Origin of the sequence: Streptomyces sp. NPDC004111 (assembly GCF_042874215.1) — a bacterium.
Taxonomy (GTDB): domain Bacteria; phylum Actinomycetota; class Actinomycetes; order Streptomycetales; family Streptomycetaceae; genus Streptomyces.
This window is the reverse complement of record NZ_JBIAMU010000004.1, coordinates 430,561-486,891: the sequence shown is the minus strand read 5'-3', so window position 1 is coordinate 486,891 and position 56,331 is coordinate 430,561. Positions and strand designations below refer to the sequence as shown.

At 71.9% G+C, this 56,331-nt stretch carries 49 protein-coding genes, 1 tRNA gene and 1 riboswitch; of the genes, 18 read left to right on the top strand and 32 right to left on the bottom strand.

Features of this window, described 5'->3' with window-relative positions; all coding sequences use genetic code 11:
• Window positions 1-33 precede the first annotated feature (33 nt).
• Window positions 34-1,272 (top strand): dipeptidase, encoded by a 1,239-nt coding sequence (locus tag ACFYVL_RS11845; RefSeq protein WP_389243339.1) that lies wholly within the window; start codon window positions 34-36, stop codon window positions 1,270-1,272.
• Window positions 1,273-1,288: 16 nt separating this feature from the next.
• Here ACFYVL_RS11845 and ACFYVL_RS11840 read toward each other — a convergent pair whose 3' ends face one another.
• Window positions 1,289-2,626, bottom strand: a complete 1,338-nt coding sequence (locus tag ACFYVL_RS11840; RefSeq protein WP_389243337.1) for a UDP-glucose dehydrogenase family protein — start codon at window positions 2,624-2,626, stop codon at window positions 1,289-1,291.
• 208 nt (window positions 2,627-2,834) lie between these two features.
• Between ACFYVL_RS11840 and ACFYVL_RS11835 the strand changes: the two genes are divergently transcribed.
• A complete protein-coding gene (locus ACFYVL_RS11835; protein WP_389243335.1) occupies window positions 2,835-3,995 on the top strand; it encodes an acyl-CoA dehydrogenase family protein in 1,161 nt (386 codons plus the stop codon).
• A 67-nt stretch (window positions 3,996-4,062) separates the two neighbouring features.
• Here ACFYVL_RS11835 and ACFYVL_RS11830 read toward each other — a convergent pair whose 3' ends face one another.
• The 4 genes from ACFYVL_RS11830 to ACFYVL_RS11815 form a co-directional block, all read right to left on the bottom strand.
• Window positions 4,063-4,434 carry a hypothetical protein gene (locus ACFYVL_RS11830; RefSeq protein WP_389243333.1) on the bottom strand — a complete coding sequence of 124 codons (372 nt, stop codon included), beginning with the start codon at window positions 4,432-4,434 and terminating at the stop codon, window positions 4,063-4,065.
• Window positions 4,435-4,644: 210 nt separating this feature from the next.
• Entirely contained in the window at window positions 4,645-5,832 is a 1,188-nt protein-coding gene (locus tag ACFYVL_RS11825; RefSeq protein ID WP_389243332.1) for a dipeptidase, read from the bottom strand.
• 2 nt (window positions 5,833-5,834) lie between these two features.
• Complete coding sequence (purE, locus tag ACFYVL_RS11820; protein WP_389243459.1) at window positions 5,835-6,335, bottom strand: 5-(carboxyamino)imidazole ribonucleotide mutase; 501 nt, start codon at window positions 6,333-6,335, stop codon at window positions 5,835-5,837.
• A 22-nt stretch (window positions 6,336-6,357) separates the two neighbouring features.
• Window positions 6,358-7,509, bottom strand: coding sequence for a 5-(carboxyamino)imidazole ribonucleotide synthase (locus tag ACFYVL_RS11815; protein WP_389243330.1), 1,152 nt, complete (start codon window positions 7,507-7,509; stop codon window positions 6,358-6,360).
• A 207-nt stretch (window positions 7,510-7,716) separates the two neighbouring features.
• Here ACFYVL_RS11815 and ACFYVL_RS11810 point away from each other — a divergent pair, with 207 nt between their 5' ends.
• Window positions 7,717-8,265: a GtrA family protein gene (locus ACFYVL_RS11810; protein WP_389243328.1), complete on the top strand. Its 549-nt coding sequence runs from the start codon at window positions 7,717-7,719 to the stop codon at window positions 8,263-8,265.
• Window positions 8,266-8,270: 5 nt separating this feature from the next.
• Here the strand turns inward: ACFYVL_RS11810 and ACFYVL_RS11805 are convergent, their stop codons facing one another.
• Complete coding sequence (locus tag ACFYVL_RS11805) at window positions 8,271-9,548, bottom strand: ATP-binding protein (protein WP_389243326.1); 1,278 nt, start codon at window positions 9,546-9,548, stop codon at window positions 8,271-8,273.
• A 158-nt stretch (window positions 9,549-9,706) separates the two neighbouring features.
• Window positions 9,707-10,384, bottom strand: coding sequence for a response regulator transcription factor (locus ACFYVL_RS11800; RefSeq protein WP_389243324.1), 678 nt, complete (start codon window positions 10,382-10,384; stop codon window positions 9,707-9,709).
• 447 nt (window positions 10,385-10,831) lie between these two features.
• Here ACFYVL_RS11800 and ACFYVL_RS11795 point away from each other — a divergent pair, with 447 nt between their 5' ends.
• Window positions 10,832-12,358: a peptide MFS transporter gene (locus ACFYVL_RS11795; protein ID WP_389243322.1), complete on the top strand. Its 1,527-nt coding sequence runs from the start codon at window positions 10,832-10,834 to the stop codon at window positions 12,356-12,358.
• Window positions 12,359-12,478: 120 nt separating this feature from the next.
• On the opposite strand, the gene ACFYVL_RS11790 is transcribed toward ACFYVL_RS11795, so the two are convergent.
• The 6 genes from ACFYVL_RS11790 to ACFYVL_RS11765 form a co-directional block, all read right to left on the bottom strand.
• A complete protein-coding gene (locus tag ACFYVL_RS11790) occupies window positions 12,479-13,906 on the bottom strand; it encodes a hypothetical protein (RefSeq protein ID WP_389243320.1) in 1,428 nt (475 codons plus the stop codon).
• Window positions 13,907-13,920: 14 nt separating this feature from the next.
• Entirely contained in the window at window positions 13,921-15,141 is a 1,221-nt protein-coding gene (locus ACFYVL_RS11785) for a hypothetical protein (RefSeq protein ID WP_389243457.1), read from the bottom strand.
• A 349-nt stretch (window positions 15,142-15,490) separates the two neighbouring features.
• Window positions 15,491-16,453 (bottom strand): hypothetical protein, encoded by a 963-nt coding sequence (locus ACFYVL_RS11780; protein WP_389243319.1) that lies wholly within the window; start codon window positions 16,451-16,453, stop codon window positions 15,491-15,493.
• Between the two features lie 21 nt (window positions 16,454-16,474).
• On the bottom strand, window positions 16,475-17,200 hold the full coding sequence (locus ACFYVL_RS11775) for an LPXTG cell wall anchor domain-containing protein (RefSeq protein ID WP_389243317.1): 726 nt from the start codon (window positions 17,198-17,200) through the stop codon (window positions 16,475-16,477).
• Between the two features lie 361 nt (window positions 17,201-17,561).
• Window positions 17,562-18,296 (bottom strand): ATP-binding protein, encoded by a 735-nt coding sequence (locus ACFYVL_RS11770; RefSeq protein WP_389243315.1) that lies wholly within the window; start codon window positions 18,294-18,296, stop codon window positions 17,562-17,564.
• A gap of 144 nt (window positions 18,297-18,440) precedes the next feature.
• Complete coding sequence (locus tag ACFYVL_RS11765; RefSeq protein WP_389243314.1) at window positions 18,441-18,809, bottom strand: STAS domain-containing protein; 369 nt, start codon at window positions 18,807-18,809, stop codon at window positions 18,441-18,443.
• 340 nt (window positions 18,810-19,149) lie between these two features.
• Here ACFYVL_RS11765 and ACFYVL_RS11760 point away from each other — a divergent pair, with 340 nt between their 5' ends.
• Entirely contained in the window at window positions 19,150-20,112 is a 963-nt protein-coding gene (locus tag ACFYVL_RS11760; RefSeq protein WP_389243312.1) for an RNA polymerase sigma factor SigF, read from the top strand.
• A 102-nt stretch (window positions 20,113-20,214) separates the two neighbouring features.
• Here ACFYVL_RS11760 and hutI read toward each other — a convergent pair whose 3' ends face one another.
• Genes hutI through hutU form a run of 4 tightly spaced genes read right to left on the bottom strand, consistent with a single transcriptional unit; the run spans window position 20,215 to window position 25,710 of the window.
• Window positions 20,215-21,384 (bottom strand): imidazolonepropionase, encoded by a 1,170-nt coding sequence (gene hutI, locus ACFYVL_RS11755; RefSeq protein WP_389243310.1) that lies wholly within the window; start codon window positions 21,382-21,384, stop codon window positions 20,215-20,217.
• A 56-nt stretch (window positions 21,385-21,440) separates the two neighbouring features.
• Entirely contained in the window at window positions 21,441-22,784 is a 1,344-nt protein-coding gene (locus tag ACFYVL_RS11750; protein ID WP_389243308.1) for a formimidoylglutamate deiminase, read from the bottom strand.
• Window positions 22,781-23,971, bottom strand: coding sequence for an allantoate amidohydrolase (locus ACFYVL_RS11745; protein ID WP_389243455.1), 1,191 nt, complete (start codon window positions 23,969-23,971; stop codon window positions 22,781-22,783). The genes ACFYVL_RS11750 and ACFYVL_RS11745 overlap by 4 nt, the downstream gene beginning before the upstream one ends.
• Window positions 23,972-24,030: 59 nt before the next feature.
• Window positions 24,031-25,710: a urocanate hydratase gene (gene hutU, locus ACFYVL_RS11740; RefSeq protein WP_389243306.1), complete on the bottom strand. Its 1,680-nt coding sequence runs from the start codon at window positions 25,708-25,710 to the stop codon at window positions 24,031-24,033.
• A 197-nt stretch (window positions 25,711-25,907) separates the two neighbouring features.
• On the opposite strand from hutU, the gene ACFYVL_RS11735 reads away from it, so the two are divergent.
• The 5 genes from ACFYVL_RS11735 (at window position 25,908) to ACFYVL_RS11715 (ending at window position 28,698) form a co-directional block, all read left to right on the top strand.
• Window positions 25,908-26,495 carry a pyridoxamine 5'-phosphate oxidase family protein gene (locus ACFYVL_RS11735; RefSeq protein WP_389243305.1) on the top strand — a complete coding sequence of 196 codons (588 nt, stop codon included), beginning with the start codon at window positions 25,908-25,910 and terminating at the stop codon, window positions 26,493-26,495.
• A 116-nt stretch (window positions 26,496-26,611) separates the two neighbouring features.
• Complete coding sequence (locus tag ACFYVL_RS11730; RefSeq protein ID WP_389243303.1) at window positions 26,612-27,010, top strand: hypothetical protein; 399 nt, start codon at window positions 26,612-26,614, stop codon at window positions 27,008-27,010.
• Window positions 27,007-27,774, top strand: a complete 768-nt coding sequence (locus tag ACFYVL_RS11725; RefSeq protein WP_389243301.1) for a transcriptional regulator — start codon at window positions 27,007-27,009, stop codon at window positions 27,772-27,774. The genes ACFYVL_RS11730 and ACFYVL_RS11725 overlap by 4 nt, the downstream gene beginning before the upstream one ends.
• Window positions 27,775-27,842: 68 nt before the next feature.
• The gene (locus tag ACFYVL_RS11720) at window positions 27,843-28,268 is read left to right on the top strand and encodes a roadblock/LC7 domain-containing protein (protein WP_389243453.1); all 426 of its coding nucleotides are present in this window, start codon (window positions 27,843-27,845) and stop codon (window positions 28,266-28,268) included.
• 58 nt (window positions 28,269-28,326) lie between these two features.
• Window positions 28,327-28,698: a hypothetical protein gene (locus ACFYVL_RS11715; protein WP_389243299.1), complete on the top strand. Its 372-nt coding sequence runs from the start codon at window positions 28,327-28,329 to the stop codon at window positions 28,696-28,698.
• Between the two features lie 69 nt (window positions 28,699-28,767).
• Here the strand turns inward: ACFYVL_RS11715 and ACFYVL_RS11710 are convergent, their stop codons facing one another.
• Entirely contained in the window at window positions 28,768-29,637 is an 870-nt protein-coding gene (locus ACFYVL_RS11710) for a MurR/RpiR family transcriptional regulator (RefSeq protein WP_389243297.1), read from the bottom strand.
• 102 nt (window positions 29,638-29,739) lie between these two features.
• Between ACFYVL_RS11710 and ACFYVL_RS11705 the strand changes: the two genes are divergently transcribed.
• Together ACFYVL_RS11705 and ACFYVL_RS11700 are read left to right on the top strand one after the other, a co-directional pair.
• A complete protein-coding gene (locus ACFYVL_RS11705; RefSeq protein WP_389243295.1) occupies window positions 29,740-31,203 on the top strand; it encodes a purine-cytosine permease family protein in 1,464 nt (487 codons plus the stop codon).
• Between the two features lie 10 nt (window positions 31,204-31,213).
• Window positions 31,214-31,660, top strand: coding sequence for a hypothetical protein (locus ACFYVL_RS11700; protein ID WP_389243293.1), 447 nt, complete (start codon window positions 31,214-31,216; stop codon window positions 31,658-31,660).
• A 320-nt stretch (window positions 31,661-31,980) separates the two neighbouring features.
• Here the strand turns inward: ACFYVL_RS11700 and ACFYVL_RS11695 are convergent, their stop codons facing one another.
• Both ACFYVL_RS11695 and ACFYVL_RS11690 read right to left on the bottom strand, forming a co-directional pair.
• Complete coding sequence (locus ACFYVL_RS11695; protein ID WP_389243291.1) at window positions 31,981-34,194, bottom strand: serine/threonine-protein kinase; 2,214 nt, start codon at window positions 34,192-34,194, stop codon at window positions 31,981-31,983.
• A gap of 193 nt (window positions 34,195-34,387) precedes the next feature.
• Window positions 34,388-35,779 (bottom strand): cystathionine beta-synthase, encoded by a 1,392-nt coding sequence (locus tag ACFYVL_RS11690; protein ID WP_389243289.1) that lies wholly within the window; start codon window positions 35,777-35,779, stop codon window positions 34,388-34,390.
• A 188-nt stretch (window positions 35,780-35,967) separates the two neighbouring features.
• Here ACFYVL_RS11690 and ACFYVL_RS11685 point away from each other — a divergent pair, with 188 nt between their 5' ends.
• The 3 genes from ACFYVL_RS11685 to ACFYVL_RS11675 all read left to right on the top strand — a co-directional run bounded on the left by ACFYVL_RS11685 (window position 35,968) and on the right by ACFYVL_RS11675 (window position 39,655).
• The gene (locus ACFYVL_RS11685) at window positions 35,968-36,960 is read left to right on the top strand and encodes an SGNH/GDSL hydrolase family protein (protein WP_389243288.1); all 993 of its coding nucleotides are present in this window, start codon (window positions 35,968-35,970) and stop codon (window positions 36,958-36,960) included.
• 161 nt (window positions 36,961-37,121) lie between these two features.
• Complete coding sequence (locus tag ACFYVL_RS11680; RefSeq protein ID WP_389243286.1) at window positions 37,122-38,342, top strand: acetyl-CoA C-acetyltransferase; 1,221 nt, start codon at window positions 37,122-37,124, stop codon at window positions 38,340-38,342.
• A 419-nt stretch (window positions 38,343-38,761) separates the two neighbouring features.
• Window positions 38,762-39,655: a hypothetical protein gene (locus ACFYVL_RS11675; protein ID WP_389243451.1), complete on the top strand. Its 894-nt coding sequence runs from the start codon at window positions 38,762-38,764 to the stop codon at window positions 39,653-39,655.
• Between the two features lie 27 nt (window positions 39,656-39,682).
• On the opposite strand, the gene ACFYVL_RS11670 is transcribed toward ACFYVL_RS11675, so the two are convergent.
• On the bottom strand, window positions 39,683-39,994 hold the full coding sequence (locus ACFYVL_RS11670) for a hypothetical protein (protein WP_389243284.1): 312 nt from the start codon (window positions 39,992-39,994) through the stop codon (window positions 39,683-39,685).
• Between the two features lie 100 nt (window positions 39,995-40,094).
• Between ACFYVL_RS11670 and ACFYVL_RS11665 the strand changes: the two genes are divergently transcribed.
• Window positions 40,095-40,325, top strand: coding sequence for a DUF4287 domain-containing protein (locus ACFYVL_RS11665; RefSeq protein WP_389243282.1), 231 nt, complete (start codon window positions 40,095-40,097; stop codon window positions 40,323-40,325).
• Window positions 40,326-40,455: 130 nt separating this feature from the next.
• Here the strand turns inward: ACFYVL_RS11665 and ACFYVL_RS11660 are convergent, their stop codons facing one another.
• Window positions 40,456-41,340: a Bax inhibitor-1/YccA family protein gene (locus ACFYVL_RS11660; protein ID WP_389243280.1), complete on the bottom strand. Its 885-nt coding sequence runs from the start codon at window positions 41,338-41,340 to the stop codon at window positions 40,456-40,458.
• Between the two features lie 143 nt (window positions 41,341-41,483).
• Window positions 41,484-41,566: transfer RNA gene (locus ACFYVL_RS11655), tRNA-Leu, on the bottom strand.
• Window positions 41,567-41,996: 430 nt separating this feature from the next.
• Between ACFYVL_RS11655 and ACFYVL_RS11650 the strand changes: the two genes are divergently transcribed.
• On the top strand, window positions 41,997-42,773 hold the full coding sequence (locus tag ACFYVL_RS11650) for an ABC transporter ATP-binding protein (RefSeq protein WP_389243278.1): 777 nt from the start codon (window positions 41,997-41,999) through the stop codon (window positions 42,771-42,773).
• Window positions 42,774-42,866: 93 nt separating this feature from the next.
• Window positions 42,867-45,404, top strand: a complete 2,538-nt coding sequence (locus tag ACFYVL_RS11645) for an ABC transporter permease (protein ID WP_389243277.1) — start codon at window positions 42,867-42,869, stop codon at window positions 45,402-45,404.
• An 85-nt stretch (window positions 45,405-45,489) separates the two neighbouring features.
• Here ACFYVL_RS11645 and ACFYVL_RS11640 read toward each other — a convergent pair whose 3' ends face one another.
• The 9 genes from ACFYVL_RS11640 to ACFYVL_RS11600 all read right to left on the bottom strand — a co-directional run bounded on the left by ACFYVL_RS11640 (window position 45,490) and on the right by ACFYVL_RS11600 (window position 56,312).
• Window positions 45,490-46,707, bottom strand: a complete 1,218-nt coding sequence (locus ACFYVL_RS11640) for a phospholipase D-like domain-containing protein (RefSeq protein ID WP_389243275.1) — start codon at window positions 46,705-46,707, stop codon at window positions 45,490-45,492.
• 160 nt (window positions 46,708-46,867) lie between these two features.
• A complete protein-coding gene (locus tag ACFYVL_RS11635) occupies window positions 46,868-48,163 on the bottom strand; it encodes a class I SAM-dependent methyltransferase (protein WP_389243274.1) in 1,296 nt (431 codons plus the stop codon).
• A gap of 234 nt (window positions 48,164-48,397) precedes the next feature.
• Window positions 48,398-49,804, bottom strand: coding sequence for an NAD(P)/FAD-dependent oxidoreductase (locus ACFYVL_RS11630; RefSeq protein WP_389243272.1), 1,407 nt, complete (start codon window positions 49,802-49,804; stop codon window positions 48,398-48,400).
• A gap of 349 nt (window positions 49,805-50,153) precedes the next feature.
• A complete protein-coding gene (locus ACFYVL_RS11625) occupies window positions 50,154-51,074 on the bottom strand; it encodes an exopolyphosphatase (RefSeq protein WP_389243450.1) in 921 nt (306 codons plus the stop codon).
• Window positions 51,071-51,607 carry a DUF501 domain-containing protein gene (locus tag ACFYVL_RS11620; protein ID WP_389243269.1) on the bottom strand — a complete coding sequence of 179 codons (537 nt, stop codon included), beginning with the start codon at window positions 51,605-51,607 and terminating at the stop codon, window positions 51,071-51,073. Before ACFYVL_RS11620 ends, ACFYVL_RS11625 begins: the two co-directional genes overlap by 4 nt.
• Before the next feature lie 85 nt (window positions 51,608-51,692).
• The gene (locus ACFYVL_RS11615) at window positions 51,693-52,169 is read right to left on the bottom strand and encodes a septum formation initiator family protein (protein WP_389243448.1); all 477 of its coding nucleotides are present in this window, start codon (window positions 52,167-52,169) and stop codon (window positions 51,693-51,695) included.
• A 240-nt stretch (window positions 52,170-52,409) separates the two neighbouring features.
• The gene (gene eno, locus ACFYVL_RS11610; RefSeq protein WP_389243266.1) at window positions 52,410-53,705 is read right to left on the bottom strand and encodes a phosphopyruvate hydratase; all 1,296 of its coding nucleotides are present in this window, start codon (window positions 53,703-53,705) and stop codon (window positions 52,410-52,412) included.
• Window positions 53,706-53,995: 290 nt separating this feature from the next.
• Window positions 53,996-54,706, bottom strand: coding sequence for a transglycosylase family protein (locus tag ACFYVL_RS11605; RefSeq protein WP_389243264.1), 711 nt, complete (start codon window positions 54,704-54,706; stop codon window positions 53,996-53,998).
• A gap of 2 nt (window positions 54,707-54,708) precedes the next feature.
• A riboswitch (cyclic di-AMP (ydaO/yuaA leader) is annotated at window positions 54,709-54,905 on the bottom strand.
• Window positions 54,906-55,193: 288 nt separating this feature from the next.
• Complete coding sequence (locus tag ACFYVL_RS11600; protein ID WP_389243261.1) at window positions 55,194-56,312, bottom strand: transglycosylase family protein; 1,119 nt, start codon at window positions 56,310-56,312, stop codon at window positions 55,194-55,196.
• Window positions 56,313-56,331 lie beyond the last annotated feature (19 nt).

Below are 56,331 nucleotides of genomic sequence, written 5' to 3'. Positions count from 1 at the left end.
CCGTACTGCCGTCGCGGAACCGGAGCACCTTTCATGGCATTGCTGCAGGACGACCCGCAAGCCTCCCCCGTCGCGGGCCAGCCGGCCCGCGAGACACCCGGCACGCCACGGGCGGAGCAGCAGGTCACCGACCCTGCCACCGCCCCGGCCGGCACCGAACCCCTGTCCGCCGCCGAGCCCGCGCCCGCCGCCGAGCCGCTGCTGGAACAGGCCCGCGCCCTGCTCGCCGTCCACCCCGTCGCCGACGGGCACAACGGGCTCGCCTGGGCGCTGCGCAGCGTCCCCTGGTCCGACATAGAACTGGGCGAGAGCAGCCTCGACACCGACATCCCCCGGCTGCGGGCGGGCGGCGTCGGTGCCCAGTTCTGGTCGCTGCACACCACGGCGGCCCGGCACACCCCCGCGAAGGACACCGCAGCCGGAACCGGCCCCGCCGAGGGGACGGCAGCGGCGGCGGAAGCGGGCAGCGGTCCCTGCCCGGTCGCCCTCACCCTGGAGCAGATCGACCGCGTCCTCGCCATGGTCCGCAGCCACCCCGAGGGCCTGCGCCTCGCGCTGAACGCGGGCGAGGTCGGTGACGCCCGGTCCTGCCGCCGGATCGCCTCCCTGCTCGGCCCGGCCCAGGCCGCCGCGCTGGGCGACTCGCTCGGCACCCTGCGCTCCCTGCACACCCTGGGCGTGCGCTGCGTCACCCTGAGCGGCACGGCCTGGGCCCGGCCCACCGGGCTCACCCGGTTCGGCCAGGAGGTCGTACGGGAGATGAACCGGATCGGCATGCTCGCCGACCTCAGCGGCGCCGGTGCCGAAACGGCCCGTGACGCCCTTGGTGTCACCAAGGCCCCGGTGATCTTCACCCGGTCCGGGGCAAGCGCCCTGACCGACCACCCGGCGAACGTGCCCGACGACATTCTGTCCGCGCTGCGCGACAACGGCGGCCTGTGCATGGTGCCCCTCGCCGCCGACCGCACCGGCCCCTCGGTCGCCGCCGTCGCCGACCACCTCGACCACGTGCGCGCCCTGGCGGGAGCGGACTGTGTCGGTCTCTCCGGTACGTACGACACGGGCGCCGGCCATCCCGCCGGGCTGGCGGACACCGCCTGCTACCCGCTCCTGATCGCCGAACTCCTCGGCCGGGGCTGGCCGGAGGCCGACCTGGCCCGGCTCACCTGGGGCAACTTCCAGCGGGTGCTGCGGGACGCGGAGTTCACCGCCCGCGCGGCCCAGCAGCGCCGGGGCCCCTCCACCGCCCGCATCGAGGAGATGGACGGCTGAGCGGCGGGCTTCGCCCTCAGGCCCTGGGGCGGCCCATCGCGCGGAACGTCCAGCCCGCCTCGCGCCACTTCGCGGCGTCGAGGGCGTTGCGGCCGTCCAGGATCAGCCGCCGCGCGACCGCCGTGCCCAGCTCCGCCGGGTCCAGCTCGCGGAACTCGCCCCACTCGGTGAGGTGCAGCACGATGTCCGCGCCGCGCACCGCGTCCAGGGCACTCTCCGCGTACCCGAGGGTCGGGAAGACGCGCCGGGCGTTGGCCATGCCCTTGGGGTCGTAGACGGTCACCTGACCGCCCTGGAGGTGGATCTGACCGGCCACGTTCAGTGCGGGCGAGTCCCGCACGTCGTCCGAGTCGGGCTTGAAGGTGGCGCCGAGCACCGCGACCCGCCTGCCCAGGAAGCCGCCCTCCCCCAGCGCCTCGCGCGCCAGCTCGACCATGTGGCCGCGGCGGCGCATGTTGATCGAGTCGACCTCGCGGAGGAAGGTGAGCGCCTGGTCGGCGCCCAGCTCACCGGCGCGGGCCATGAACGCCCGGATGTCCTTGGGCAGGCAGCCGCCGCCGAAGCCGATGCCGGCCCGCAGGAACTTCTTCCCGATCCGCTCGTCGTGCCCGATCGCCTCGGCCAGCTTCGCGACGTCGCCGTCGGCGGCCTCGCACACCTCGGCCATCGCGTTGATGAAGGAGATCTTGGTCGCGAGGAAGGAGTTGGCGGCCGTCTTCACCAGCTCCGCCGTCGGGAAGTCCGTCACCACGAAGGGCGAGCCCTCGCCCAGCGGCCCCGCGTACACCTCGCGCAGGATCTTCTCGGCGCGCTCGCTCTCCACCCCGGCGACGATGCGGTCCGGGTGCAGGGTGTCCTCGACGGCGAAGCCCTCGCGCAGGAACTCCGGGTTCCAGGCCAGCTCGACGCCCTCGGGCGCCAGCTCGGCCAGCAGCTCCTTCAGGCGCGCGGCGGAGCCCACCGGCACGGTGGACTTGCCGACGACCAGAGCGTCGCTCCTCAGGTGCGGGGCGAGGGAGGTGAAGGCGCTGTTCACGTAGCTCATGTCGCAGGCGTACTCGCCGTGCTTCTGCGGGGTGTTGGTGCACACGAAGTGCACGTCGCCGAACTCCCCCGCCTCCTTGAAGTCCATGGTGAAGCGCAGCCGGCCGGTGGCTCCCGGCAGCCCCTCCACGTGCTTGTGCAGCAGTTCCTCCAGGCCCGGCTCGTAGATCGGCACCCGGCCCGCCGACAGCATCTCGATCTTCTCGGGCACGACGTCGAGCCCGAGCACCTCGAACCCCAGCTCCGCCATGGCCGCTGCGTGGGTGGCGCCGAGGTAGCCGGTGCCGATCACGGTGATCCTGAGGGCCATGTGGTGCTCCTAGAGAAACGGGCGGGACAGCGCCGTACTTGCGCGCGGCACAACGCGCCCGAGCATATCCGGGTGCCTGTAGGGGCACATTCAGCGCGAGCCGACGCTGTCGGCAAACTCACGTATCCCTGATCGCCCGCAACCCCTAAAATCAGGGTTATCGATCAGGTTACTTAACGGTAGTTAGCACCTTTGGGAGTGAGAGACCTTGGCAGGTTCGCCCGATTTCGACCTGTACCGCACGTCCGAGGAGCACGACATGCTCCGGGAGACCGTGCGCGCGCTCGCCGAGGCGAAGATCGCCCCGCACGCGGCCGAGGTCGACGAGAACGCCCGCTTCCCGAAGGAGGCCCTGGACGCGCTGATCGCCGCCGACCTCCAGGCGGTGCACGTCCCCGAGGCGTACGGCGGCGCGGGCGCGGACGCCCTCGCCACGGTCATCGTGATCGAGGAGGTGGCCCGCGTCTGCGCCTCCTCCTCCCTGATCCCCGCCGTCAACAAGCTCGGCTCGCTCCCGGTGATCCTCTCCGGCTCCGAGGAGCTGAAGAAGAAGTACCTGGCCCCGCTCGCCAAGGGCGAGGCGATGTTCTCGTACTGCCTCTCCGAGCCGGACGCGGGCTCGGACGCGGCCGGCATGAAGACCCGCGCGGTGCGCGACGGCGACTTCTGGGTCCTCAACGGCGTGAAGCGCTGGATCACCAACGCGGGCGAGTCCGAGTACTACACGGTCATGGCCGTCACCGACCCGGAGAAGCGCTCGAAGGGCATCTCGGCCTTCGTCGTCGAGAAGTCCGACGAGGGCGTCTCCTTCGGCGCCCCGGAGAAGAAGCTCGGCATCAAGGGCTCGCCGACCCGCGAGGTCTACCTCGACAACGTCCGCATCCCCGCCGACCGCATGATCGGCGCCGAGGGCACCGGCTTCGCCACCGCGATGAAGACCCTGGACCACACCCGCATCACCATCGCGGCCCAGGCGCTCGGCATCGCCCAGGGCGCCCTGGACTACGCGAAGGGCTACGTCCAGGAGCGCAAGCAGTTCGGCAAGCCGATCGGCGACTTCCAGGGCGTGCAGTTCATGCTGGCCGACATGGCCATGAAGCTGGAGGCGGCCCGCCAGCTGACCTACGCGGCAGCCGCCAAGTCGGAGCGGGTCGACGCCGACCTGACCTTCTTCGGCGCCGCCGCCAAGTGCTACGCCTCGGACGCGGCCATGGAGATCACCCTGGACGCCATCCAGCTCCTCGGCGGCTACGGCTACACGCGGGACTACCCGGTGGAGCGGATGATGCGCGACGCGAAGATCTGCCAGATCTACGAGGGCACGAACCAGGTTCAGCGCATCGTGATGGCGCGCAACCTGCCCAAGTAACGGACGCGAAAAAAGGGGTGCCCGCCGGGGCACCCCTTTTTTCTTACCGGAATCCTTTCCCGGAGACCTAGGCGACCCCGCCGCCCTTGGTGCGGCAGTAGGAGTCCTTTCCGTCCCGCCGCAGACAGATGGTGAGCGTCAGCTTCTCACCCTCGGGAATGTTGATGGATTCCGACTTGCACGTGCCGTAGCCCCCGGCGACGACCGTCTTCCAGAGCGGACCGGTGGAACGCCGCAGATAGGCCACTGCCGCGAAGCCGTCCTCCTGCGCGTCGCAGACCTGCGTCAGGTCACCGTTGGCGACGAAGGAACCCGCGCCGCCCGAGCGGTAGTCGGTGGTGTAAACGTTGACGATATTCGTGCCGGCCCACGCGCTGCCGCTCGTCAGCATGATGAGTCCGGCCGTGACGGCACCGGTGAAAGCCAATTTACGCTTCATGAATGAGTGATCCCCCAGAACTCACAGGACGCGGGCTCCCCGCGCCGCGCCTGAGAGTAGGCGAACCGCTTCATTCCTGGCAAGGAATTTTATCCTCCGCCCCATTTCCGGAATGCCCGTAATTCTGGCGGAATTCGTCTGACGGAATTCACTGCCGGGCGGGGACCACGGGGCGAGGGGAGGGCGGCCGGAGCCGCCCTCCCTCTGCGGTCAGCCGTCGAGCTGTTCCAGGGTGGCGTTGGACGGGGCCCGGCGGGGCTGGAGGTCGCGGGCGACGGATTCGGCGTCGCGCAGGACCCGTACCGCGTTCTGCCAGGTCAGCTTGGCGAGGTCCGGGGTGGACCAGCCGCGCGAGATCAGCTCGGCGATCAGGTTGGGGTAGCCCGCGACGTCCTCCAGGCCCGCCGGGGTGAAGGCGGTGCCGTCGTAGTCGCCGCCGATGCCGATGTGGTCGATGCCGGCGACCTCGCGCATGTGGTCGAGGTGGTCGGCGACCGTGGCGGCGGTGGCGGTCGGGCGGGGGTTGTCCGCCTCGAAGGCGCGCTGCACCTTCATGCCCCCGGCGGTGGTGTCGAGGTGGTGCAGGCCGTGGGCGCGCATGTTCTCGTCCGCGCGCAGCGTCCAGGAGACCGCCTCGGGGAGGATGAACTTGGGGACGAAGGTGGCCATCGCCACGCCGCCGTTGGCGGGCAGCCGGGAGAGGATCTCGTCCGGGATGTTGCGGGGGTGGTCGCAGACCGCGCGGGCCGAGGAGTGCGAGAAGACGACCGGCGCCTCGGAGGTGTCCAGGGCGTCGCTCATGGTGGTGGCGGCGACGTGCGAGAGGTCGACCAGCATGCCGACGCGGTTCATCTCGCGGACGACCTCGCGGCCGAAGGCGCTGAGGCCGCCGACGCCGGGCTCGTCGGTGGCCGAGTCCGCCCACGGGGTGTTGTCGTTGTGGGTGAGCGTCATGTAGCGGACGCCCAGGGTGTGCAGGGCGCGCAGGGTCGCGAGGGAGTTGTTGATCGAGTGGCCGCCCTCGGCGCCCATCAGGGAGGCGATCCGGCCGCCGTCCCTGCGGGCCGCCTCCATGTCGTCGGCGCTCAGCGCGCGGACGAGGTGGTCGGGGTAGCGGGCCAGCAGCTGGGCGACGACGTCGATCTGTTCGAGGGTGGCGCTGACCGCCGAGTCCCCGGTCAGGTCGGTGCGTACGTACACCGACCAGAACTGCGCGCCGACGCAGCCGGACTTCATCCGGGCCAGGTCCGTGTGCAGGTGGGCGGACTGGTCGGCGCCGATGTCCAGCCGGTCGAGGTCGTAGCGGACCTGCTCGCGCAGGGCCCAGGGGAGGTCGTTGTGGCCGTCGACGACGGGGAAGTCGGCGAGCAGTGCGCGGGCCGCAGCCAGGTGGTCCATGTCTACTTCCCGAAGCCGAAGGAGTCCGCGGTGCCCATGGCCTTGGTGCGCAGGCGCTTGCCCTTCTCGGTGGCCTGCGCGTTCAGCTCCTGCTGGAACTCCCGCATGCGGGCGAGCAGGGCCGGGTCGTGGGCGGCCAGGACGCGGGCCGCGAGGAGGCCCGCGTTGCGGGCGCCGCCGACCGAGACGGTGGCGACCGGGACGCCGGCCGGCATCTGGACGATGGACAGGAGGGAGTCCATGCCGTCCAGGTACTTCAGCGGGACGGGGACGCCGATGACCGGGAGGGGGGTCACCGAGGCGAGCATGCCGGGGAGGTGGGCGGCGCCGCCCGCTCCCGCGACGATCGCCTTGAGGCCGCGGTCCGCGGCCTGCTCGCCGTACGCGATCATCTCGTGCGGCATCCGGTGGGCCGAGACGACGTCGACCTCGTAGGGGATCTCGAACTCGGCCAGCGCGGTGGCGGCGGCCTCCATGACGGGCCAGTCCGAGTCCGAGCCCATCACGATGCCGACCAGCGGTGCGTTACTCAACGATCGTTCCTCGCAGGTAGCCGGCGGCGTGACGGGCGCGGTCCAGCACCTCGTCGAGGTCGTCGCCGTAGGTGTTGACGTGGCCGACCTTGCGGCCGGGCTTCACGTCCTTTCCGTACATGTGGATCTTCGCCTGCGGGTCGCGGGCCATCACGTGCAGGTACGGCTTGTACATGTCGGGGTAGTCGCCGCCGAGGACGTTGCACATGACGGTCCAGGCCGCCCGGGGGCGCGGGTCGCCCAGCGGGAGGTCGAGGACGGCGCGGACGTGGTTGGCGAACTGCGAGGTGATCGCGCCGTCCTGGGTCCAGTGGCCGGAGTTGTGCGGGCGCATCGCGAGTTCGTTGACCAGGATGGCGGGGTTGCCGTCCGCGTCGCGTACCTCGAAGAGCTCGACCGCGAGGTGGCCGACGACGTCGAGTTCGGCGGCGATGCGGATGGCGAGCTGCTGGGCCTCGCCGGAAAGCGCCTCGGCGAGGTCGGGGGCCGGGGCGATGACCGTGTCGCAGACGCCGTCGACCTGCTGCGACTCGACGACGGGGTAGGCGACGGCCTGCCCGTGCGGGGAGCGGACGATGTTGGCGGCCAGTTCGCGGACGAAGTCGACCTTCTCCTCGGCGAGGACCGGGACCCCGGCGCGGAAGGGCTCCTGCGCGTCCTCCTCGGAGCGGACGAACCACACGCCCTTGCCGTCGTACCCGCCGCGCACGGTCTTGAGGATGACCGGGTAGCCCTCCCCCTCGTGGGCGAAGGCGGTCACGTCCGCCGGGTCGCTCACGATGCGGTGGCGGGGGCACGGTGCGCCGATCGCGGTGAGCTTCTCGCGCATCACCCCCTTGTCCTGGGCGTGCACCAGCGCGTCGGGCCCGGGACGGACGGGGATGCCGTCCGCCTCCAGCGCCCGCAGGTGTTCGGTGGGGACGTGCTCGTGATCGAAGGTGATCACGTCGCAGCCGCGCGCGAAGGCGCGCAGCGTCTCCAGGTCGCGGTAGTCGCCGACGACGACGTCGCCGACCACCTGGGCCGCCGAATCCTGGGGGGTGTCACTGAGGAGCTTGAACCTGATACCGAGGGGGATGCCCGCCTCGTGGGTCATCCGGGCGAGCTGTCCGCCACCGACCATGCCTACTACGGGGAACGTCACCCGGACAGGGTATCCGTAGGCATCCACCACCCGGCACGAGCGGTCCTTCGTACGAACCCACAAGGGCCGGGGGGCGTGCGCAGCGGGCCCGCGACCCGGGCGAGACCCGTTCCACAACCGGACGCCGCACGTCATCCCGCCCGACGAGGGGGTGACGGTTAGCATGGCCGGGTTGACGACATCAACCGAACGGGGTCGACGGACATCATGAGCGAACCTGGCGGAACGGCGCTGCGGACCCGCTTGGAGCAGCTCGCGCGCGAGGTCGCCAAGTTCGGAGCGGTGGGCGGTCTCGGCCTGCTGGTCAACATGGCCGCGTTCAACGTGCTGCGGCACACCACCGACCTCCAGGTGGTCCGGGCCAGCGTGCTGGCCACCCTGATCGCGGTCCTCTTCAACTACCTCGGCTTCAGGTACTTCACCTACCGCGACCGCGACAAGAGCGGCCGGGCCAGGGAGCTGACGCTCTTCCTGCTGTTCAGCGGAATCGGGGCGGTCATCGAGAACGGGCTGCTGTACGCGGCGACGTACGGCTTCGGCTGGAACACCCCGCTGCAGAGCAACTTCTTCAAGGTCTTCGGGATCGGGGTGGCGACCCTGTTCCGCTTCTGGTCCTACCGGACGTGGGTCTTCCGGGCGCAGCCGGCGAAGGAGGCCGTGGAGCAGGCCCGCCCGGTGGCTCCGGAGGCGTCCGCGCAGCCGTCCGGCGCGGCGGCGCGCCCCTCGACCTCTCCGGTGCCGAGCCGCCTCACCTGATCGTCTTACCTGATCGTCTTGCCGTTCGCGTCCGGGTCCCGCCTGCTGTCGGGCACGACGGTGGAGAGGAAGAGGGCGAAGACGGCGGGCTTCTGCTGGAGCAGTTCCAGGCGTCCGCCGTCCGCCTCCGCGAGGTCGCGGGCGACGGCGAGGCCGATGCCGGTGGAGTTGCGGCCGCTGATGGTCCGCTCGAAGATCCGTGCCCCGAGGTCGACGGGGACGCCGGGGCCCTCGTCGGTGACCTCGATGACGGCCTGGTTGCCGGTGACCCGGGAGCGCAGGGCGACGGTGCCGCCGCCGTGCATCAGGGAGTTCTCGATGAGCGCGGCGAGCACCTGGGCGACGGCTCCGGGGGTGCCGACGGCCCGCAGGTTCTTCTTGCCCGACCGTACGATCGCCCGCCCGGCGCTGCGGTAGGCGGGCCGCCACTCCTCGATCTGCTGCTTGAGCACTTCGTCGAGGTCGAAGGCGACGGCCGAGCCGGTGCGGGGGTCGCGCGAGTTGGTGAGGAGCCGCTCCACCACGTCGGTGAGGCGCTCGACCTGGGTGAGGGCGATGGTCGCCTCCTCCTTCACCGTCTCCAGCTCGTCGGTGAGGGTGATCTCCTCCAGCCGCATGGAGAGCGCGGTGAGGGGGGTGCGGAGCTGGTGGGAGGCGTCGGCGGCGAGCCGGCGTTCGGCGGTGAGCATGCGCCCGATGCGTTCGGCGGAGGAGTCCAGTACGTCGGCGACCCGGTCGAGCTCGGGGACCCCGTACCTCTTGTGGCGGGGCCGGGGGTCGCCGGAGCCGAGGCGTTCGGCGGTCTCGGCGAGGTCGGTGAGCGGGGAGGCGAGCCGGTTGGCCTGGCGCACCGCGAGCAGGACGGCGGCGACGACGGCGAGCAGGGCGACCGCGCCGATGATCAGCAGGGTGCGGCCGACCTCGCGGGTGACGGTCGAGCGGGACTCCTGGACGGTGACGGACTCGCCGCGCTCGCCGGTGGCGCGGGCCTGGATGACGCCGTCGGTGGGACGGCTGCCGATCTCTATGGGGGCGCGGCCGGGGATCTCGATGCGGGCGTAGCGGTGGTCGCCGACCTGTTTGACCAGGACTTCGCGGCTGACGTTGCCGTCGCCGCCGAGCCGGCCCTCGACGACGCTCACCAGCCGCAGCGCCTCGGAGTCGACGGACTCCTGGGCGCTGTTGCTGATGGTGCGGGTCTCGACGATGACGAGGGAGACCCCGAAGACGGCGATGACGACGAGCACCACGGCGAGCGTGGAATTGATCAGACGGCGGCGCATGGGTCAAGCATGCACGGTGGGGGCGGGGCGCAGGTGCGGGCCGGGCGGGGGCGGGTTGTCCGGCTCCGCCGGGGGCCGCCCCCTTGCCCGCCCGTTCCGCCCCCGGGGGCGGCCCCGCCGCCCAAGCGGGCGGGCGGCGTAGGGCCTGAAGGGAAGGGTCAGCTCTTCTCGAAGCGGAAGCCGACGCCGCGCACGGTGGCGATGTAGCGGGGGTTGGCCGCGTCGTCACCGAGCTTCTTGCGCAGCCAGGAGATGTGCATGTCGAGGGTCTTGGTGGAGGACCACCAGGTGGTGTCCCAGACCTCGCGCATCAGCTGGTCGCGGGTGACGACCCGGCCCGCGTCCCGGACCAGGACCCGCAGCAGGTCGAACTCCTTGGCCGTGAGCTGGAGTTCCTCCTCCCCCATCCAGGCGCGGTGCGACTCGACGTCGATCCGTACGCCGTGGGTGGCGGGGGCCGGGACGGGCTCGGTGGAGCCGCGCCGGAGCAGGGCCCGGACCCGGGCGAGGAGTTCGGCGAGCCGGAAGGGCTTGGTGACGTAGTCGTCGGCGCCGGCGTCGAGGCCGACGACGGTGTCCACCTCGTCGGCGCGCGCGGTGAGCACCAGGATCGGCACGGAGAGGCCGTCGGCGCGCAGCCGGCGGGCGACCTCCAGGCCGTCCATGCCGGGCAGCCCCAGGTCGAGCACGACGAGGTCGATCCCTCCCTGGAGTCCGGCGTCCAGGGCGGTCGGTCCGTCCTCGCGGACCTCGACCTCGTAACCCTCCCGACGCAGTGCGCGGGCCAGTGGCTCCGAAATGGATGCGTCGTCCTCGGCGAGCAGTACACGGGTCATGAGGGGAATGTTAGTCGGCGCGGCGAGTGGGCCGGGGCGTGATCAACAAGGAAGACAGGGCGAGAAGAAGCGCCTGCGACTCAGTTGGCCGATCCTGTGAAGGACCTTTGAATGTGCAGAGTTAGTTCCATAGTCACCTGTGATCCATCTCTCAAGTCCTTCCATATGCCGCACTGTCGTGTCGTAAGGTGGCGAACACGTTTGTTGAAGTATTCGGGGGCCTTTGGCAGCAATGACTGCGAAAGGTCTCTTTCTGTCTGGAGCGGCAGTGGCTAGCCGCCGGTCCGGGCAGCAGTGAATGACCTATGGGCCGGGCTCCGCGCGCAATGATGCGTCTCGCGGGGCGTGGATCCCGGTGCGGTACCCCGCGCCGGTGCCGGCCCACCCCCCACCGGGCGCGTACCCCCGTGTTCCACGTGGACGCGTCCCGAGCAAGCAAGGATCGACATGGCGTCCAGCCTGACGAAGGAAACCCCCGGGGCAGCTGCCGGGGACAAGGCCTTCTTCGGCCACCCCCGCGGCCTGGCCACACTGTTCATGACCGAGATGTGGGAGCGCTTCTCCTACTACGGCATGCGGGCCCTGCTCGTGATGTACCTGGTCTCCGGCGGCGCCGACGCGGCCACCGGCAGCCAGGGCGGCGGCCTCGCGATGACCGCGGCCACGGCCACCGCCATCTACTCCGTCTACGTGGCCATGGTCTACCTCATGGCCATGCCCGGCGGCTGGATCGGCGACCGGGTCTGGGGCGCCCGCAAGACCGTCCAGATCGCCAGCTTCGTGATCGTGGCCGGTCACCTCTCCCTGGCGCTGCCGGGACAGGTGATGTTCTTCGTCGGCCTGTGCCTCATCGCGGTCGGCTCCGGTCTGCTCAAGGCCAACATCTCCACGATGGTCGGTCACCTCTACACCGACCCGAAGGACGTACGCCGCGACGGCGGCTTCACGATCTTCTACATGGGCATCAACCTCGGTGCCGTGCTCGCGCCCTTCGCCATCGGCATCCTGGGCGAGAAGGTCAACTGGCACCTCGGCTTCGGTCTCGCCGCGGTCGGCATGGCGATCGGCTCGATCACCTTCATGATCGGCTCCCGCGGCTTCAACAAGGAGGACGACCGGGTCCCGAACCCGCTGTCCGCCGCCGAGAAGCGCGCCGTCGTCACCAAGGTGCTGGGATGCGCCGCCGTGATCGCGGCCTTCTACCTGCTGGTCGGTTTCACCGACGTCTTCACGCTGACCAAGAACTGGGTGCTCGTCCCGATCATCCTGGCCGGTCTGCTGATCCCGATCGCCGTGCTGGTCAAGATCAAGCGGGACAAGGACCTGTCCGGCGAAGAGCAGACGAAGATGACGGCGTTCATCTACTTCTTCGTGGCTGCCGCCGTGTTCTGGATGATCTTCGACCAGGGCGCCTCGACGCTGTCGCTGTTCGGTGACTCCAAGACCGAGCGCAGCATCTTCGGCTGGGAGATGCCCAACACCCTCTTCCAGGCCCTGAACCCGGGCTTCATCATGCTGCTCGCCCCGGTCGCCGCCGCCGTCTGGCTGGCGCTGGCCAAGCGCAACCGCGAGCCCAGCACGATCGTGAAGTTCTCCATCGCCCTGGCGGTGGCCGGTGCCTCGTTCTTCGTGTTCCTCGTTCCGATGAACCTGGCCACCGACGGCACGAAGGTCACCATGTGGTGGCTGGTGCTCATCTTCCTGATGCACACCGTGGCCGAGCTGTGCCTCTCCCCCGTGGGTCTGTCGCTGACCACGAAGATGGCGCCGAAGAAGTACGCCTCGCAGATGATGGGTGTCTTCTTCCTCGCCGTCACCGCGGGCGACAGCGTGACGGGCATGCTGTCCGTCGCCGGGGTCGACCTCAACAGCCCTGGTGTGGTCGTCTTCGAGGCCGCCGCGGCAGTCCTCGCGGGCGTCCTGATCTACCTGTCGCGCAACAAGGTCCGCGCGCTGATGGGCGAGGTGCGCTGAGCACGCGCCGCACGTGGCTCGTGGCTCGTGGCTCGTAGCTCGTAGCTCGTAGTTTGTACGGAGGGCCGTCGCACCGGATTCGGTGCGGCGGCCCTTTGCCGTTCCGCGCGCCGGTACGGGTTACCGGTCGCCGCGCAGCCGCCGCCACGGCGTGAAGGTGAAGACGGCGCCGCCGAGAAGGATGACGGTGCCGGCGACCAGGGCGAGCGCCTGGAGGCCGCCGTTGTCGTCGGCGCCGGTGTCGGCGAGGTCACCGCCCGCCGCGCCGCCGGAGCCGCCGGAACCGCTGCCGTTGCCACCGGTGCCCGAGTCGCCGCTGCCCGAGTCGCCGCTGCCGCCGCTCGCGCCGCCCGGCTGGGCCGCCGTGTCGAGTTCGAGGGAGACGGGGGCCGCGCCCTTGACCGTGCAGGGGATGGAGATCTTCTGGCCGCCGAGGGTGACGTCGATGGTCAGGGTGCCGGGGGCGAGGGTCGCCTTGCCGCTGGCGCCGGGCTTGTAGGTGCCGGTCATGTCGGGGAGGTCGACCGGCTTGCCCTGCTCCAGGGGTTCCTTGTTGCCGGGGCCCGTCACGGTGGCGGAGCCCTTGTCGGCACCGCCGAGGGTGAGCTGCATGGACGGCTTCAGGGCGCCGGCCGGGAGAGCGGCGGGGCTGTTCATGACGCCCTTGGCCGTGACGACCGTGAGGGCGTAGCTGCCGCCGTCCTTCTTGGCGTTGACGGTGATCTTCGTCTTGATGCCCGCCGGGCCCGGGGACTTGCAGGCGTACTCGACCGCGACCTCCTTGCCGGGGAAGTCGGTCTTGCCGTCACCGCCGCCGGTGCTCCCGCCGGAGTCCGAGCCGCCCGAGCCGCCCGAGTCGGAGCCGCCGGACGCCGCGCCGCCGGAGTCGGAGCCGCCCGTGGCGGCGCCCCCGGTGTTCGACCCTCCTGTGTTCGACCCGCCCGTGTTCGAGCCCCCGGTGTCGGTGCCGCCGGACGCCGCGCCGCCGGTGCCGCCCGATGTCGTACCGCCGGTTCCGCCGCCGTCCGTGACCTTGATCGTCGCGGCGGCCTTCACCTCCTCCTTGGGCGTGCACTTGGTGTCGGTGGACAGCGGCTTGCTGACGTTGATGTTGTACGCGCCGGGGGTGAGCGTGATCTCGCCCGCCTTCTCCAGCTTGAGCTTGCCCTTCATGTCGGGGAGCAGCATGGGGCTGTTCTTCGGGATGGGCGGGTTCTGCCGCGGGCCCTCCATCTTCAGCTCGCCGGTGGCGGCGCCGCCGATCTTGACGGTGCCGGTCGGTTTGACGGTGTCCTTGTCGAGGTCGAGCACGTCCGGGTTCTTGGACGCGGCCTCGACCGTCTTCAGGACCACCTCGATCTCGTCGCCGACCTTCGCGGTGGCGGGCGCGGTCAGCGACACCTTGGTGGTGCCCTGGACGGCGGGGAGACCGGAGATGGGCGGCGGTATGCACTCCGTCTTGTACGCGACCTCGGCGGCCTGCGCGGGCGAGGCGCCCAGCAGGATTCCCGCACCTGTGAGCATCAGCGCGATCCCTGCCGCGCCCATCCTCCGTTGCGTGTTCACGAATTGCCTCTCGACGTAGGGGGGTTGGTGTTCTCGTGCGGTTCCGGTGCGGAAACCTGTGCGTGCGGTGAGGGCGGGTCGTACGGCGCCGGCGGCGGCTGCGGCCCGCGCCGCGCGGGCGGGTCCTTGTGCGGGAAGGCCGGGGGCGCCGGGGCGGGCGGGGGCGCGGGCGTGCTGTCGGGGGTGAACCAGGGCAGCGGCAGCACCGCGGTCGGCGCCTCGGCCTCGGCCTCGGACAGCGCGGGGCCGGGCCGCCCCTGCCCGGCCGTCGGCGGCCCTTCGGGACCCTGCGGCTGTTCCCGCGGCCGTACGGTGCGGTGGCGGGCCGACTGCCGGGGCGTGCGGCCGGGACCGGTGGGCGCGGGGCGGCCCCGTACCGGCAGCGCATCGGGACGCACCCGGTCCACCACCGCCATGCCGATCCGGAAGATCCCCGCCGGGACCACGATGCCCAGCAGCACCCAGAACAGGACCACGCCCCACGGCCGGTCCACGCCCCAGGGCTGGGCGGCGAGCACCTTGGTCCCGTACTTCACCGAGACCAGGTAGTCGCCGTGCGCGCCCGCCGGGAGCTGGACGTCGAGCGCGACCTCGGCCTGTTTGCCGGGAGCGAGGGTGCCGCGCCACTGGCGTTCCTCCCAGACCGGGGCGAACACCCCGTGGGAGGTGCCCACTTGGAAGAGCGGATCGGTGACCGGGGCCGAGCCGAGGTTGCCGAGCTGGAGGACGACCCGGCGGGTCTGCGGGGCGCCGAACCAGGTCAGCAGCGTGCCGGAGCCTTCGAGCCGCACCGTGCGGTCGGTGACCGCGAGCCGGCCCGCGTTCGGGGCGGGCGCGGGCAACGGCGCGACCGGATGGCCCGCCACCTTGAACTCGGCGTCCACCGAGGCCTGTTGGCCGGTGACGGTCGCGACGTGCACGACGCAGGGGCACGGCTTGGGCGGCTCGGCGACCGCGAGTTTGCGGCTGAACGCGCCCTTGGCGTCGGTGGTGACGGCCCGGCCGTCCGCGTTGGCGCAGGAGTTGGTGCCGCCGAGGACGCCGGTGGCGGGTGAGGACTCGCCGCAGATCAGCAGCATCAACAGAGCGCCGGAGCGCCAGCCGCTGCCCTTGACGGTGATCTCGCCCCCCTTGCCCGCCTCGCCCTGGGAGAGGGTGACAACGGGCTTGGCGAGCACCCCGGGAGCGGCCCCCGGCACAAACCCGGACACGGCCACCGCACGAGGCGCGTCCGCCCCGGAGACCGCCCCGGCGGACGCGGCCCCCGACCGGGCTCCGGACGCGCCCGGCACAGCCACCGGGACCACCCCGGACACACCCGCCGCACCGCGCACACCAGCCCCGGAGACCGGCACGACCGAAGCGAATCCCCGCACACCCGCCCCGGCCCCGGGCACCGCGGACGCGGGCCCCGGCAGGGCCCCCGGCGCGGCTTCCGCCGCGGCCCCCGGAAGCGCCGACGCCCCCGGCACCGCCGACGACACCCCCGCTCCCGGGACCGCCAGCGCCGCCGACGCCCCGCCCCCCGCCAGCAGCACGGCCGCCAGGACCGTCGCGAACCTTCGGCTAGCCCTCATCCGGTGCACCCTCCTCGCCGCCCCTCCTGCGTCGTACGATCCACAGCGCCCCGCCCGCCCCGGCGAGCAGCAGCGCCACTCCCCCGCCGAACGCAACCCCCGGGGCCACGAAGTGCGCCGTGGCCGACGCCTCCTCGTGGATGCCGCCGCCCGCGGTGACCGTGAGCCGGGCCTCCGCCCGGTCGAGGGCGGGGGCGCCGCCGTCGGACCAGGGCGCGGCGAGTTCGACGCGGCGGCCGGGGGCCAGCTCTCCGGCCGCGCGTTCCTCCTGGCGCAGCAGCCGGCCGAAGAAGCCGTCCGCGCGGACCGCGACGCGCGGGGCGAGGGTCGTGTTGCCCCGGTTGACGAGGGCGTACCGGACCCCGTCGTCGCCGATCTCCACGTCCTCCACCGAGAGGGCGGCCAGCGTCGGCCCGCTGACCCGCAGCTGTACGGGGGTGCGCTGCTCGCGGCCGTCCTCGGCCGAGGCGACGATCGCCCCGGGGTGGTCGCCCGGCTGCGCGCTCGCCGGGACGGTCACCGTGAACGGGACGTCCGCGCGGGTGCGCGGCGGCACCTTCACGCGTGCCGCCGCCAGCGCGATCCACGCGCCCTCCGCGTCCTCGGTGCGCAGCTGCACGGTGCGCGGCTCGCGGCCGGGGTTGGTGACGGACAGCTTGTCGGCGAAGACCGTGCCGGGGGCGCCCTGGAGGTAGAAGTACGGGCGGCCCTCCCGGTCGGGCCGGGTGCCACCGCCGGACGCCGGGCCGGCCGTCCACGGGTCCACGGCCAGGGCGGCGGGCACGGGTCCGGCGGCGTACAGCAGCAGTGCCCCCAGGAGGCCCGCCGCGGCACGGAGCCGGAGCCTGCGCACCCGGGGCCGGCGGCCGGGACGCAGGTGCGGATGCGGGTGGGGGTGGGGGTGGGGGTGGGGGTGGGGGTGCTGCTGCGGGCGGGGGCGGAGGCGGTGCACGCGCATCGGTGTCCGGCCGGGTCAGCCCGCGGACCGCTGGGTCTGCCCGGTGCGCTGGTTGCGCCTGGTCAGCCAGAGCACCCCGGCCGCCCCGGACAGCAGGACGGTGCCGCCGAGGGCGCCGAGCGCGGCTGCGGAGTCGAGCGGTCCGGTCTTCGGGAGCTCGCCGCTGCCGGCCGGTCCGCTCTGCGACGTACCGCCGGAGCCGTCCGAGCCGCCGTCCCCGCCGCCGGAGCCGCCGGAGCCCTTGACGTCGAGTTCCAGTGACGGCTTCGGGCTGTTGGAGGGGGTGCAGGTGGTGGTCGTGCCCAGCGCCTTGATGGTGAGGACGGAGGCGGTGAAGGTGACCTTGCCGCTCTTCTTCGGGGTGTAGGTGCCCGAGAGGTCGCTGATCTTGATGGGGGTGTTGGCGGGTATCGCCTCGGAGTTGGCGGGGCCCGCGACCGCGACCGTGCCGCCGTCGGCGCCGCCGACCTTGATGACCGCGCTGGGCTTCATCGCGCCCTTGCCGAGTTCGACGGGGCTGGAGGAGACGCCCTTCTGGAAGGACATGGTGAGGGTGTAGCCGCTGCCGCCCTTGACCGCCTTGATGTCGATCGGGGAGACCGCGCCCTTGTTTCCGATCGGGGTCTTGCACTGGTAGTTGACGTCGACGACGTCGGCCTGGGCGGCGGGGGCGGCGATCAGCACCACCGAGCCCGCAACCGCCGCCGCCAGTGCGAGAGTTGTCCGCTTCTGGTACGACACCTTGTGATCCCCTCGTGCGCCGGAGCGCCGCCGGGGCAACGGGACCGGTCCGGCCGGCCAAGTTACTGACGACGCATCAGATTGGGCGCTCAAGGTACGCCGGGGACCTTGGGAGGGGAAGACAAAGAGCACGCCGTATCGGCGTGCTCTCCCACAACAGCTCTGACGTTCGGCCGCCGGGCGGGGACGGTCACCGCCCCGGCGCGGACACGGCCGACGGCTCGGAGCGGGCCCGGTGCGGACACGGCCGACGGCTCGGAGCGGGCCCGGTGCGGACACGGCCGACGGCTCGGAGCCGCCCCGGCGCGGACATGGCCGGCGCCACGGGGCGGGCCCGGCGCGGGCCCGTACGGCACCGCCCCTACGCGGGCGCGGCCAGCTCCGCCCAGACCGTCTTGCCCTCGTCCCCTTCGCCGCTCTCCGGCGTCCGCAGCACTCCCCAGTCCAGGCAGAGCCGCTGCACGATGAACATGCCGTGCCCACCGGGCCGGCCCGCCCGGTGCGGGGTGCGCGGCGCCGGTTCGCCGCCGCTGCGGTCGGTGACCTCCAGCCGCAGCACCTTGCCGTCGCAGGCGACGCGCAGGCTGTCCGGGCCCTGGGCGTGCAGGCACGCGTTGGTCACCAGCTCGGAGACGACCAGCAGGACGTCCTCGGCGGCGGCCCGCCGGTCGGCGGTGGACGCGGGCAGCCAGCCCCAGTCGTACAGCGCCTGACGCGTGAAGTCCCGGGCGAGCGGAACGATGCCGCTGGCGCCGTTCAGCGTGAGGGAACGCACCCGGCCGGCCGCCTCGGCGGCCGCGAAGGCGGCGTCCTCCGTCGCCGCGCCCTCGGCAGCGGCGGTCTCCCCCACCGTGGGCACGTCACCCCCGGGGGCTCCGCCGCCCGCGATGGGAGCGCTACCACCCGCGGCGGGCAGGTCGCCGGCCACGGCGGAGACGTCGCCGCCCACCGCGGTCGCGTCCGCGCCCAGGGGCGGCGCGGTACGGGTCTGGGGCACCGCGGACGCCGACACGGACGCGTCGGAGGCGGAGGCGGACGTGATGCCGTCCGGCTCAGGGCCGAGGTCGCCCGGCGGATGCTGCCGGGTGGTGCTCATCAGCGCTTCACCTCACCGATTCACCAAGTCGTCGTTTGCAGGGTCTTTGGATCCTCCTGCCCGACCGAACGGTGAGAACACCCACCATTCGATGCGGACCGCGCCGCACGGCTGTGCGTGGGGCGCCGGACGGGAGGTAAGAGGTCAGTCCCGGAGGGCGGATTCGAGCGAGTCGTGGACGGTGAAGACCGCCTCCGCCCCGGTGATCTCGAAGACCCTGGCCACCACGGGCTGCATGCCCACCAGATGCACCGAACCGCCGGCCGCCTCCGCCTTCAGGCGGGCGCCGAGCAGCACGTTCAGCCCGGTGGAGTCACAGAATTCGAGCAGCGAGCAGTCGATCACCAGGCGTGTCCGGCCCTGGTCGAGGGCCTGCTCAAGAGGCTCCCTGAGCAATTCGGCCGTGTGGTGATCGAGCTCACCGGCGGGCCTCACGATCTCGTTGTGGCCCTCGGCCCGCACTTCGACGTGAAGCCGGCCCCGGTTCGCGCTGCCGACCGTGCCGCGGTCCATGCCCGTCCCTTTTCGCCGTCGTGTTTCCGTGTACGCGTCTGCTGCCGGCCACCTCGCGGCAGCCGCCCCCGCCCGCACCCAGGGGTGCGCGAAGGCTGCGGGGAATCCCCTCGACAGCAGCAGAAGACTACGCCTTCTTCACACCCACGGGTAGCCGAACAACGCCCTGAACTGGCCTTATTCGGACATAAGGCACTTGCACGTCTGTGCGGCGAGCGGGTAGGGCTAGTAGAGACACATCCGACCACCGCCCGCCCACCACCGGCTTTGGAGGCGCCGCTTCACCGCAGGAACACGTATCGGCTTCGGCAGCCATATGCCGAGAACGATGGAGGAGACCATGTCACCCCGGCTCGACGAAACGCGTACTCACCACAAACAGGACGCGGCGTCGACACCCCCGCCCGAGCAGATCGAGAACGGAACCGGCGTCGCAGGGCTCGTGCCCCGGCAGAGCGCGGCCGCCCCGCAGACGGAGCAGCCGGAGCGGCCCGAGGGCCTCGCCGACCTCCCCGAGATTCCGCCGTACGACGAGGTGGGGCCGCTGGATGCCAGGGCCCTGTCGAAGACGCTCTTCGCGCGCCTCGAATCCCTCGAAGAGGGAACGCACGAGCACGCGTACGTCCGCAACACCCTGGTCGAGCTGAACCTCGCCCTGGTCAAGTTCGCGGCCTCCCGGTTCCGCACCCGCAGCGAACCGATGGAGGACATCATCCAGGTCGGCACGATCGGCCTGATCAAGGCCATCGACCGGTTCGAGCTGAGCCGCGGCGTGGAGTTCCCCACCTTCGCGATGCCGACCATCATCGGCGAGATCAAGCGCTTCTTCCGCGACACCTCGTGGTCGGTGCGCGTCCCGCGCCGCCTCCAGGAACTCCGCCTGGACCTGGCGAAGGCCGGTGACGAACTGGCCCAGCAGCTGGACCGCTCCCCGACCGTCGCGGAGCTGGCCGAGCGCCTGGACATCAGCAAGGAAGAAGTCGTCGAGGGGATGGCGGCGAGCAACGCGTACACCGCCAGCTCGCTGGACGCCCAGCCGGAGGAGGACGACTCCGAGGGCGCGCTGGCCGACCGGATCGGCTACGAGGACCACGGCATCGAGGGCATCGAGTACGTCGAGTCCCTCAAGCCGCTGATCGCCTCGCTGCCCACGCGCGACCGCCAGATCCTCTCGCTGCGCTTCGTGGCCAACATGACGCAGTCGGAGATCGGCGACGAGCTGGGCATCTCCCAGATGCACGTCTCGCGGCTGCTGTCGCGCACGCTGGTCAAGCTCCGCAAGGGACTGACCGTCGAGGAGTGACTCCCCTGCCACCGCGCAGGTGAGCTGTACGTGAAGGGCTGCCCCAGGCCGTATCCGGGGCAGTCCTTCACTGTGTTGTACGGGCTCCGCCTACCCAGCGCCTCACCCGGTACGCACACCGCCGCGCCAGACTTCCCGCACCAGCGGCACACCGGGCCGGTAGGCGAGGTGGACGTGGCTGGGGGCGTCCAGCAGGGCGAGGTCGGCGCGGGCGCCGGGCGCGATACGTCCGACGTCCGTGCGGCGCAGGGCCTGCGCGCCGCCCGCGGTGGCCGCCCACACCGCCTCGTCGGGCGTCATCCCCATGTCGCGCACGGCGAGCGCGATGCAGAACGGCATCGAGGACGTGAACGAGGACCCCGGGTTGCAGTCCGTGGAGAGCGCGACGGTCGCCCCGGCGTCCAGCAGCCGCCGGGCGTCCGGCCACTGGGCCCGGGTGGAGAACTCCGCGCCCGGCAGCAGGGTCGCCACGGTGGAGCTGTGCGCGAGGGCGTCGACGTCGGCGTCCGTGAGGTGGGTGCAGTGGTCGGCGGACGCGGCGTCCAGTTCCACGGCGAGCTGGACGCCGGGGCCGTAGGAGAGCTGGTTGGCGTGGATGCGCGGGTGCAGGCCCTTGGCCATGCCCGCGGTGAGGATCGCCCGCGCCTGGTCGCCGTCGAACGCGCCCTTCTCGCAGAACACGTCGATCCAGCGGGCGTACGGGGCGCACGCGTCGAGCATCTCGCCGGTGACGAGGTCGACGTAGCCGGCCGGGTCGTCGGCGTAGTCCGGGGACACGATGTGGGCGCCGAGGTAGGTGACCTCGTCGGTGTGCTCGGCGGCGATGCGCAGGGCGCGGGCCTCGTCCTCGACGGTCAGCCCGTACCCGGACTTGGTCTCCAGGGTGGTGGTGCCCTGCCGCAGGGCCTCGGCGAGGTAGCGGGCCACGTTGTCGCCGAGGGTGCGGTCGTCGGCGGCGCGGGTGGCGGCGACGGTGGTGCGGATGCCGCCCGCCTTGTACGGCTGACCGGACATCCGGGCGTTGAACTCGGCGGTGCGGTCGCCGGCGAAGACGAGGTGCGAGTGGGAGTCGACGAAGCCGGGGAGGGCGGCGCGGCCGTGGGCGTCGTGGACGGTGTCGGCGGCGGGCGCCCCGGCGGCGGGTCCGACCCAGGCGATCCGGTCGCCCTCGATGACGACGGCGGCGTCCTCGATCAGCCCGAGGGGGCCTTGGCCGAGGGAGGGGTCGTTGGTGACGAGGGTGGAGAGGTGGGTGAGAAGAGTGGTGCTCATGGGGCCTCCGGGTGGGGCGTAGGGGTGGCTGTCCGGGGTGCGGCGACGGGTCCGGGCTAGGACCTCAGAGCGGTCACCGCCTCGGCCAGTGCCCCGCCCACGTCCGCGATCGCCCCGTGCACGCCGTCCCGGACGATCTCCCGGCCTCCGACCACCACGTGCCGCACGTCCACGGCGGACGCCGCGAAGACCGCCGTCTCGGCGCCCAGTATCGGCACCGCGCCGGCCGTGCGGACCGAGTCCAGGGCGAGGGTCGCGAAGTCCGCGAGCGAGCCGGGCTCGATGGTCCCGGCGTCCGGCCGCCCGAGCGCCGCGTGCCCGTCGGCGGAGGCGGCCCGCAGCAGGGCCGCCGCCGTCCAGTGCCCCCGGGTCCGGGTCCGCAGCCGCTCGTTGAGCTCCATCGCCCGCGCCTCCTCGAAGAGGTCGATCACGGCGTGGCTGTCGCTGCCCAGCGAGAGCGGGGAACCGGCGCGCTGCAGGGCCACGGCGGGGCCGATGCCGTCGGCCAGGTCCCGTTCCGTGGTGGGGCACATGCACGTGCCGGTGCCCGACTCGCCGAGCAGCGCGATGTCCTCGGGGGTGAGGTGGGTGTTGTGGACGCCGGTGGTGCCCGGTCCCAGCACCCCGTGGTCCGCGAGGAGCCGGGTGGGGGTGCGGCCGTGCGCGGCCAGGCACGCGTCGTTCTCGGCCGTCTGCTCGGAGAGGTGCACGTGCAGCGGTGCCTGCCGGTCCTGGGCCCACTTGGCGACCGTGGACAGCTCGTCCGCGGGCACCGCGCGCACCGAGTGGATCGCCGCGCCGTGGATCACCTGCGCGGAGTCCGTGAGGCCGGAGGAGACGCGGGTGGCCCAGTCCTCCGCCGTGCCGTCCGAGAAGCGCAGCTGGTGCGCGTTGGGCGGTTCGCCGAAGCCGGAGGACAGGTACGCGGTGTCCAGCAGGGTGAGCCGGACGCCCGCGTCGGACGCCGCCGCGACGAGCGCCTCGCCCATCGCGTTGGGGTTGTCGTAGGGCCTGCCGCCCGGCGCGTGGTGCACGTAGTGGAACTCGCCGACCGCGGTGATCCCGGCCAGCGCCATCTCGCCGTACACCGCCCGCGCGAGTGCGTGGTAGGTGTCCGGGGTGAGCCGGGAGGCCACCGCGTACATGACCTCGCGCCAGGTCCAGAAGGTGCCGGAGCCGACCTGGACCGTGGAGCGCAGGGCCCGGTGGAAGGCGTGCGAGTGGGCGTTGGCCAGGCCCGGGAGGGTGAGGCCGCGCAGTGCGACGGCGCCCGGGGGCGGGGCCGGGACCTCCTTGCGCACGGCGGTGATCCGGCCGTCCGCCACGTCGACCGCCACCCCCGGCTCGACGTGCGGGTCGAGCCAGGCGTGTTCCATCCAGTACGTCGTCGTACCTGTCATGCGCAGGCGAGCCCTTCCGTGACGTCGGCGAGCGCGCGCACCCCGGCCACGCAGTCGTCCTCGGCTGCGTACTCCGCCGGGGAGTGCGAGACACCGGTGGGGTTGCGTACGAACAGCATGGCGGTCGGGACGGAGGCGGAGAGGATTCCCGCGTCGTGTCCCGCGCCGGTGCCGAGCACCGGGACACCGGTGCCCAGGACACGGGCCAGCTCGTCGCGCAGGGCGTGCTCGAACTCGACGACCGGGGTGAAGGACTCCCGTACGACCTTGAGGTCGATCCCGGCGCGGGAGGCGGCCTCCTGGGCCGCGTTCTCGATGCCCGCGATCACCTGGTCCAGGGTCTCCTGGTCGGCGGCGCGCGAGTCGAGCCAGCCCCGGACCAGGGAGGGGATCGCGTTGACGCCGTTCGGCTCGACGGAGATCTTGCCGAAGGTGGCGACCGCGCCCGCGAGTGCGGCCTCCCGGCGGGCGGCCAGCACGGTCTCGGCGTACGTGAGCATGGGGTCGCGGCGGTCGGCCAGGCGGGTGGTGCCCGCGTGGTTGGCCTCGCCGTGGAAGTCGTACCGCCAGCGGCCGTGCGGCCAGATCGCCGAGGCGAGGCCGACCGGGTCGCCGGTGAGGTCGAGTGCCCGGCCCTGCTCGACGTGGAGTTCGACGAACGCGCCGATGCGGGCGAGCCGCTCGGGGTCGGGCCCGATGGCGGCCGGGTCGTAACCGGCCGCCTCCATCGCCTGCGGCAGCGAGATGCCGTCGCCGTCGCGCAGCTCGTACGCCTTCTCGGGGGTGAGCTGTCCGGCGGCCAGGCGCGAGCCCACGCAGGCCAGCCCGAACCGGGCGCCCTCCTCGTCGCCGAAGTTGGTGATGGCCAGCGGTCTGGTGAACTCCGCTCCCCGGTGGCGGAGTTCGTCGAGCGCGGCGAAGGAGGAGACGACGCCGAGGGGGCCGTCGAAGGCGCCGCCGTCGGGCACCGAGTCGAGGTGCGAGCCGATGACGACGGCGTCCCCGGCGAGCGGGTCGCCCTGCCAGGCCCACTGGTTGCCGTTGCGGTCCACCTCGTACGTCAGGCCCCGGGACTCGGCCTGGGCACGGAACCAGGCGCGGCAGTCGGCGTCCGCGCCGGTCCAGGCGTAGCGGCGGTAGCCGCCCGAGCCGGCGTCGCGGCCGATCGGCAGCAGGTCGGCCCACATGGTGTGGAAGCTGTCGCCGCCGGGGGCTCCCTGAGCCCCCGGCGCGGAGGTCTCGTCGCTCACGCGTCGGCGCCCTTGCCGCTGTCGCCCTCGCGCATGGGGACGCGGACGCCCTGCGCCTCGGCGGTGGCCTCCGCCTCCTCGTAACCGGCGTCGACGTGCCGGATGACGCCCATGCCGGGGTCGTTGGTGAGGACGCGGCGGATCTTCTCGCCCGCGAGCCTGGTGCCGTCGGCCACCGAGACCTGTCCGGCGTGGATGGAGCGGCCCATGCCGACGCCGCCGCCGTGGTGGATGGACACCCAGGAGGCGCCGGAGGCGACGTTGACCATGGCGTTGAGGAGCGGCCAGTCGGCGATGGCGTCGGAGCCGTCGCGCATGGCCTCGGTCTCGCGGTACGGGGAGGCCACCGAGCCGCAGTCGAGGTGGTCGCGGCCGATGGCCAGCGGGGCGGCCAGCGTGCCGTCGGCGACCAGGTTGTTGAAGAGCTCGCCCGCCTTGTCGCGCTCGCCCTGGCCCAGCCAGCAGATGCGGGCGGGGAGGCCCTGGAAGTGGACGCGCTCGCCGGCCATCTTGATCCAGCGGTGCAGGGACTCGTTCTCCGGGAAGAGCTTGAGCAGCTCGCGGTCCGTCTTGTGGATGTCGGACGCCTCGCCGGACAGCGCGGCCCAGCGGAAGGGGCCCTTGCCCTCGCAGAACAGCGGGCGGATGTAGGCGGGGACGAAGCCGGGGAAGTCGAAGGCGCGGGAGTAGCCCGCGAGCTGGGCCTCGCCGCGGATGGAGTTGCCGTAGTCGAAGACCTCGGCGCCCGCGTCCATGAAGCCGACCATGGCCTCGACGTGCCGGGCCATGGACTCGCGGGCGCGGGTGGTGAAGCCGGCCGGGTCCTTGGCCGCCGCGTCCGCCATGTCGTCGAAGGCGATGCCGACGGGGAGGTAGGCGAGCGGGTCGTGGGCGGAGGTCTGGTCGGTGACGATGTCGATGGGGGCGCCCTCGGCGAGCAGCCGCGGCAGCAGTTCGGCGGCGTTGCCCAGGAGGCCGATGGAGAGCGGCTTGCGCTGGTCGCGGGCCTCGACGGCGAGGGCGAGCGCGTGCTCCGGGCTGTCGGCCCGCACGTCCAGGTAGCGGTGCTCGATACGGCGCTCGATGGCCCGCGGGTCGACGTCGACGCAGATCGCGACGCCGTCGTTCATGGTGACGGCGAGCGGCTGGGCGCCGCCCATGCCGCCGAGTCCGGCGGTGAGGGTGATGGTCCCGGCGAGGGTGCCGCCGAACTTCTTCGCGGCGACGGCGGCGAAGGTCTCGTAGGTGCCCTGGAGGATGCCCTGGGTGCCGATGTAGATCCAGGACCCGGCGGTCATCTGGCCGTACATGGTGAGGCCGAGCTGCTCCAGGCGGCGGAACTCCTCCCAGTTCGCCCAGTCGCCGACCAGGTTGGAGTTGGCGATCAGCACGCGCGGGGCCCACTCGTGGGTCTGCATCACGCCGACCGGGCGGCCGGACTGGACGAGCATCGTCTCGTCCTGCTTGAGGGTCTTCAGGGTGCGCACCATGGCGTCGAAGGAGCGCCAGTCGCGGGCCGCCTTGCCGGTGCCGCCGTAGACGACGAGCTTGTCGGGGTGCTCGGCGACCTCGGGGTCGAGGTTGTTCTGGAGCATGCGCAGGGCGGCCTCCTGCTGCCATCCCAGGGCGCTGAGCTCCGTACCGCGCGGGGCTCGTACGGGTCGGGGTCCTGACATGGGGTGCCTCCTGGGGGCGCGACCGTTGATTTGTTATTCACATCCTGGCGATGTGAATAGTTCCAGTCAACACCTGTGGCGCGGTCGCGCGCCGCCCGCTCCCCGGCCGGAGGCGGATCCGGCACCGATGAATTCCGGGCCGCCCCGGGGTCTGTACGTACGTACAGCGGTCACCGACGAGCGGAAGGCACGCCTCCATGACGGACACCGACAACGCCACCGACACCAGCACCGGCCCCACCACGGGCGACGGCCCCGGCGGCATCCGGCCCACCAGCACGACCCTCGGCACCGACTACAGCGAGGAGAAGGCGGTCGCGGCGCCCTGGGCGAAGGCCGAGGAGATCCTGCGGACGGCCGAGCTGTTCTGGATCTCGACGGTGCGCGGCGACGGCCGGCCGCACGTGACGCCGCTGCCCGCCGTGTGGCGGGACGGGAAACTGCACTTCTGCACCGGCCCCGGCGAGCGCAAGGCACTGAACCTCGCCGCGAACCCGCACACCGTGCTGACCACCGGCAACAACAGGTGGAAGGAGGGCTTCGACCTCGTCTACGAGGGCACGGCGGTACGGGTTGCGGACGACGCCCGGCTGCGCGTGCTCGCCGACGCGTGGGAGACGAAGTACGGCTCCGACTGGCACTTCGAGGTGGCCGACGGGCACTTCGGGCACGGGCCGGGGCGCGCGGTGGTCTTCGAGGTGGCCCCGCGCACGGTCTTCGGCTTCGGCAAGGGCACGCCCTTCAGCCAGACCCGCTGGCGCTTCGGGTCCCGTCGGCAAGGCTAGCCACCTTCACAGGTCCTCCGTCGGAATATGCCAGAACTCCCTTGATACGTAAGCAGGTTGCGTAGCGTCTCGGCCATCGGGCAACCCCGGTGAGGCCCGGGAGAAGGGAGTTCTGCGTGTCCGGAATCGACGCATGTCTGGTCGAAGCGATGGAGTTGCCCGGTGCACGCGGGGCGGCCGTCGTCGACTGGACCAGCGGGCTCGCGCTGGGCACGGCCGGGGAGGCCCCGGGCGGCGACGGCGAGACCGCGGCGGCGGAGTCCGCGGAGCTGGCCCGGATGGCCGCCGAGCACGGCACCTTCGCCCCCGGCCCGATGCGCCGCGAGGACGGCAAGGGGCTCCCGGTGGAGGACGTCATCATCACCACCCGCACCGACTACCACCTGCTGCGCTACGTGGAGACGTCCTTCGACAGCAGCGTCTTCCTGCACCTCTGGCTCAGCCGCGACGAAGGCAACCTCGCCCTGGCCCGGCTGCGCCTCGCCGACCTCGCCGAACGGCTGGTACTCGGATGACCACCGCACTGGAGGCACCCCCTCCGCTCTCCCCCATGCTGGTCCGGCTCGCCGAGGAGCGCGCCACCGGAGCGCTGCTGCGCGACCACGGCACCCTCTACCTCGCCGAGGGCCAGGTGGTGCACGCCGAGAGCCCGGCCGCCCCCGGCCTGGAGGTGCTGCTCACCAAGCGGCTGCCCCGCGAGGGCTGGCAGGAGGCCTTCGACCGGGCCGGGCCCTGCGGGCGGGTGGGCCGCTTCCTGGTGGACAGCGGCCGGCTCGCCGACGGCGAACTGGAACTCGCCCATCTGGGCGCCCTGTTCGACGCCGCGTTCTTCGCGCTGGCGCCGGGCAGCGGCCCGACCCGGTTCCGGCACGGCGTGGCGCACTGGATGGGTCCGGTGCGGCCGGTGTCGGCGACGGTGGTGGCCCGCGAGTGCCAGCGGCGCCGGGAGCTGCTCGACGAGCTGTGGCCCTACCCGGAGACCGACAACTCCCCCGTCGTGCGCGGCGATCCGTCCGTGCACGTCACCCGCCGCCAGCAGGACGTGCTCGACCTCGCGGACGGGGTGCGCACCCCCGCCGACATAGCGCGGGAGCTGGGCAGACCGGGTTTCCACACCCTGATCGACGTACGCCGCCTCGCCGCGGCCGGAGCGGTGACGACACCGCGCGAGACCCCCGAGCCCGTCCCCGTCGCCATGCCCCCGTGGATCGGGCAGGTGACCGAGGACCCGGACGTCGCCCTGCTGCGCCGGCTCCGCAACGCCCTGGAGGCACTGTGAGACGCGCTCTGCGCACCCGCACCGTCCGTGCCGCCATCGAGAAGCAGCGCACGGAGAGGAGGGCCGCCGTGCCGCAGCCGAGGCCCCCGGACCCCGAGGTGCTGGAGGAGCTGCGGCGGCTGAGGGCCAGGCTCCCCCAGCTGACCGGGATCGTCGCCGCCAGTGTCGACGGGCTCGTCCTCGCCGAGGACGCCGGACCCGTCGAGGCGGAGGGCGTCGCCGCGCTGACCGCCGCCGCGCTCGGCGTCTCGGTGCGGCTGGCCGAGGCGACCGGTCAGGGCGGCTTCCGGGAACTGCTCGTCCGGGGCGAGGAGGGGTACGTCGCCACGTACGCCGCGGGCGCCTCGGCCGTACTCACCCTGCTCGCCGAGCCCCGTATCAACGTGGGCCGGCTCCATCTCGAAGCGCGGCGGGCGGGGGTGAGGATCGGCGAGCTCGTCGACCGCAGGGACCACGACCGTGACAGCAACAGCCCGGCCACAGCGACCAGTTGAGCAACAGCCACTGGTCCGCCCGGGTCCGAACCCGAAACAGAAGGAAGTGCGACCACTCATGCCCAACACCGAAGCGGCTCTCAAGGACGCGATGACCATCGAGGGCACCATTGGTGTCGCCCTCGTCGACTACACCAGCGGAATGGCGCTGGGCACCGCCGGCGGCAACAAGCAGCTCGACCTGACGGTCGCGGCGGCCGGAAACACCGACGTGGTGCGCGCCAAGGTCCGCACCATGGAACACCTCGGACTGAACGAGGACATCGAGGACATCCTGATCACCCTGAACACCCAGTACCACCTGATCCGCCTGCTGAAGGGCCGCGGCACCAACGGGCTCTTCCTCTACCTGGCGCTCGACAAGGACCGCGCGAACCTGGCGATGGCCCGCCACCAACTCCGGCGCATCGAGGCCGAGCTGGACGTCTGAGACGCCATCCGGGGCGGGGGCGCACTCCCCGGCACGGCGCCCCCGCCCACCCCCTTCGCTCCTACTCCACTACTCCACGAAGAGCCCGCGCAGCCCGGCCCGTACGTCGAACTCCTCCAGCCGCGCCTGCGCGTCCGGCAGCCCGTCGCACATCGCCTCCAGCAGCACCCGCCCCAGCAGCATCGGCGCGCACGCCGTGTCGAAGGCGAGCCCGGTGCCGACCGCGGCCGGAATCAGCAGGTCGCTGTGGGCGGCGACCGGGGCGAACGCGGAGTCCGCGACCGTGATCACGGTCAGCCCCTGCTCGCGCGCGTACGCCAGGGCGTCCACCACCTCGCGCGGATGGCGCGGCAGCGCGAAGCACAGCAGCACCCCGGCGCCGGCCCGGCGGGCCGCGTCGATCCGGTCGGCGAGCATCGAGCCGCCCTCGTCGAGCAGCCGTACGTCCGGGTGCACCTTCGCCGCGAAGTAGGCGAAGCCGCGCGCCTGCGAGGACGCGGCCCGCAGCCCGAGCACCGGCAGCACCGGCGAGGAGGCGAGCAGCGCGCCCGCCCGCTCGACCGGCGCCGGGTCGGCCAGCAGCTCGGCCAGGTGCCGCAGGTTCTCCATCTCGCCGAGGACCGCCTGCTGGTACTCGTTGTACGAGGCCGCCGCGCCCGCCGTACCGTCCGCGGGCGCCACCTCGCGCAGGTGCTTGCGCAGCGCCGGGTACCCGTCGAAGCCGAGCGCGACCGCGAAGCGGGTCACCGACGGCTGACTGACCCCCGCGAGCTCGGCCAGCTCCACGCTGGACAGGAACGGCACGTCCGCCGCCCTGCGCACCATGCTGTGCGCGATCCGCCGCTGGGTCGGAGTGAGCCGCCGCCCCTCGAAGAGCTGCTGAAGCCGCGCGGCGGCGGATCCCGCGCCCGCTTCGCCGCCCCTGCCCGTATCGCCCACAACCGACTCCGCATCCATGTTTTCCAGCCGACCCATTGACATCTATTCAGTCACACAGAACCCTGCATGACCATATACAGACCGCGTGGGAGGGACCTGCACATGCCTCGATCCGCCAAGGACTCCCTGGTCGAACGCCGCTCCATCGACGTGGTCCCGGACTCCGAGCGCCACGGCCGGCCCTTCTCCCAGTTCACCCTGTGGCTCGGCGCGAACCTCCAGATCACCGCCGTCGTCACCGGGGCGCTCGCCGTCGTCTTCGGCGGCGGCCCGCTCTGGTCGATCATCGGTCTCCTCCTCGGCAACGTCCTGGGCGGCGCCGTCATGGCCCTGCACTCCGCACAGGGCCCGAAGCTCGGGCTGCCCCAGATGATCCAGTCCCGCGCCCAGTTCGGCGTCAAGGGGGCGGTCGTCCCGCTCCTGCTGGTCATCCTGATGTACGTCGGCTTCTTCGCGAGCGGCAGCGTGCTCGCGGGCCAGGCGGTCGGCGAGCTGACCCACCTCGGCGACACCACCGGCATCATCGTCTTCGCCGCGGTCACCGCCGTCATGGCGGCCGTCGGCTACCGGGCGATCCACGCGCTCGGCCGGATCGCGGGCGTGATCTGCGCCCTGGCCTTCGTCTACCTCGGCGTCCGGCTGCTCGACAGCATCGACCTCGGCGCGGTGCTCTCCTCCGACACCCGCTTCGACCTGCCGATGTTCCTGCTGGCCGTCTCCCTGTCGGCGTCCTGGCAGCTCGCCTTCGGCCCGTACGTCGCCGACTACTCCCGCTACCTGCCGCGCACCACCTCCGGCCGGGCCACCTTCTGGTGGACGCTGGCCGGGTCCGGGATCGGCTCGCAGTGGTCGATGACCTTCGGCGTGCTGGTGGCGGCGACCTCCGGCGGCGCGTTCATGAAGAGCCAGGTGTCGTACGTGGTGGGCCTCGGCGGGGCCGGGCTCGTCGCCTCCTTCCTCTACTTCGTGATCGCGCTCGGCAAGCTGACCATCAACGTGCTGAACACCTACGGCGGCTTCATGTCGATGGTGACCGGCATCAGCGGCTTCCGGGGGCAGCGGACGCTGTCGCCGCGCGCCAGGTCCGCGTACATCGCCGGGATCATGGTCGCGGGCACGGCGGTGGCGCTCCTGGGCAAGGACAGCTTCCTGACCTCGTTCAAGGACTTCCTGCTCTTCCTGCTGACCTTCTTCACCCCGTGGTCGGCGATCAACCTGGTGGACTACTACCTGATCTCCCGCGAGCGCTACGACATCGACGCCCTGTCCGACCCCCGGGGCCGGTACGGGGCCTGGCGGCCGGACGCGCTGTCGGTGTACGTGCTCGGCGTCCTCGTCCAACTCCCCTTCCTGGTCACGCACTTCTACACGGGCCCGCTGGTCGCCCCGCTGGGCGGCGCGGACATCTCCTGGATCGTCGGCCTGGCCGTACCGGCCCTGCTGTACTGGCTGCTGGCACGGCGGAACACCGCGCACCTGCCGCAGGGCGCCAGCGGCGCTTGCGGGGGTAACCCGCAGCCGGATACGGGGGCTGCCCCCAATGCCAAGGGCGTGCGGGCTCCGTAACGTCGGAGGCATGGACGCATCAGGCCGTGCTCGCGATCCCGAGCTGAAGAAGGACCTGGACGCCACCGTGCACGCCCGGAGGGAACTCGGGGCGGACTACGAGGCGGCCCTGGTCGAGTCGTTCCTGGAGAAGGTCGAGCAGCGCCTCGACTCCGCGGTCGACCGCCGGGTCCGCCGGCAGCTGGCCGAACAGCAGATGGTCGTCGCCCGGGGCGACACCCGGCCCGCGGCGCCCGCGTCGGGGGACGGCGGCTTCGGGGAGCGGTTCGGCTTCGCGATCATCTCGCTGATCCTGGCCATCCCGCTGTCCGCCATCGCGGTGGTCAACGCGGGCCTGGCGGGCCTGCTGATCAGCTGGGTGGGCATCCTCGGCGTCAACGCGGTGCACGCGGCGAAGGGCTGGCCCTGGTCGGCCGGCCACCGCGACCGCGCGAAGACCTCGGAGTGGGACCTCTGAGACACCCGCCGCCCGCGGCACCCCCACCGACCCGGGTGGTGCCGCCGACGGTGCGGGCCTGACGCGGGGACCGCCGCACCCCCGGCTGCCAGCCCAGGGGGCGGGACAACGACGGTCCCCGCGTACGACACGGTCCGGGTCAGGGCCGGTCACCGTGTCACGGGCGCCCGCGGAACCCCGGGAGCCGCTCCGGTGGTCCGTGACGCCGACGAGGACCACTGTGCCCGCGCAGTGTTAAGGGCGTGCTGCGACGACATGTCGCACTCGTACCGTTCACGCGAAGCCCCGCCCACCGGGGCCGGACCGGCGCCGCTTCGGGCTCAGCTCCGGGTGTAGGTACGCGCGCTGCCGCCGTCCGCGTAGCTGCGGACCAGGGTGCTCCCGGACACCCGCAGCGTGGAGGCGCTACCCGTGTCGCACTCCCCCGAGGACGCGGCCCCGTCGACCACCGCGGGCCCGATCTCGGCCGAACCCCCGGACGCCGTGAAGAGGTTGGCGTGCGACACGCACCGCTTTCCGGGCGACTCGGCGACCAGGGTCACCGCCCGTCCGCCGGGGGCCGCCCGGTCCACCGTGACCTTCTGCGTGCCGCCCGAGCCCAGCTTGCGCTCCCACCGGCCGATCAGGGCCGCCGGTATCCGCTCGCTGCCCGCGGCCACCCGGCGCAGCACGGCAGTGCGGTCGATGCCCTTCCAGTGCAGGGTGCCGTCCGGGGCCAGGGTCAGCGTCTGCCCCTTGATGATCGAGCAGCGCGAGCCCGACGCGCCGGAGGCGAAGCTGCCCAGGAGGTTCAGGGCGCCGTCCTCGACCGAGGTGAGCCTGCCGCTGGTGGTGCACTCGTAGCCGGAGTCGAGGCTGGTGGAGCGCATCACGCTCTGTCCGACGGACCCGGCGGTGACGGTGAACCGGCGCTGCTGGCCGATCGGCCGGCCGTTGCGCAGGGTGCTGCCGATCCAGGTGCCGACGTACCCCTGGGGCACGGTGGCCGCAGCGGTGCCGCCCGCCTTGCCGTTCCCGTCGCCGCCCTTGGTGGGGTGCGCGCCGGGCCGCGCGCTTTCCGGGCCGGTGGTCGCGGACGGCTTGCCCCGTCCGCCGGTGCCCGGGGTCCCCTCGGGCAGCGGCACCGCGCCGCCGCCCGGTGCGGACGCTCCGGGGGAGCCCGCCGGCCGCTGGGCGCCGGGCCGTGCGGCGCCCCGGTCGTCCTGGTCGCCCTTGAGCAGGGGGACGGCCACCGCGACGCCCACGGCCAGTACCCCGGCCACGGCCGCCGCCGCGACGAGCGCGCCGCGCCGGGTGCGTGCGCCGGTCCGGGGCCCGGACGCGGTGGCCCCGCCGGGACCGGACCGCACGCCCTCCGCCGGCGTACCCCCGTGGAACCCGCCGGGTGCGGCTCCGCCCGCGGCCGGCGGACCGCCGTACGGCGTCCCCGCGGGCGCCGGGCCCGCCCGCACCGCACCGAACTCCCCGAGGGGAGCTGCCACTTGGCCGCCGGGCGGCGCCCCGGGGTGCGGCCCGCCGGCCCCCAGCCGCATCGTCCCCGGCGCACCCGTGTGCCCGTCCGGCACCGGAGGTGCGGGCGGCCCGGCGGGCGGCCGGTGCTCCGGGCCCGGCTCGGGTTCCGGGTCCACGTCCAGCAGCCGTACCGCCCGCTGCCCCAGCTCCGCGATCAGCCCGGACGGCAGCCACGGCGAGACGGCCGCACCGTCCGCGGCCCCGGCCGCCGCCTCCGCCAGTTCCCGCGGGGTCGGCCGCTCCCGGGGGTCCTTCGCGCAGCACGCCATGATCAGCGGGTGCAGTGCCTTGGGGGCGTCGGACAGGTCGGGCTCGTGCGCCGTGATGCGGAACAGCACCGCGTGGATGCCGCCAGAGCCGCCCCCGTCGCCGAACGGCAGCCGTCCGGTGGCCGCGTAGGAGAGCACCGTGCCCAGCGCGAACACGTCGCTCGCCGGGGTCAGCGCCTCGTCGCGGATCTGCTCGGGCGACATGCAGCCGGGCGATCCGACCACGACTCCGGTGCTGGTCAGCCCGGTTGCCGCGAGCGTGGCGCCGGCGAGGCCCTTGGCGATGCCGAAGTCGATGACCCGGGGGCCCTCGATGGTGACCAGGACGTTGGCGGGCTTGAGGTCGCGGTGGATCAGTCCGGCGGCGTGGATGTCGGACAGGGCGTGGCCGAGGCCGCGGGCCAGGGTGCGCACCGAGTGCTCGGGCAGCGGGCCGTGCCCGGTGATCACGTCGGCGAGCGAGGGGCCCGCGATGTACCCGGTGGCCACCCAGGGCACCTCGGTGTCGCAGTCGGCGTCCAGGACGGGGGCCGTCCAGTCGCCGCCGACCCGGCGGGCCGCGTCGACCTCCTGCCGGAAGCGTTCGCGGAAGGCGCCCTGGGCGGCGAGTTCGGCCCGGATGAGTTTGACGGCGACGGTACGGCCGGTGGCGGACCTGGCCAGGTAGACCCGGCCCATGCCGCCCTCGCCCAGTCTGCCCAGCAGCCGGTAGCCACCGATGGTGCGCGGGTCCCCGTCCCCCAGCCTGTCCACGTCGCGGCCCCTTCCCCCGTGGTGCTTCCGTGCTCCCGGCCCGCGCAGCCCCCGCGCGGGCCGCCGCGCGGCCCGGTGTGCACGGCCGGACGCACGGCAGGCCCGAATCGTACCGTGGGGCCCAGGCCAACGCCTGGGCCCCAACGGCCGCTCCGGGCCCGTGCACGGCCTCTGCGGGAACCCCGGGAGGGGGTCAGCCCCTGGCGAGGAACGCCAGCAGGTCCTGGCGGCTCACCACGCCGGTCGGCTTGCCCTCGACCAGCACGATCGCGGCGGCCGCACCGCCCTTGCCGCCGAGGACGCCCATCAGGTCCTCGACCGGCTCGCCCGAGCCGACCTGCGGCAGCGGGGCGGACATGTGCTTCTCCAGCGGGTCGCCGAGCGAGGCGCGCTGGGCGAACAGGGCGTCGAGCAGCTCGCGCTCCACGACCGAGCCGATCACCTCGGCGGCCATCACGTCCGGGTGTCCGGCGCCCGGCTTCACGATCGGCATCTGCGAGACGCCGTACTCGCGCAGCACCTCGATGGCCTCGCCGACGGTCTCCTCGGGGTGCATGTGCACCAGGTGGGGCATGGTGCCGCCCTCCTTGTACCGCAGCACGTCGTGGACCCGCGCCGAGGGGCCCGCGTCCTCCAGGAAGCCGTAGTCGGCCATCCACTCGTCGTTGAAGATCTTGCTCATGTAGCCCCGGCCGCTGTCGGGGAGCAGGACGACCACCACGTCGTCCGGACCGAGCCGCTCGGCCACCCGCAGCGCGCCGACGACCGCCATGCCGCAGGAGCCGCCGACCAGCAGGCCCTCCTCCTTGGCGAGGCGGCGGGTCATCTGGAAGGAGTCCTTGTCGGAGACCGCGACGATCTCGTCCGTGACGCTCTTGTCGTACGCGGTCGGCCAGAAGTCCTCACCGACGCCCTCGACGAGGTACGGGCGGCCCGAGCCGCCGGAGTAGACCGAGCCCTCGGGGTCCGCGCCGACGACGGTGACCTTGCCGCCGCTGATCTCCTTGAGGTAGCGGCCGGTGCCGGAGATGGTGCCTCCGGTGCCGACGCCCGCGACGAAGTGGGTGATCCGGCCCTCCGTCTGCTCCCAGAGCTCGGGGCCGGTGGTCTCGTAGTGCGAGCGCGGGTTGTTCGGGTTGCTGTACTGGTCGGGCTTCCAGGCGCCGGGCGTCTCGCGCACCAGCCGGTCGGAGACGTTGTAGTAGGAGTCCGGGTGCTCGGGGTCGACGGCGGTCGGGCAGACCACGACCTCGGCGCCGTACGCCCGCAGCACGTTGATCTTGTCGAGCGACACCTTGTCGGGGCAGACGAAGATGCACTTGTAGCCCTTCTGCTGGGCCACGATCGCGAGCCCGACGCCGGTGTTGCCGGAGGTCGGCTCGACGATGGTGCCGCCGGGCTGCAGGGCGCCGCTCTGCTCGGCGGCCTCGATCATGCGGACGGCGATCCGGTCCTTCACGGACCCGCCCGGGTTGAAATATTCGACCTTCGCCAGGACTGTCGCCTGAATGCCTGCGGTCACTCTGTTCAGCTTCACCAGCGGGGTGTTGCCTACGAGGCTGATCATCGAGTCGTGAAATCGCACGTCTTCTCCGGGGTCTCCGTGATGGTCCGGCCAGAGTAGACCGCCCTTCCTCCGCTCGTATTCACCTTTGGGTGAGATTGAGCAACACCCCGTACCGGGCAGTTAGCAGATGTACGGACCGGCAACCGTACGGATGTTCCTTCGCAAGGTTCTTCGAGGAGGTGGCTGCGACTGTGTCGAGGGCGAGGGTGGCACGGCGAATCGCCGCGGGCGCGGCGTACGGCGGCGGCGGCATCGGGCTGATCGGGGCCGCGACGGTGGGAGTGGTGCTCGCGGAGGTGCAGTTGGCGAAACGGGCGGTGGGCGGCGGGGTGGCGCCGATCGCGCCGCCCGCGGACGGTCTGTACGGCACCGCCTTCGCGGGGCGCTCGGGCCTGCCCGCACTGCGCCTGGGCGTGCTCGGCGACTCGACCGCGGCGGGCCAGGGGGTGCGGCGGGCGGGCCACACGCCGGGCGCGCTGCTCGCCTCCGGGCTCGCGGCGGTGGCCGAGCGGCCGGTCGAGCTGCGCAACGTGGCGCTCCCCGGGGCCATGTCCGACGACCTGGACCGCCAGGTCTCGCTGCTCGTACGGGACGCGCACCGTCCCCCGGACGTGTGCGTGATCATGATCGGCGCGAACGACGTGACGCACCGGATGCCGCCCACCCAGTCGGTGCGGCACCTGTCGGCCGCGGTACGGCGGCTGCGGACGGCGGGCGCGGAGGTCGTCGTCGGCACCTGCCCGGACCTGGGCACCATCGAGCCGGTCTACCAGCCGCTGCGCTGGCTGGCCCGCCGGGTCTCCCGGCAGCTGGCGGCGGCGCAGACGATCGGGGTGGTGGAGCAGGGCGGTCGCACGGTGTCGCTGGGCGATCTGCTCGGCCCCGAATTCGCCGCCAATCCGCGGGAGTTGTTCGGTCCGGACAACTACCACCCGTCGGCGGAGGGCTACGCCACGGCCGCCATGGCGGTGCTGCCGACGCTGTGCGCGGCGCTCGGCCTGTGGCCGGAGTCCGACCGGCTGGACGGCTCGCGGGACGAGGGGATGCTGCCGGTCGCGCACGCGGCGACGAAGGCGGCGGCCCAGGCGGGCACCGAGGTCACCGGCGCCCGTGCCCCGTGGGCGCTGCTCAAGCACCGGCGGCGGCGCCGGATCCCGGCGGCCCCGGACCCGGCGGCGGTGCAGGACGTGCGGCGGTAGCCGGGAGGGGGCGGGGTTCCGGGCCGCCGCCACCTCCTGAGCGACCGCTTAGAAGTGCGGCCGGTGTCACACCATCCACCCGGTGACCGGCCCCGGTACGGCCCGGTAACTTCGTGGAACGACCGCCCAATTCCCCACCCGCGCACCCCAGGAGCCCCCGGATGCCCGAAGCCGTCATCGTCTCGACCGCCCGCTCCCCCATCGGCCGCGCCTTCAAGGGCTCCCTCAAGGACCTCCGCGCGGACGACCTCACCGCGACCATCGTCCAGGCCGCGCTCGCCAAGGTGCCCGAGCTGGATCCGCGGGACATCGACGACCTGATGCTCGGCTGCGGTCTGCCCGGCGGCGAGCAGGGCAACAACCTGGGCCGCATCGTGGCCGTCGCCATGGGGATGGACCACCTCCCGGGCTGTACGGTCACCCGCTACTGCTCGTCCTCGCTGCAGACCTCGCGGATGGCGCTGCACGCCATCAAGGCCGGCGAGGGCGACGTGTTCGTCTCGGCCGGTGTCGAGATGGTGTCGGGCTTCAAGAAGGGCAACTCCGACTCCCTCCCGGACACGCACAACCCGCTGTTCGCCGACGCCGAGGCCCGGACCGCCGCGCGCGCCGAGCAGGGCGGCGAGGGCTGGCACGACCCGCGCGAGGACGGCCTGGTGCCCGACGCGTACATCGCCATGGGACAGACCGCCGAGAACCTGGCCCGGCTCAAGGGCGTGACCCGCGCCGACATGGACGCCTTCGGCGTCCGCTCGCAGAACCTCGCCGAGCAGGCCATCGCCAAGGGCTTCTGGGAGCGGGAGATCACCCCGGTCACCACCCCGGACGGCACCGTCGTAGCCAAGGACGACGGCCCGCGCGCGGGGGTGACGCTGGAGGGCGTGGCGGGCCTCAAGCCGGTCTTCCGCCCCGACGGCCTGGTCACCGCGGGCAACTGCTGCCCGCTCAACGACGGCGCCGCCGCCCTGGTGATCATGTCCGACACCAAGGCGCGCGAGCTGGGCCTGACCCCGCTCGCCCGGATCGTCTCCACCGGCGTCTCCGGCCTCTCCCCGGAGATCATGGGCTACGGCCCGGTCGAGGCCAGCCGGCAGGCGCTGAAGCGCGCCGGGCTGAGCATCGGCGACATCGACCTCGCGGAGATCAACGAGGCGTTCGCCGCCCAGGTGATCCCCTCGTACCAGGACCTGGGCCTGGACCTGGACAAGGTCAACGTCAACGGCGGCGCGATCGCGGTCGGCCACCCCTTCGGCATGACCGGCGCCCGCATCACCACCACGCTCATCAACAGCCTCCAGTTCCACGACAAGCAGTTCGGCCTGGAGACGATGTGCGTCGGCGGCGGCCAGGGCATGGCCATGGTCATCGAGCGCCTCAGCTGACACAGCGGGCCCGGTGCGTCCCACCGGGCCCGCCCGCCCCGCTCCGCACGCGGAATGTGGAACGCCTCACGAATCCCCCAAATCACCGAGCGCGCACGGCAACCGAAGCGCACAATCGTCCTTGCGCACCGGGGGAGCACTTCCCGCTCCCCCACGCGCCCCGTCACACGCTTCGCGTCCCAGCCGTGACCCAATCTCCCCCAGGATGTGACCTCACCCCTGGTGAAGATGGGTTTATGCAGGTCAGAGCAGTTTGTTAAGGAATCGCCGGGACCAAAGACCTGTCCGATTCGTGACGTTATGCACTGACGGCGAACAGACGCACACGGGAAGCTGAGGTAGGAAGTCCGGGGGATCGGTCGGGGGACCGATGTCGGTCAGGGGATCGCAATGAATTCAGGAGTACGTCAGTGAGCGCCATGTCTGTTGCCCTGCTGCTCGCCACCGCTGCCACCGCAGCCGTCGGCGGCGCCGCCCTGTACACCGTCGCCGGACTCCGCAAGGAGGTCGCCGCACTGCGCGCCGACCGCGCGGCCGACCGCGCCGAGGCCGCCGCACTGCGGGACAAGGAAGCGCTCGCCGCCCTCCCCCACCAGACCCGCAGCAGCGACACGCCGCTCACGCCGGCCGCCGAGATACGGGCCGCGGTCACCGAGGCGCTGGCCGAGGAGCGGGAGCGCGAGCTCGCCGAGGCACGGGCGTTCTGGGCCGCGCAGGAGGCCCGCGACGCCGCCGACGCCCCGTCGCTGCTGACCGGCTTCACCACCGCCGAGCAGGACTCGTTCTCCTACCTCGGTCCGGAGCCCGCCGACTTCTTCGAGGGCATGGACGACGGCGAGCTCCAGCGGATGCTGCAGGCCGCCCAGGCCCGCGCGGACGCCGAGGACGCGGCCGAGGCCGCCGCGGAGGACTTCCCCGAGGACTCCGCCGAACTGGCCGCCGCCCGCCGCCGGCACCCCTCGCACCCCGACTTCGTACCGGTGCGCCGCAGCGCCGCCGTCGCGGGTGACGACGAGACCACGCTGCGTCGCCTGGAGGAGCTCGCGGAGGCCCGGGTGGTGCTCTCCGACATCCGCCCCGGCCCGCTCGGCACCCTCGACATGTACGTCTTCACGGACGGCACCACACTGGGCATGACCCCCGGGCACCGGGACACCGCGGAACTGCTGGGCCAGGCGCTGCGCGACGGCAACCCGCCGGTCCTGCTCGGCGGCTCCAGCCTCTCCGGCGCGTACGCGCTGACCTTCTCCTGCGGCGAGGACAACGTCTACATCCTCGCGGACCGCGTCATCGCCTCGATGCCCGAGCAGTAGCGGGTCCGGCGGCGCGGCCCACCGGGCTCAGAGTCCGGCCCGTACCGCCTCCACCATCGCCACGGCCTCGTCCAGTTCACCGGACGGGGCCGTTCCCACGACCAGCGCCAGATCGCGTCCGGCGACGGCGACCTGGTCGGCCACCGCGAACATGCCGGCGTCCGGCAGCTCCCGCGGCTCCCGGCCGGGAAACTCCAGGCGCTGCGCCCGCAGCGCCAGTTCCCTGGCCAGCGCCAGTCCTTCGGCTGCGGCCCCGCGCCGCAGCCGGCTCTCGGGAGTGGTCCGCAACCGGTCGGCGAGACGCTCAACGGCGATCAACAGGGGTGTCGTATCCAGCACATCGCGACCCTACGCGCCCGTCCGGGACTGTTGCCAACAGGCCGACGCTCAGGCACGGTGGCGTGAAGGACCAGCACGCGCAATGCCTCCGGAGGCGCCGATGTCCCAAGTCTTCTCCGAAGAGACCCACCGCAACCTGCTCTCCCGAATCCCCCACTGCACCGGTCGTGAAGTGTCCGACTGGCTGCGCACCGTGGACGACGGTCCCTCCCTCTTCCGCTTCGAGGAAAAGGTGAGCTGGCTCCGCAGCGAGCACAACCTCGCTCACGGCCACGCCAAGGCGATCATCCACGAATACGACCTGAGGCGGGCCGCCCGCAAGCTCCTCTGACCCCCTGTCCCGTTCCCCCACGACCTGGCGCGCACCACGACACGCGAGAGGGCCCGCGGACCGTGCGAAACGGTCTGCGGGCCCTCCCGGTGCTCCGTGCGGCACGCCGTCGCGCCGCGCGGGCCGCGGCCTAGTCGTCGCCGCTGAGGATCGAGACCAGACGCAGCATCTCCAGGTAGATCCACACCAGGGTCATGGTGAGGCCGAAGGCCGCCATCCAGGACTCCTCGCGGGGCGCACCGTAGGCGACGCCGTCCTCGACCTGCTTGAAGTCCAGCGCGAGGAAGAACGCGCCGAGCAGCACGCCGACGACGCCGAACAGGATGCCCAGGCCGCCGCTGCGGAAGCCGAGGCCGTCACCGCCGCCGAACACCATGAACAGCAGGTTCACGGCGGAGAGCACCATGAAGCTGATCGCCGCGATGATCACGAAGCGGGTGAAGCGGGCGGTGACCCGGATGATCCGGGTCTTGTACAGCACGAGCATGGTGGCGAAGACCGCCATCGTGCCCAGTACCGCCTGCATCGCGGCGCCCGGCGCGATGAAGGTGTTGACGTAGTTGCTGAGCGCGCCGAGGAAGAGGCCCTCGAACGCCGCGTACGCCAGGATCAGCGGCGGCATCGGCTTGCTCTTGAACGACTGGACCAGGCCGAGCACCATCGCCAGGAGGCCGGCGCCGACGGCGAGGCCGAGCGACAGCTGGGTGACCCAGGCCACGGTCGCGCCCGCGATGACGGTGCCGAGCGTGATCGCCGTACGGCTGACCACGTCGTCCATCGTCATGACGCTGCCGCGCGGCGGCGCCACGGGGGCGCCGTACTGGTCCTGCTGGGCGTACGGGTTGGTCGCGTACGGGTTCGCGGCGCCCTGGGCGTAGGGGTTGCCCTGGGCGTACGGGTTGCCCGCGGTTCCGACGGCGGGGCCCCCGGCCTGCGGCTGCTGCGCGTTGAAGCCCGCGTTGCCGTTGTCGCGGCTGAACCCCCGTCGCGAGAAGACCGGGTTGCTGCTCCTCATCTCACTCCTCCATGGCCACCGTATGCGGCCTTGCTCCAAGAGTAATGGGGTCGCAAAGAAAGCACCCCTGTACCAGAGGAGGATCTTTCCCCAACCGCAATGAACAGGAGGAGGTCGCAGCCGCTCCACTTCAGGCGCGAATGTGCCCGGAACCGGACTCGAACCGGTACGCCCCCGAGGGGCAGCGAGGTTTAAGCTCGCCGTGTCTGCATTCCACCATCCGGGCAGGGCGCGCGGCCGCGACAATGGCTCAGAGCCTATCCGCAGGCGTCCCCCGAACAGCGGCACATTGCCCCAATGCTGTCTTATTTTATGGGCGCTTGATGGACCGTCATACATGGAGGGCCGTCTGCGGTGCGTGCCCGACCAGGTACGGAGCCGAACCGTCCGCTGTCTGTGCGTGTACGGGATTGACGGAAAGTAGCCCTCTTGCGCCCGGGTCGGACCGGGTCCGTCCCCTTCCTTCCGGACCGCGTCCCCGGCCCCGTTCCGGCCCGCCTCCGGTCTCGGGGTCGCCGTCATACTCAGGTAGGACGGGAGGCCCCCCGGGTCAGACCGGAGACTGCCCGGGAACGGGCTCGCGGACTGACTCGCGGACGTAAAAGCGCAGTGAGGATGGAACACGTCCCCACCAGCGTCCCGACAGGAGCACCACCGTGACCACGTTCCCCCATGCCACGCAGCACCGCGCCGTCGCGGTGGCCGCCCGCGCCACCGAGCTCTCCAAGGTCTACGGCCACGGCGAGACGCAGGTCGTCGCGCTGGACCGGGTGTCGGTGGACTTCCGGCAGGGCGAGTTCACGGCGATCATGGGCCCCTCCGGCTCCGGCAAGTCGACGCTGATGCACTGCGTCGCGGGCCTCGACTCGTTCTCCTCCGGCTCGGTGCGCATCGGCGACACCGAGCTCGGCACGCTGAAGGACAAGCAGCTCACCCAGCTGCGCCGGGACAAGATCGGCTTCATCTTCCAGGCGTTCAACCTGCTGCCGACGCTGAACGCGCTGGAGAACATCACGCTCCCGATGGACATCGCGGGCCGCAGGCCCGACCAGGCGTGGCTGGAGAAGGTCATCGAGATGGTCGGCCTCTCCGGCCGGCTCAAGCACCGCCCCTCCGAGCTGTCCGGCGGCCAGCAGCAGCGCGTGGCGGTGGCCCGCGCCCTGGCCAGCCGCCCGGAGATCATGTTCGGCGACGAGCCGACCGGAAACCTGGACTCCCGCTCCGGCGCCGAGGTGCTGGGCTTCCTGCGCAACTCGGTGCGCGAGCTGGGACAGACCGTCGTCATGGTGACCCACGACCCGGTGGCCGCCTCCTACGCGGACCGCGTGATCTTCCTGGCCGACGGCCGGATCGTCGACGAGATGCTGCACCCCACCGCGGACGGCGTCCTCGACCGGATGAAGGACTTCGACACCAAGGGCCGTACGAGCTGACCACCCGCTCCGGTCCCCCCGGGGCCCCACCGGCGGCACCCGCCGCCGCGGCCCCTCCCCCTCCCGGCCCCTCTTCCTCCAGGACGTCACTCCATGTTCCGCACCGCCCTGCGCAATGTGCTCGCGCACAAGGCCAGGCTGCTGATGACCGTGCTCGCCGTCATGCTCGGCGTCGCCTTCGTCTCCGGCACCCTGATCTTCAGCGACACCCTCCACAACGCCTTCCGCCAGCAGTCGAGCAAGGGTCTCGACAAGGTGGCCGTCGGCGTCACCGACCGCGGCTCCAACCCCGACGAGGGCGAGAAGCGCCCCGGCCTCACCCAGGCCCAGCTCGAAAAGATCGCCGCCGTACCGGGCGCCGACACGACCACCGGTGTGGTCGGCGGCTTCGCCGGCGCGGCCGACCGCGACGGCAAGCTCATCGCCCAGGGCTGGTCCAACAACGGCGGAAACTTCTTCCCCGGCAAGGACGGCAAGGACTGGCGCTACCGGTTCACCGGCGGCAACGGCCCGGCCGGCCCCGGTGAGATCGCCCTCGACCGGACCACCGCCGAGAAGGGCGGCTACAAGGTCGGCGACAAGGTCCGCATCGCCACCAACCGCCCCGTGAAGGAGTACACCCTCAGCGGTGTCTTCACCTCCGACCAGGGCTCCGTCCAGTCCGGCGGCAGCCTGGTGCTGTTCGACACGAAGACCGCGCAGGAGCTCTTCCTCAAGCCCGGCTTCTACTCCTCCGCCACCGTCACCGCCCGGCCCGGAGCCGACCAGGACGCCCTCCAGAAGGCCATCGTGCCGCTGGTGTCCAAGGACGCCGAGGTGCAGACCGGCACGCAGCTGGCGGACGAGGAGGCGCGGATGGTCGAGCAGTCGACCAGCGCCCTCACCCAGGTCCTGCTGGGCTTCGCCGGCATCGCCCTGTTCGTCGGCGTCTTCCTGATCTCCAACACCTTCACCATGCTCGTCGCCCAGCGCACCAAGGAACTGGCGCTGATGCGCGCGGTGGGCGCCTCCCGCAAGCAGATCACCCGCTCGATCCTGGCCGAGGCCGGTGTCGTGGGCCTGATCGCCTCGGTGATCGGCTTCGCCGTCGGCCTGGGCATGGCGGCGGGCCTCAACCCGCTGATGGACGCCCTCGGCGCCCAGCTGCCCTCCGGCCCGCTGAAGGTCGGGGCGACCCCGGTGATCGCCTCGGTCGCCGTCGGCGTACTGATCACGATGTTCGCCGCCTGGCTGCCCGCCCGCCGCGCCGCGAAGATCCCGCCGGTCGCCGCGATGAGCAGCGTGCACGCCACCCCGTCCGTGAAGTCCCTGGTGGTACGGAACGTCATCGGCGCGATCGTCACCGCCATCGGCGCCGTCGTCATCGTCGGCGGCGCGGCGATGGGCAAGGACTCCGGCCGGATGCTCATCGGGGGCGGCGCCTTCCTGACCCTGATCGGCGTCATCATCCTGATCCCGCTGCTGTCGCGGCCGGTGATCGCCCTGGTGCGCCCGCTGCTGCACCGCGTCTTCAAGGTCTCCGGCAAGCTGGCCGGGCTGAACTCGGTCCGCAACCCGCGCCGCACCGGCGCCACCGCCTCCGCGCTGGCCATCGGCCTCACCCTGGTCACCGGGCTGACCGTGCTCGGCGTCACGATGGGCCGGGCGATCGACCGGCAGACCACCGACGTGGTCAAGGCCGACTACATGGTCTCCATGGCGAACAAGTCCTCCATGGACCGCTCCGTCATCGACCAGCTGGCCAAGGCCAAGGGCGTCGCCGCCTCCTCGCCGCAGCAGTACGGCTCCCTCAAGGGTCCGGGCGACTCCTACCAGAACGCGGTCGGCGTCACCCCCGGCGACGTCGAGAAGCTGCTGAACCTCTCGGTCGTCGAGGGCTCGATGGGCGGGCTCGCCCGCGGTGGGGTCGTCGTCGACGAGAAGACGGCCAAGGAGGAGAACTACCGGGTCGGCCAGACCCTGGACATGGCCTACGAGGACGGCACGAAGGCGAAGCTGACCGTCGGCGGCATCTACGCCGCCAACGAGTTCGTCTCCGGCATCCTGCTCGACGACAAGGCCCTGGCCGCGCACTCGCCCGAGCCCCTCATCTACTCGGCGTACGTCGCCATGGACGGCGGCCCGAACGCGGCCAACGAGCAGTCCCTGATCGACTCCCTGGGCAAGAACCCGGCGATCGTCGTCATGGACAGCGAGGACATCCGCAACGAGTTCGGCGGCATCGTCAACCAGATGCTCAACATCATGTACGGCCTGCTCGCCATGGCGCTGATCATCGCGGTGCTCGGTGTCGTCAACACCCTCGCGATGTCCGTCTTCGAGCGGCAGCAGGAGATCGGCATGCTGCGGGCGATCGGCCTGGCCCGCAGCAAGGTCAAGACCATGATCCGCCTGGAGGCCGTGGTGATCTCGGTGTTCGGCGCGGTGGTCGGCGTGGTCCTGGGCACCTTCCTGGCCTGGGCCATCGGCCAGACCGTCAAGGACCAGGTGGTCGGCTACGCCCTGACGATCCCGTGGGACCGCATCGGGATCTTCCTGGTGCTGGCCGCCGTGGTCGGTGTGCTGGCCGCCATGTGGCCGGCCCGCAGCGCGGCGAAGCTGAACATGCTCGCCGCCATCAAGGCCGAGTAGCCCGGCGGACGGGACGAGGACGACGGGACGAGGGCGGCCCCCGCGACGTGTGCACGTCGCGGGGGCCGCCCTGTCGCGTCCGGGGTCAGGAGCCCTTGCAGTAGCTCATGATCTTGACGTGGTTCTCCTTGAACTGGTCGTAGAGCGCCGCGTTGTCGATCTTCAGCAGCGTCTCGTCGTTGGCGCGCAGCGCCGCGTAGCTGTAGTTGTGGCTGCCGGTGAAGACCAGCTTGCGGCCGGTCTTGCCCTCGTAGGAGCCGTTGACCAGCACGTACTTGGAGTGCAGGCCGACCGGGTTCTTGCCGGGCCTGGCCTCCGCGCACTCGACGCGCTCGGTGAGCTTGCCGGAGAGGATCTTGGTGACGTCCTCGCTCATCGACGTACCGCCGTCGCCCGCCAGGAGCACCTTGCAGCCGGCCGTCTTCATCGACACCAGCTTCTCGGCGACCTCACGGCGCGAGAAGAGGTTGGCGGCCACCCGCACCTCGGTGCCCGCGGCGCAGTCCACGTTGCCGAGGATCAGCGAGACGGTGTCGGTGGAGGCGTCGTCGTTCCACTTCTTGCCCGCGGCTTCCTTGCGGGGGAAGAAGTACGTCTTGTACGCGCCCGACGAAGGGGTCTGGTAGTAGTCGTTGTTGACCTGGCGGGTCGCCAGGTCGGCGAAGTACTTCTGGTAGATGCCGTAGAGCCCGGCGTCCACGATCGTCACCGCGTTGTTGAAGAGGTCGGTGCGCTGGAGGCTCGTCATGTTGGCGGACGCCTGGACGACGACGTTCTTGGTGCCGCCGGTCTCGGAGAACAGCCAGAACTTGTTGTGGTTGATCGAGCCGTCGCCCGAGCCCGCCACCAGTTCGCGGGAGCCGATGCAGCCGCGGTTGACACCGCAGTTGGTCACGAACGAACCCTTGGACTGGTCCGTGCCGAGCGCCGTCTTCAGGGTGTCGTACTGGCCGCCGTCGCCGGTCGACGCGTTGTCGATGACGATCTTCACGTTGACGCCGCGCTTCTTGGCGTCCGCGAGGGCGCCGGAGACCTGGGTGTCGGTGAAGGAGTAGAGCCCGGCGGTGATGGTGGCGCCCGCCGGGGCACCCTCGATCAGGCCCTTCACGTGGTCGCGGATCCGGCTCTGCGCGGCACTGTCGCCCGCCGGGTCGTTGAACGTGGCGGTCGTGGTGACCGCCGCCGCCGCTGCCTCGGGCACGCTGCCCGCGAACGCCGTGACCGGCACCGCGACCGCCACCAGGGCGGCCCCCGCCCCCATCAGCCACATGCGCTTCGTCCGCGACTGCTTCCGGTGCTGCACGTCGAATCCCCTCTTTCCTGACGTGTACAGAAAAGCCTCGTAAGGCCGAGAAATGCGGAGAACTCCGCGCCCGGGGCGACAAGGCCCTCGGAGCACGGAGTTCCGCAATCTCCGAACGTATCCGGATCAAGCCCGGAACGGGGAATTCTCCGTCAGGTGGTTACGCACCCCACACACGGCTGCGCAGCGGCATTCCGGACGCGCCGGAGCTTTCCGGGCGCACCGCCAGCACCTGGTTGACGCCGATCCGGTGCCGCTCGAAGGAGAGCGCGGAGGCGGCCATGTAGAGGCGCCAGACGCGGGCCCGGCCGGGAGTGACCATGCGCAGGGCGGCGTCCCAGTTCTCCTCCAGACGGGCGACCCAGTGGCGCAGCGTCAGCGCGTAGTGCTCCCGGAGGGACTCCAGGTCGCGGACCTCGAACCCGGCCTCCTCCAGCAGCGCGACGGTCCGTCCCACCGGGGCCAGTTCGCCGTCCGGGAAGACGTACCGGTCGATGAACTCGTCCACCTCGTAGGCGCCTTCGTCGGCGACCGGGCGGCGGGCGATCTGGTGGTTGAGCAGCCTGCCGCCGGGCTTCAGCAGGGCGTACAGGTCGGCCGCGTACTCGGCGTAGCGGACGGCCCCCACGTGCTCGGCCATGCCGATGGAGGAGATCGCGTCGTAGGGCCCGTCGTGGACGTCCCGGTAGTCCTGCACCCGGATCTCGATGCGGTCGGTGAGTCCCTCCTCGGCGATCCGCTTGCGGGCGTGGGCGGCCTGTTCGGTGGAGAGGGTGACGCCGGTGACCCGGACGCCGTACTCGCGGGCCGCGTGGACGGCCATGGCGCCCCAGCCGCAGCCCACGTCCAGCAGGTGCTGTCCGGGGCGCAGGTCCAGCTTGCGGGCGATCAGGTCGAGCTTGTCGCGCTGGGCGGTCTCAAGGGTGGCGGCCGGGTCGGGGAAATAGGCGCAGGAGTAGACCATGGAGGGGCCGAGGACCAGGGAGTAGAAGTCGTTGCCCACGTCGTAGTGGTGGCTGATGGACTCCTTGTCCCGGCGCTTGGTGTGCAGCCGGCCGGTGTGGCGGCGCAGTTCCTCGGCGGGGGCGGGCGGCGGCGGCAGCGGGCCGCCGAGGGCGAGCAGTTCGCGGGCGGCGGCCCGCACCCGGGGGTCGCGGAGGGGGTGGACGCTCTTCCCGGAGCCGTCGTCGCGCTCCCAGATCAGTTCGGCGAGCAGGTCCAGGGCTTCGTACAGGTCGCCCTCCACGTCGATCTCACCGGCCACCCAGGCGCGGGCGAGGCCCAGTTCGCCGGGCTTCCACAGCAGGCGGCGCAGCGCCCTGCGGCTGCGGACGACGAGCACCGGGGCGTCGGGCGGGCCGGCCTCGCTGCCGTCCCAGGCGCGGACGCGGACCGGGATCGGGGTGGAGAGGAGTTCCTCGGCAAGAGTGGTCAGCCGCTGCGCGGCATCGGCCATGGTGCACACCTCCGGGTCGCTTCGACGTGTCGGGACCGACGTCTTCACATGGGCGTGCGATTCCCGACGTACTTCTCGAATAACACCGGCGGACCGCCCCCGCATCCCGGTTTCCGATAACGGGAGGGCAAAATACATGCCCTATACATACACATGGCCGGGGGAACGCCGCAGGGGCCGTCCGCACCACGGATGGCGGACGGCCCCTGCGGAAGGGTCACTGCTGGTGAGGCGTCAGGAAGCCTTGGCCTCGGTCTTCTTCGGCTCGGCGGCGGCCGGGATCTTCACCGCGTCGACCGGTGCCGGAGCGGGCTTGGCGGCCTCGTAGAACTCCTCGCGGGGAGTCTCCATGGCGCCGAGCGAGACGACCTCGCGCTTGAGGAACATCCCCAGCGTCCAGTCGGCCAGCACGCGGATCTTGCGGTTGAAGGTCGGCATCGCCATGCCGTGGTAGCCGCGGTGGGCGTACCAGGCGAGACGGCCCTTGAGCTTGATCTTCATCTTGCCCATGACGATCATCGCGACGCCCTTGTGCAGGCCGAGACCCGCGACCGCGCCCTTGTTGGCGTGGCTGTACTCCTTCTGCGGGAAGCCCCGCATGCCGGAGACCACGTTGTCGCCGAGGACCTTGGCCTGGCGCAGCGCGTGCTGGGCGTTCGGCGGGCACCAGGCGTTCGGGTTGCCGGCCTTGCGGCCGACCACGTCCGGGACCTGGGCGTTGTCGCCGGCGGCCCAGATGTAGTCGCTGCCCTGCACCTGGAGGGTGGTCTGGGTGTCGACGTGACCGCGGGGACCGAGCGGCAGGCCGAAGCGGGCCAGCGCCGGGTTCGGCTTGACGCCGGCCGTCCACACGATGGTGTTGGAGGCGACCTCGACACCGTTGTTCAGCTTGACGTTGCCGTCGACGCAGGAGTCCATGCCGGTCTTGAGGTAGACCTCGACGCCGCGGGACTCCAGGTGCTTCTTGCCGTACTCGCCGAGCTTGGGACCCACCTCGGGGAGGATCTTGTCGGCGACGTCGACCAGCAGGAAGCGCATGTCGTCGCGCGAGACGTTGCTGTACTGCTTGGCGGCGTCCCTGGCCATGTCCTCGACCTCGCCGATGGTCTCCGCACCCGCGAAGCCACCGCCGACGAAGACGAAGGTCAGCGCCTTGCGGCGGACCTCCTCGTCGTTCGTGGAGTCTGCCTTGTCGAGCTGCTCGATGACGTGGTTGCGCAGACCGATGGCCTCTTCGACGCCCTTCATACCGATGCCCTGCTCGGCGAGGCCGGGGATCGGGAAGGTGCGCGAGACCGCGCCCATGGCGATGACCAGGTAGTCGAAGGGCAGCTCGTAGGCCTCGCCGACGAGCGGCGCGACCGTGGCGACCTTGCGGTCCTGATCGATGGTGGTGACCCGTCCGGTGAGCACCTCGGCCTTGGGAAGGACGCGTCGCAGCGGTACGACGACGTGCCTCGGCGAGATGTTGCCGGCGGCGGCTTCGGGCAGGAAGGGCTGGTAGGTCATGTACGAGCGCGGGTCGACGACCGTGACGGTCGCTTCCGCATAACGCATCTTCTTGAGAATGCGTCGTGCCGCGTACAGGCCTACGTACCCACCGCCTACTACGAGGATCCTGGGACGCTCCGTGGTGCTCATGCAATCGAGTATCCACCCCGCCCCGGGGGGTACCTCGTGAGCCCCTTCACAAGGTCTGCGGACCCCTCTGCTACACTCCGCGGCCCACGTGACTCAGGTCATGGCCCGACAGGGGAACCACCGCGCCCCGGGAAGCGTTGAAAACCGCTCCCCAACTGGCCCGATGACCCCTCGGACCCACTGGACCACTTATCTTTTTCCTACCCCGGCCGCACGCCCGGAACGGTCCGTTATGCACGCAGTAGGGTCCTTGGACCCTGCCGATCGGCACGGGGACGTGAAAAAGGGGCCCATCGGGCCCCTTTTCCTTGTGAAGAACTTCACGAACTTCGTCCGGCGCGCTGTCCGCTCACGCCAGCGACCAGGCGATCCCGTCCAGAATGTCGTGTTCGGAGACCACCACTTCCGCGGCCCCGACCCGCTCCATGAGAGCCAGCAGGATCAGCGCCCCGCTCACGATGACGTCCACCCGGCCCGGGTGCATCGAGGGGATCGCGGCCTTCTCGTCGTGGGTGGCCGCGATCAGCCGCTCGGTGATCTCCCGGACCTTCCCGTAGGCGATCCGGGAGTGGTGGATGGCCCGGGTGTCGTACTCGGGCAGGCCCAGCGCGATGGCGGCGACCGTGGTCACCGATCCGGCCAGCCCGACGAGGGTGTGGCTGCCGCCGGTCAGCGGCACGGTCCGCCCGGCCAGGTCGAGCGCCGCCTCGATGTCCGCGCGGATCGCGGCCACGTCCGCGGCCGAGGCCGGGCTCGCGGGCGCGTGCCGCTCGGTCAGCCGTACGCAGCCGATGTCCACCGACCGCGCGGCGCGCACCGACTCGCGGCCCGCCACGATCTCCGTCGAACCACCGCCGATGTCCACCACCAGGTAGTCCTCGGCACCGCCCGCCAGCTCCTTGGTGGCGCCGGTGAAGGAGAACCCGGCCTCCTGGTCCCCGGAGATCACCTCGGGCTCGACGCCCAGGATGTCCAGCACCCCGCCGACGAACTCCGCGCGGTTCTCCGCGTCCCTCGACGCGGAGGTGGCCACGAAGCGGACCTTCTCCGCCCCGAGGGTCTTGATGATCTCCGCGTACTCGCGGCAGGCGGCGAAGGTGCGCTCCAGCGCCTCGGGGGCCAGCCGTCCGGTCCGGTCCACGCCCTGGCCGAGCCGCACCACGGTCATCCGCCGGTCCAGGTCGACCAGCTCGCCGGTCGCCGGGTCCGCGTCCGCGACCAGCAGCCGGATGGAGTTGGTGCCGCAGTCGACGGCCGCCACCCGGGTCACCGGGCGGCCTCGCCGTCGGCGCACGGGCTCACGCACGGACCCTTGGCCCACCACTCGGGCAGCAGCGCCAGCGCCTCGTCGCCGAACGGGTTCACCCCGGGGCCCGCCACCAGCGAGTGGCCGACCAGCACGTGCAGGCACTTCACCCGGTCGGGCATCCCGCCGGCGCTCGGGAAGCCCACCAGCTCCTCGATCTCGTCGCGCCGCTTCAGGTAGTCCTCGTGCGCCGCCCGGTAGGTGTCGGCCAGCTCCGGGTCGGTGGCCAGCCGCGCCTGCATCTCCTTCATCAGGCCGGAGCCCTCCAGGGTGCCGATCGCACCCGTGGCCCGCGGGCAGGTCATGTAGTAGAGCGTGGGGAACGGGGTGCCGTCCTCCAGCCGCGGGGCCGTCTCGACCACGTCCGGGTTGCCGCAGGGGCAGCGGTGCGCGATGGCGCGCAGCCCGCGCGGCGGGCGGCCCAGCTGGAGCTTGAACGCCTCGATGTCCCGGTCGGTGGGCTCGGTGCGCGGCGTGGTCGGGGGCGGGGTTTCCATGCGTGCCTTCTGTCGTGTGTCTTCAAGGGTTCTACGGGGCTTGCGAGGGTTACGGGGCTTGCGAGGGTGCGGGCGGGCCGCCGGCTCACGGCTCCCGGCGGTCGGCCTCGTCGACGCCGCCCCACAGGTTGGAGTACCAGGGCTGCTCGGCCGCCTCGTCGTGGCCGGGGCGGCGGGCGGTGCCGTTCGCCTCGGGGTCGTACACCGTGTAGCCGGTCTCGCCGGGCTTCACGTAGTGCAGGTGCTCGCGGGAGAGCCGCACGATGTACGCGTCGTCCTGGAGCCTGGCCTTGGCGTCGCGCAGCTGCTCGACCCGGCGCGCCGCCTCGTTCCTGGCGTGCTCCTGGTCGCTGATCTCGGTGCGCTGCGAGAAGTACTGCCGTATCGGGTACGCGAGGGCCACCACCAGCGTGCACATCACCAGCACCAGCAGCGCGGCCCGGCCGGTGAGGCGCGAGCGGCGGGCCTGGCGGCGGGTCTGGGAGCGGTAGACCCGGGCGGCGGTCTGCTCGCCGAGCAGCCGCAGCCTCGTCGTCGTGGAGAACCGGTCCTTGCCTGCCACTGCCGCCTCCCCGAAGTGCCTGCGCGCGCCGAGCGTCCCGAACGCGCCTACGTCCCCGGACACGGTACGGGACCGTGGCCGGGGACGTAGGTACGACTGGCGTGCCGACCGGGGCCGGCGGGCCGGGATCAGCCCTTGCTGTGCTTACTGGTTCGCGGAGCGCTGTGCCTACTGGTTCGCGGAGCGCTGTGCCTACTGGTTCGCGGAGCGCTGTGCCTACTGGTTCGCGGAGCGCTGTGCCTACTGGTTCGCGGAGCGAAACCGCGGGAAGGCGCTGCGGCCCGCGTACACCGCGGCGTCGTCGAGGATCTCCTCGATGCGCAGCAGCTGGTTGTACTTGGCGACGCGGTCCGAGCGGGCCGGGGCGCCGGTCTTGATCTGGCCGCAGTTCACCGCGACGGCGAGGTCGGCGATGGTGACGTCCTCGGTCTCGCCGGAACGGTGGCTCATCATGCACTTGAAGCCGTTGCGCTGGGCCAGCTCGACGGCGTCCAGCGTCTCGGTGAGCGAACCGATCTGGTTCACCTTGACGAGCAGGGCGTTGGCCGAGCCCTCCTCGATGCCGCGGGCCAGGCGCTCCGGGTTGGTGACGAAGAGGTCGTCGCCGACGATCTGGACCTTGGCGCCCAGCTTGTCGGTGATGACCTTCCAGCCGGCCCAGTCGTCCTCGTACAGCGGGTCCTCGATGGAGACCAGCGGGTACGCGGAGACGAGCTCCTCGTAGTACTCGGTCATCTCGGCGGCCGAGCGGGACTTGCCCTCGAACTCGTACTTGCCGTCCTTGTAGAACTCGGACGCGGCGACGTCGAGCGCGAGCGCGATCTGCTCGCCGGGCACGTAACCGGCCTGCTTGATGGCCTCGACGATGAGGTCGAGCGCGGCGCGGTTGGACTCCAGGTTCGGCGCGAAGCCGCCCTCGTCGCCCAGGCCCGTGGACAGGCCCTTGGTGTGCAGGACCTTCTTGAGGGTGTGGTAGACCTCGGCGCCCCAGCGAAGGGCCTCGGAGAAGGACTCCGCGCCGATCGGGGCGATCATGAACTCCTGGATGTCGACGTTGGAGTCGGCGTGCGACCCACCGTTGAGGATGTTCATCATCGGGACGGGCAGCAGGTGCGCGTTCGGACCGCCGAGGTAGCGGAACAGCGGCAGGTCGCTGGCCTCGGAGGCGGCGTGCGCGACGGCGAGCGAGACGCCCAGGATCGCGTTGGCGCCCAGCGAGCCCTTGTTCTCGGTGGCGTCGAGGTCGAACATCGCCTGGTCGATCAGGCGCTGCTCGGTCGCGTCGTAGCCGACGAGCTCCGGGCCGATCTGCTCGATGACGGCGAGGACGGCCTTCTCGACACCCTTGCCGAGGTAGCGGTTCGGGTCACCGTCGCGGAGCTCGATGGCCTCGAAGGCACCGGTCGAGGCGCCGGACGGAACAGCAGCACGACCCGTGCTGCCGTCGTCGAGGCCGACCTCGACCTCGACCGTGGGGTTGCCTCGGGAGTCCAGGATTTCCCGGGCTACGACGACGTCGATGGACGGCACGAGCATCTCCTTATGGAATGTGACGCTAGGGGTGCAGGGTCACTTTTGCCTTGCGACAAGAGCCTAACCGGCCCACGGGCATCGGCCAGCCGATCGACCGCCCGCTGGGACGAAAAGATGCCCGAATGCCTGTATTACAGGACGAAAGACCCTCACGGAGCGACGGAACGTTACGCCGCGGTTCACTCTGTGTGCATACGCAAAAGACCCCGGCCGGGCGCATACGGGGGGAAGTCGCGCCAGACCGGGGTCCCGGCAGGGGGGCGGCGGGGGTGGGCCACCGCCCCCGTGCGGGGTCAGCTCAGGTGGAGCTGCTGACCCGGGAAGATGAGGTCGGCATCGGTGACGACTCCCTCATTCAGGTCCATGATGTGCTGCCAGCCGCCCTTGACCTTGTGGGCCTCGGCGATCTTGGCGAGGGTGTCGCCGGACTTGACCTTGTACTCGCCGTCACCCTTCTTGATCGGGGCGGCGGCCTTCGGGGCGGCCTTGGGGGCCGCCTTCGGCGCGGACCGCTCGGCCTTCGGGGCCTGACGGGCCTCGCTGCGGGACGCGGCGGGGGCCTCGGAGCGCTGCTGCTTCTGCTGCTTCGGGGCGGACTTCGCACCGGTGCCCACGCCCGGGTCGACACCGTCGTTGCTCAGGTTGCCGGCACCGGCGCAGGCCCAGGCACCCGGACCCTGCATGTCGAGCAGCCGCTCGGCGGTGGCTATCTGCTGGCCCTTGGAGGCCTGGTCGGCGCGCGGGGCGTACTGGGTGCCGCCCGCGGCGGCCCAGGAGGACTGCGAGAACTGCAGACCGCCGTAGTAGCCGTTGCCGGTGTTGATGGACCAGTTGCCGCCGGACTCGCACTGGGCGACGGCGTCCCAGGTGTCGACGGAGGCGGCGGAGGCCGAGGTGGCCCCCATCAGCGGGGCGGCGACCGCGACACCGGCGACGCCGGCGTAGGCGGCGACGCGAGTGGCCTTGGACGGACGGCGGTGCTTGCCCTTGCTGAAAAGCGACATGGATGTCTCCTCACCGACGCCTTCGAGGTGAGCTGTCGGGTTCGGGCTGTGAGTTCGCCCGGCCGCCCTTCCGGTCCGCATCCCTGAAGGCTGCGTTCCGCTCGGCGACTTCACCCCAAGCCGTTTCCGTACGTCTCTCAACGTCCGGGCCCGGCACTTACCTTGGGTCCCCCGCTCCTGCCTACGGCGCTGTACGCGACGACTGCTCCCGGGACCCGCCGGCAGGATTCGGCGTGACGGGCTCCGGTGCTCACCGGTGGCGAGCGAGGACGACCGTAAACACAGGAGTCCCCGATGTTCAAAGAGGAACATCGGGGACATCTCACCCCTCCTTGCCCTTCCGGAACCCTCGTTTACGCAGGTCAGAAGGGGCGCAGGAGGAGCTGCCGGAAGGGACACGCCAGTTGGGGCGAAGAGACTCATGTCTCACTCGCGCAGAACCGGACATTCACTCCCTAACTGCCCGTGAAATGTGATGGTTTCCCGGTTATTTCTCGCCCAGTTCGAGGTGCTGGCCAGGGCGGATGAGGTCCGGGTCGTCACCGAGGGAGGTCTTGTTCGCCTCGTAGAGCGCCGGCCACCCGCCGGGCAGCTTCGCCTCGTCGGCGATGTGCCAGAGGTTGTCCCCGGGACGCACGGTGTACGTGTCGTCCGCGGCGGGCCCGTCGGGCGACTTGCCGCCCCCGCGGGAGGCATGCCGGCCGGACTCGCGCTCATCGGCCGCGGGCGGGACCGTCGGATCGGCCGACGGGTCGGTGACGGGGCCCGTGGAGGGGTCCTGCGAACCGTCCGCACCGGGAAGGGAGTTCTCCGGGGCGGGGGTGCCGCGGTGCTTGCCGCCGCCCGGAGTGGTGGTACCGGGCGTCGTCGCCCCAGGAGCGGGCCGCTCGGCCGTCGGGTCCGCGCCCGGGTCCGCACTCGGATCGGCGCTCGGGTCCGTACCGGGGACGGTCGGCTTCGCGCCGGGACCGGTGCTCGGGCCCGTGCTCGGGCCGACGCTGGTGCCGGGGGTCGGCTGGGCCGGGTCGGTGCTGCTGCCCGGCACCTGGCCCCCGGTGGAGCCGGACGGCGTCCCTGACTCCGGCCCGCTGTCCGGGATGTCCCGGTCCGTCTGGGAATCCGGCGTGTCGGGCTGCACGGAGCCGGCCGGCGGCTTCGGCTGCGCGGGCGTGTCCGTACCGGGGTCGGCCGCGTCCACTCCCCCGGAGCCCGCACCGCTCCCGGAACCGCCGCCCGGGGCGAGCCCGGATATGACCGCACAGCTCGGCCAGGCCTGCGGCCCCTCGGCCGCGAGCACCTTGTTCGCGATCCGGATCTGCTGGGAACGGCTCGCGAGGTCGGGGCGCTCCGCGTAGTCCGCGCCCCCGTACTGGTCCCACTTCTCCTGCGAGAACTGGAGCCCGCCGTAGAACCCGTTGCCCAGGTCGGCACTCCACATGCCGCCGCTCTCGCACTCGGCGACCCGGTCCCACGTACCCGCCTCCGCCGCTCCGGCGCTGGTCGCGCCGAGCAGCGGAATCGCGATGGCGGACCCGGTCACCCCGGCCGCGACGATGAGAGCGGGTGCCTGACGCGGACGACGGTGCCGACCGTTCCCGGAACGCATGTGGTTGCCTTTCAGCTGA

What these genes read in the sequence shown, in the direction of transcription:
- ACFYVL_RS11845 (WP_389243339.1), top strand. Translation starts at nt 34, where the DNA reads ATGGCATTGCTGCAGGACGACCCGCAAGCCTCCCCCGTCGCGGGCCAG.
- ACFYVL_RS11840 (WP_389243337.1), bottom strand. Translation starts at nt 2,626, where the DNA reads ATGGCCCTCAGGATCACCGTGATCGGCACCGGCTACCTCGGCGCCACC.
- ACFYVL_RS11830 (WP_389243333.1), bottom strand. Translation starts at nt 4,434, where the DNA reads ATGAAGCGTAAATTGGCTTTCACCGGTGCCGTCACGGCCGGACTCATC.
- ACFYVL_RS11825 (WP_389243332.1), bottom strand. Translation starts at nt 5,832, where the DNA reads ATGGACCACCTGGCTGCGGCCCGCGCACTGCTCGCCGACTTCCCCGTC.
- purE (WP_389243459.1), bottom strand. Translation starts at nt 6,335, where the DNA reads ATGGGCTCGGACTCGGACTGGCCCGTCATGGAGGCCGCCGCCACCGCG.
- ACFYVL_RS11810 (WP_389243328.1), top strand. Translation starts at nt 7,717, where the DNA reads ATGAGCGAACCTGGCGGAACGGCGCTGCGGACCCGCTTGGAGCAGCTC.
- ACFYVL_RS11805 (WP_389243326.1), bottom strand. Translation starts at nt 9,548, where the DNA reads ATGCGCCGCCGTCTGATCAATTCCACGCTCGCCGTGGTGCTCGTCGTC.
- ACFYVL_RS11800 (WP_389243324.1), bottom strand. Translation starts at nt 10,384, where the DNA reads ATGACCCGTGTACTGCTCGCCGAGGACGACGCATCCATTTCGGAGCCA.
- ACFYVL_RS11795 (WP_389243322.1), top strand. Translation starts at nt 10,832, where the DNA reads ATGGCGTCCAGCCTGACGAAGGAAACCCCCGGGGCAGCTGCCGGGGAC.
- ACFYVL_RS11790 (WP_389243320.1), bottom strand. Translation starts at nt 13,906, where the DNA reads ATGGGCGCGGCAGGGATCGCGCTGATGCTCACAGGTGCGGGAATCCTG.
- ACFYVL_RS11770 (WP_389243315.1), bottom strand. Translation starts at nt 18,296, where the DNA reads ATGAGCACCACCCGGCAGCATCCGCCGGGCGACCTCGGCCCTGAGCCG.
- ACFYVL_RS11765 (WP_389243314.1), bottom strand. Translation starts at nt 18,809, where the DNA reads ATGGACCGCGGCACGGTCGGCAGCGCGAACCGGGGCCGGCTTCACGTC.
- ACFYVL_RS11760 (WP_389243312.1), top strand. Translation starts at nt 19,150, where the DNA reads ATGTCACCCCGGCTCGACGAAACGCGTACTCACCACAAACAGGACGCG.
- hutI (WP_389243310.1), bottom strand. Translation starts at nt 21,384, where the DNA reads ATGAGCACCACTCTTCTCACCCACCTCTCCACCCTCGTCACCAACGAC.
- ACFYVL_RS11750 (WP_389243308.1), bottom strand. Translation starts at nt 22,784, where the DNA reads ATGACAGGTACGACGACGTACTGGATGGAACACGCCTGGCTCGACCCG.
- ACFYVL_RS11745 (WP_389243455.1), bottom strand. Translation starts at nt 23,971, where the DNA reads ATGTGGGCCGACCTGCTGCCGATCGGCCGCGACGCCGGCTCGGGCGGC.
- hutU (WP_389243306.1), bottom strand. Translation starts at nt 25,710, where the DNA reads ATGTCAGGACCCCGACCCGTACGAGCCCCGCGCGGTACGGAGCTCAGC.
- ACFYVL_RS11735 (WP_389243305.1), top strand. Translation starts at nt 25,908, where the DNA reads ATGACGGACACCGACAACGCCACCGACACCAGCACCGGCCCCACCACG.
- ACFYVL_RS11725 (WP_389243301.1), top strand. Translation starts at nt 27,007, where the DNA reads ATGACCACCGCACTGGAGGCACCCCCTCCGCTCTCCCCCATGCTGGTC.
- ACFYVL_RS11715 (WP_389243299.1), top strand. Translation starts at nt 28,327, where the DNA reads ATGCCCAACACCGAAGCGGCTCTCAAGGACGCGATGACCATCGAGGGC.
- ACFYVL_RS11705 (WP_389243295.1), top strand. Translation starts at nt 29,740, where the DNA reads ATGCCTCGATCCGCCAAGGACTCCCTGGTCGAACGCCGCTCCATCGAC.
- ACFYVL_RS11700 (WP_389243293.1), top strand. Translation starts at nt 31,214, where the DNA reads ATGGACGCATCAGGCCGTGCTCGCGATCCCGAGCTGAAGAAGGACCTG.
- ACFYVL_RS11680 (WP_389243286.1), top strand. Translation starts at nt 37,122, where the DNA reads ATGCCCGAAGCCGTCATCGTCTCGACCGCCCGCTCCCCCATCGGCCGC.
- ACFYVL_RS11675 (WP_389243451.1), top strand. Translation starts at nt 38,762, where the DNA reads ATGTCTGTTGCCCTGCTGCTCGCCACCGCTGCCACCGCAGCCGTCGGC.
- ACFYVL_RS11665 (WP_389243282.1), top strand. Translation starts at nt 40,095, where the DNA reads ATGTCCCAAGTCTTCTCCGAAGAGACCCACCGCAACCTGCTCTCCCGA.
- ACFYVL_RS11660 (WP_389243280.1), bottom strand. Translation starts at nt 41,340, where the DNA reads ATGAGGAGCAGCAACCCGGTCTTCTCGCGACGGGGGTTCAGCCGCGAC.
- ACFYVL_RS11645 (WP_389243277.1), top strand. Translation starts at nt 42,867, where the DNA reads ATGTTCCGCACCGCCCTGCGCAATGTGCTCGCGCACAAGGCCAGGCTG.
- ACFYVL_RS11635 (WP_389243274.1), bottom strand. Translation starts at nt 48,163, where the DNA reads ATGGCCGATGCCGCGCAGCGGCTGACCACTCTTGCCGAGGAACTCCTC.
- ACFYVL_RS11630 (WP_389243272.1), bottom strand. Translation starts at nt 49,804, where the DNA reads ATGAGCACCACGGAGCGTCCCAGGATCCTCGTAGTAGGCGGTGGGTAC.
- ACFYVL_RS11620 (WP_389243269.1), bottom strand. Translation starts at nt 51,607, where the DNA reads ATGGAAACCCCGCCCCCGACCACGCCGCGCACCGAGCCCACCGACCGG.
- eno (WP_389243266.1), bottom strand. Translation starts at nt 53,705, where the DNA reads ATGCTCGTGCCGTCCATCGACGTCGTCGTAGCCCGGGAAATCCTGGAC.
- ACFYVL_RS11605 (WP_389243264.1), bottom strand. Translation starts at nt 54,706, where the DNA reads ATGTCGCTTTTCAGCAAGGGCAAGCACCGCCGTCCGTCCAAGGCCACT.
- ACFYVL_RS11600 (WP_389243261.1), bottom strand. Translation starts at nt 56,312, where the DNA reads ATGCGTTCCGGGAACGGTCGGCACCGTCGTCCGCGTCAGGCACCCGCT.